Below are 57,671 nucleotides of genomic sequence, written 5' to 3'. Positions count from 1 at the left end.
TCAAGATCTACCCCGACTGTAATTCTCCCAAGCTCAATGTTACTGGACTGACGGCTACCACGCTGACGAGTAGTAGTGTACAACTCAACTGGACTAACCCGAGTCTTCCTTTCGAGAATGTGTTGGTGGTAGGGACTGTGATCGACAATCGTACGGATATACCTCTGGAGGTAAACTACGCAGGAAATGCCAGCACAAGCTTCACGAATACTAATTCGGCTATGCCAGGGGGCGGAAAGATTCTTTATCAGGGTACAGGAAATTCGGTTACGGTAACTGACCTGACAGGTGGGCAGCTCTATTATTTCCAGGTTTACGCTCAGGCAGGCAATGGCTGGTCTGGTGGGGTGCAAGTCAGCGCGACGCCAACACCACTCATTCCCTTGTTGCCAGGTTCCGTTTCGTCGGTTGAAGCGAATAAATGCTATCGACTCATATCCCGGCTTAGTGGAAAAGTATTAAGTGTAGATGCCAGTGCCCAGTGGGATGGCGATAAGCTAACGCAACGTACCGACGCCAATCAGCTCACGCAGGGTTGGCGCTTTGCTGCTACCGATGGTGGCTACTATAGTGTCAAAATTTTGAACACCCAGAAAGGTATTGAGGTGACCAATTCATCGACGGCAGATGATGCCTTGCTGGAGCAATGGACGTATTGGGGGGGGAGTCATCAGCAATGGCGTTTGGTACGCAATGCGGATGGGTACTATAACATCATCAATCGTAACTCTAACAAAGCCATTACGGTACGCAATTCGAGCACGGCTGAGGGCGCTCAGATTAGTCAGATGACCTTGGGGACGGGGCAGCAACAGCAGTGGATTATCGTGGAACGGACGTGCCCAACCGGCGCTAGAGTAGGTACTTCAGAACTGGGGGAGACGTTCAAATTATGGCCTAATCCGGCGCGAGATCATGTGTTGATCGACCTCAGTTCAGCCGTTGGCCAATCTGTACGTTTGCAACTGAACGACCTCCAAGGTCGCTCTCTCCAGCAAACGCAACTGGAGGTTGCTCCAACAGAGCCGTATCGTTTCGATACAGGTCAACTATCAGAAGGCCTGTATTTGATTCAAATTAAACCTGTCGGGCAATCGCCAACGACATTGCGGCTGTTAATACAACGGTAACGGAATAATGAATAATGTAAAATGGATAATGTGTTGGCAGAAAGCCCTTTGATACATTATCCATTTTACATTATTCATTGAAAAAGGCCACCGAGATAGTTTACTACCTCGGTGGCCTTTGTATACCTGTGGTTAAAAACCTTTACGCGTTTAACGACCAGCCTTCGCGGTATTCGCGCTTCACGAACTGGTTCGCTTCGTCGAAGTTCGTGATCTTCATGTTTTTGCCATCCCAGGTCAGGCGTTTGCGGCCAGGGTAAGTAAAGCCTTTACCGTCTGCTTTAGGTGTGCGAACGTTATAGCTACGAATTGCCAGGTTACCCATCAGAACCGACTCGGTCAGCGGACCAGAAAAGTCGAACGACGACGTAAGTGCTTTGTGCTCTTTGCTGTTGAAGCCGGCTTTACAAGCTTCGGTCCACAACACCTGGTGGCCGTTTTCGGGCAGTGGCTTAGAACCATCCGCTGGCTTCGGCTTCGGATCGCCAACTATTTTCTTACCATCCTTGGTGTACAGTTTTGGATCTTCACCATACATGCCACAGATCAGCAAACCTTTATCGCCATGGATCAATACACCGTTTTCACCGTTTTCGGGCATTGGCTCACCTTCTGGCAACATATCTGGGCGGAAAGGACGGATACCGCCATCTTCCCAGATCATTTTTACCACCGATTTATTTTTCGCCGTTGCAGGGAATTTCAACTCCACGTGCGACGATGGTGGGCAACCTTCTGGAATGTACTCCGGTGTCCAGTCTTTGATGAATACCTGACCAACGCTGGTTTCAACTTCGGTTGGATAACCTAGGCCGAGTACGCGGAATGGGGTGTCCATGATGTGGCAACCGATATCGCCCAGTGCACCAGCACCAAAGTTCCACCAGCCGCGCCATTTGAATGGGTGATAAGCAGGTGTATAGCCCACTTTTTGAGCTGGTCCGAGCCACAAATCCCAATCGAGGTCAACAGGCGTTTCGCCAGCGGGTTGTGGTACCGGAATACCCTGTGGCCACACAGGACGGTTGGTCCAGAGGTTCACGGTATGCACGGTGCCTAGCAGCCCTTTATCGAACCAATCCACCATTTGTTTTTGCTGTGGGTTCGAGGAGCCCTGGTTACCCATCTGGGTCACAACTTTGTATTTACGAGCCGCTTCGGTTAGAGCCCGAGCTTCGTAAATGTTGTGGGTCAGTGGCTTCTGTACATACACGTGTTTGCCCCGCATCATGGCAGCCATGGCAACAACAGCGTGGGTATGGTCGGCTGTCGATACGGTAACGGCGTCGATCGTTTTGCCTTCTTTATCCAGCATCTCCCGGAAATCCTTGTAGCGTTTCGCGTTGGGGTGCTTGGTGAAGTTTTCTTTAACACGGGGTAGACCCCAGTCTACATCGCACAGCGCCACGATGTTGTTGGCTCCGTTGTTATACGAGTTATTGGTATCACTGAACCCTTTACCGCCAAAACCGACACCGGCAATGTTGAGTTTGTCGCTAGGTGCAATGAAACCTTTACCTCCGAGTACGTGACGTGGTACAATAAAGAAACTAGTAGCCGCTAAAGCACTAGCTTGGATAAATTGCCGTCTCGAAGTTGTGCTCGGCGTGAATTCGCCTGGGCTGTTCTGCTCAGGCGTAGAGTTATCTGACTGATTCATGAGAAAATGAATAGGAGTTCGTACTGATAAGGATATATACGCCGAAATTTACCCAACAGGCTATCATGATTTTTCGGCTACGAGATAGATTTAGCGTTTGATCTGTGTATAGCTCTGATAGTTAATAGTGTACATAGTGATGTCAGGTTGAAGAACCTGACATCACTAAAACACAAACCGCAGACTAAAGCGATTTGCGAACAATCAGCCGAAACGGATTCTCAACATGTTCGACACTGCCGTTCAGGACCAACCGGGCAGCCGTCCTGCCCATTTGGGCGAAATCAGTAGAAATGACCGTAATACCATCCAGCAAAAACTCTTTCAGGGGTGTGTCATTATACGAAAGAATACCCACCTCCTGACCAACGATATAGGGCGTTTCTTTGATGCGCTTGATGAGTTCAACCAGGTCTTCTTCCATCAGGTTGATATACGCATGCCCCGGCTGAATGACCTCCTTCTGAACCGTATTGATCACCTTGGTTTTAAAGCCGTGTTCGTAGCAGAATTTGTAAAACCCGTTGAGAATGGCCTTGGGGTGGTAGCTGTACGATGGAAACAGGATACACAGGGTCGAATATTTTTTCAATAGCGGAAGTGCATCGGTTAGCGACTGATACAAGTCACGTTCGAAATTCTGGAATACAGCCCCGTAGCTCCCCGTTATGCCTTCTACTAGCTTGTCCAGGATAATTAATTTGTGCTTCGGTAAACTGTTAATGAGTTCGTCGGCTTTGTCACCCCCTTCGAAAAAATGGCCGATAATGACGTAGTGCGTATGGTTACGAGCCTGTCGCTGAATCAGATCCCGAAACAGCCGATAGTCATTGTTGTAGATAAAAAAATCAATAGCAACCCCTGGACCCAGCAGCTCGACGAAGGAGTCGTAAATGATTTTTTTGTGGGCGCTTAACTTGTTGAATAACAGAAATATTTTTAGGTTGTTTCCTGTTGGCGTGTAGTTAATGTAATAGCCTTTCCCCTTAACGGCCCCAATAATTTCTTTCTCTTTCAGGAGCTCATAAGCCCGCTCAATCGTGCCCTTCGAAATATCAAATTCGGCACAGAGTTCATGGATTGATGGCAGCTTATCGCCCGGTAAAATGTCCCGATTCTCAATGCCTTCGACTATCGAATTATAAATCTGCTGGTATTTAGGTGTATTTGAATAGTCGTTGATCTTTATGTGATAAATCATGGGTTATTGGTTTCGTACAAAAAAATAGTACTTATGGTCAAAAAATAGGACAGTATAGGAAAGTCTCTGGGAGATGACCACCTACTTTCAGCCCTTATTAGACAAAAGCATTCAGACTCTAATACTAATCATATAACCTATCTAATACTTTTTACTCAGTTATGCTATCTACCATCAAAGCCTATCGGCATGTCAGTTATTTGTGGGATGAAGAAAAAGCGGCCTCTTTAGCAAATGATAACCCGCAGGAACAGGAAGTTGCATTGTTGCTTTATCGCTCCAACTTACTGGGAGCCGATTTGCGCCTGACGAACTACGGCGGAGGCAATACGTCCTGCAAAACCACGGCCCGAGACCCGCTCACTGGGAAACCCACCGAAGTCATGTGGATCAAGGGCTCCGGGGGCGACATCGGTACCCTTACACGTGGTGGACTGGCAGCCCTGTATATGAACCGATTGCATAGTCTTAAAGAGGTTTATCGGGGGCTTGAGTTCGAAGATGAAATGGTTGAACTGTTCAACTACAGCATTTTTGATCTGGCTTCCAAAGCCCCTTCTATCGACACCCCGCTACACGGTTTTTTACCCTACAAACACATCGACCACCTGCATCCGGATGCGGCCATTGCCATTGCGGCAGCCAAAGATGGTAAACAGATTACGGAAGAACTCTTTAAAGGGACTATTGGCTGGGTCGACTGGCAACGGCCGGGCTTCGATCTGGGCCTAAAACTGGAACAATGTATCACCGAAAATCCGGGTATTCGGGGCATTATGCTTGGCTCGCATGGCCTGTTCACCTGGGGCGACACGGCCTATGAGAGCTATGTAAATACGCTGGATGTGATCGAAACCTGCGCCCAGTTTCTGGAAGACAGCTACACGAAAAAAGGTACTCAATTTGGTGGGTCGATTCGAGAGTCGTTGCCTAAAGAAGACCGGCAAACGCAGGCCGCTCAATTAGCGCCTGTTTTACGAGGACTATGTTCGAGCCAGAACCGAATGATCGGGCATTTTACCGACGATGACCGGGTACTGGAGTTTATCAATTCCGCCGATTTAGCCCGACTGGCCCCAATGGGAACCAGTTGCCCCGACCACTTCCTGCGTACCAAAATCAGCCCGCTTGTGCTGGACTTAGCGTCTGACCAGGACGTGACCGATGCCGCAGCTATTCGAGAGAAATTGACGCCCGCATTCGAGGCTTACCGTGCTATGTATCAGGCGTATTACGATACCTGCAAGCGCCCGAATTCGCCCGCTATTCGCGATAAAAATCCAGTCGTTATTCTCTGGCCGGGCGTGGGTATGTTCACCTTTGCCAAGGATAAACAAACGGCCCGTGTAGCGGCTGAATTTTACATCAATGCCATCAATGTCATGAAGGGCGCCGAAGCCATTTCGGGCTATACATCGCTGCCACGACAGGAAGCGTTTGACATTGAGTACTGGCTATTGGAAGAAGCTAAACTTCAACGAATGCCGAAGCCAAAACCGTTAACAGGCAAGATTGCGCTGATTACAGGCAGCGCAGGCGGCATAGGAAAAGCCATCGCGAAAAAGTTTGCCGACGAAGGAGCCTGCGTGGTCATTAATGATAACGATGCCGACCGGCTCGCATCGGCTAACAGCGAATTTGGAAAGAAATACGGGCGAGATACGCACGCAGCCGCCCAACTCGACGTAACCGACACAGCGACAATTGCCAACGCTTTTCAGACCGCCAGTTTAGCATTCGGAGGGGTCGATATTGTGGTCAATTGTGCGGGTTTATCGATCTCGAAACCTATTGAAGAGCACACCGAAGCCGATTGGGATTGGCTATACGATGTTCTGGTGAAGGGCCAGTTTTTAGTGACTCAGCAAGGCGTTGCCGTGATGCGTAAGCAGGAACTAGGGGGCGATGTACTGAATATTGTTAGTAAAAACGCACTGGTCTCCGGCCCGAATAATGCGGGGTATGGATCGGCCAAAGCGGCCCAGTTACACCTTAGTCGGTTGAATGCCGCTGAGTTGGGAAAAGACCATATTCGGGTCAACGTAGTCAACCCCGACGCCGTTATCTCCGATTCTAAAATCTGGGCGGGTGCCTGGGCAGAAGGACGTGCGAAAGCCTACGGCATTACCGTTGCCGAATTGCCTGCCTATTACGCCAAACGGACCCTCCTCAATGAAATCATTCTACCGGAAGACATCGCCAACGCCTGTCTGGCTTTCGTGAATGGATTACTGAATAAATCGACGGGTAACGTGCTCAATGTAGATGGGGGCGTAGCCATGGCTTTTGTGCGGTAATGGTAGTAAATTAGGCTAGTGGCGTACTTTTTTTACCGTGATAACAATCGTAACCGAATCCTTCTGGCTCTGGCAGTTTCTGGGCCGTTTACATCCGCTAATCGTTCATTTTCCGGTTAGTCTTTTATGCATCGCCCTGCTGCTCGAAGCGGTTGGTTGGTTTCGTAAATCGACTGATATGCAGGCGGGTATCCGGGCAATGGTCTGGGTTGGGGCCATCAGTTCGGTGGTGGCGGCAGCGCTGGGTTTGTTGCTGGTAAATCAGGACGATTACGGTGGAAATACAGTCGCTATTCACCAATGGTCAGGGCTGGCAACGATGGTCCTGGCCATTGGAACAATACTGGCGTTGCGTTCGGGGCGCCGGGAATTGTACCGGGGGCTGTTGATTGTAACAGTCCTCGGGGTTAGTCTGGCAGGGCATTACGGTGCGATGCTCACGCATGGCGACGACTATCTAAGTAGTGTGTTACCCTTCGGCAAAGGCGGAACTAGCAATCCGGTAGGGGAGGGAGCTACAGTTGCTTTCGCGAGCGCCACGAATGGCCAACCCCTGAACGACAAACAGATTGCTGATCTGAATCTGGAAGTTCGGTCGATTCTGGCGCACAATTGCTACAGTTGCCACAGCGCGACCAAAACCAAAGGCGAGTTACGGCTGGATAAAAAGGAGTTTGTCATGAAAGGCGGGGAGAACGGCGAAATTCTGGTGCCCGGCCATCCCGAAAAAAGTGATATTATCCGACGCATCAAACTGCCAGCCGGTCATGACGATGCGATGCCCACCAAAGGCAAACGGCTGTCGGAACACGACATTGCCCTGCTCGAATTCTGGATTCAACAGGGCGCACCCTGGCCGAGCGGTGCCGAAAAAAGCATTTACCGGGTGGCCGAACTGGAGCCGCGCTTACCTGCCCTTCCTGAAGCTCCAGCGGGTATTACGAACCCTATTGATCGGTTTGTGAACGTCTATTTTCAGCAACATAAACTGCCCTGGAAGCAGGTTGTCGATGATCGAACGTACATGCGCCGGGTGTATCTGGATGTGGTAGGACTCCTGCCTTCTCCCGAGAAACTAAAAGCCTTTGAAGCTGATTCCCGACCAAACAAGCGGGAACTTCTGGTCAATGAATTACTCCATCGGAATGTCGATTACGCTCAGCATTGGCTAACGTTCTGGAACGATGCGCTCCGGAATGATTATACCGGAACAGGCTACATTACGGGTGGGCGATTCGATATCACAAACTGGCTGTATACCTCGCTGAAGACTAATAAGCCGTACAACCAGTTTGTTCGGGAGTTGATTAGCCCAACCAAAGAGTCGTCGGGTTTTATTAAAGGCATAAAGTGGCGGGGAACGATCAATTCGAGTCAACGGACGGAGATGCAGGCGGCCCAAAACGTGTCGCAGGTATTGTTGGGGTTGAACTTGAAATGTGCTTCCTGCCACGACAGTTTTATCAGCGATTGGAAGCTGGCCGATGCCTACGCCTTCGCCAATATTTTTGCCGACACCACGCTGGAAATCAATCGCTGCGATAAGCCTACGGGGAAACTAGCCGGTACCAAAATCATCTTCGAAAAGCTGGGGACGATTAACGGGAAAGCCACGACTGACGAGCGACTCAAAGAACTGGCGAATTTTCTGGTGCAACCCAAAGATGGTCGTCTTTATCGTACGGTTGTGAACCGGATTTGGGCGCAGGTAATGGGCCGGGGCATTATTGAACCGGTCGATATGATGGACAATGAACCCTGGAGCCAGGATTTGCTCGACTGGCTGGCGTCTGATTTTGCCGCTAACGGCTACGACATCAAGAAACTGATGTTCACCATCCTTACCTCAAAAACGTACCAACTGCCCTCCGTCGGTCTGAAAGACGCTGACTTGATCACGTCGCCCAATTTCGTGTTTCAGGGAATGGTACGCCGTCGGCTCACGGCTGAGCAGTTTGCCGATGCGGTGAGTCTGGCCTTTAGCCCGATCTACGTGGATACGTCCATTGTTGAGAAGCAGTTTCCCAAACAGCTGAAAAAAGAAATGCCGTTCCCGAGAGCGTCTTTGGTGAAAAACGACCCATTTCTAACAGCACTGGGCCGCCCGAATCGCGAAACCGTCAGCACTAGCCGGTCATCGCAGGCGAACCTGTTGCAGGCACTGGAACTCACCAACGGTGAGAAATTCAACGACGCCCTCAAGCGGGGTGCTCAGCAATGGAAAGCCACTTATCCGACTTCGGATTTATTGGTGAAAAACCTGTACTGGAAAGCCTTAGGGCGAGAACCCAAGCCAAACGAACTGGCCATTGCCCAGAAAATCGTTGGCAAAAATCCAACGACAGAAGGCATTCAGGATCTGGTTTGGGCCATTAGCCTGCATCCTGAGTTTCAGTTGATTTATTGAGCGTAGAATTAATTTCAGATGTGTATCAAAGCCAGACCGATTGTGTGACCCCGTCGGGGTCAAATATGTATAGCAACATGAGCTTTCTATAAACATCTGACCCCGACGGGGTCACACAATTAGCCTGACTCCAAGTATTCTCCGTCCTCGCTTGGCTATGTTGAGTGAGGATGTGAACCTAACATAAAGTAAATAATAACACTAACCACCTTATAACTGCCTAATGTACAAGCCGCAGGCTGAGGTACTTTGACGAACACAACGACATGAAAACGTACTGGAACAGACGGGAGTTTTTACAGAAAACAAGTGCCGCTACCCTGGCGGCTTTGGCGGCTGGTGCTCCTACGTCGAGTCTTTTGTCGAGTTGCAGTCCGTCGAAGAAACCGGGACAGACGAACGGTACTGCCGACACCGTAATTCTGCTCTGGATGGCGGGCGGCATGGCGCATACCGAAACCTTTGACCCAAAACGCTATACCCCTTTCACAAAGGGTATGCAAGGCAATCGGGTACTGAGTACGTTTAAGTCCGTGCCGACGGCGCTGGATGGCATTCACTTTTCGGAAGGGCTCGAATCCATTGGCAACGTGATGGATAAGGGCACCCTGATTCGCTCGTACGTGGCGGCCGATATGGGCCATATTCTACACTCGCGCCATCAGTATCACTGGCACACCTGCTATGAGCCCCCGCAAACGGTAGCCGCTCCACACCTGGGTTCCTGGATTGCCAAAGAACTGGGTCCGAAAAACCCGGTGATTCCCGCCTTTGTCGATATTGGTCAGCGGTTTACAGTGGGCGAAGCCGAAGAGCTGAAGGCATTCCATACGGCGGGTTTTCTGGGGAATGAATTTGGCCCCTTCTTTATCCCTGATCCTAGTCAGGGACTGGAAAGTGTTCGTCCTCCCGTTGGGATGGATGCCAAACGTTTTGAGCGTCGTAATCAGCTCTACAACGACCTGATCAGTAACGGGCCGATGGGCGAGTTTGGTAGTGATTACCAGAAAGAGTCGCTCAAACGGTCGATGGAACAGGCGTATAGGCTGCTCAATTCTCCTGAGGCTAAGGCGTTTGATCTGAGCCAGGAACCCAAAGCCAGCTACGACATTTATAACACCGGAAAATTCGGACTAGGCTGTCTACTGGCCCGCCGACTTACGGAACAAGGAGCGAGGTTCATCAGTGTAACGACTGAATACGAGCCGTTTAAAGGCTGGGATACGCACGAGAATGGACACACGCGTCTGGAGGATATGAAAAAACAGATCGATGGTCCTGTGGCGCAGCTTATTAAAGATTTGGATAAAACCGGCCATCTGGATCGTACCATCGTCATTCTGGCCAGTGAATTTAGTCGGGATATGATGGTTGAAGGACGTCCCGACGCGAAAGTGCTGGAGCAAGTCAACCAGCCGGATATTCTGTCGGATTTGAAGTTTTATGGTATGCACCGCCACTTTACCGATGGGTGTTCCATTCTGATGTTTGGCGGGGGGATTAAGAAAGGCTTCGTATACGGCAAAACCGCCGACGAACGCCCGTGCAAAACCATCGAAAATCCAGTGCGTATCGACGGCATTCACCAAACGATTTATCATGCTTTGGGCATCCCGCCCGATACGCATTACGAAGTGGAGAAGCGTCCGTTTTACTCAACTCCAGACGGTTTAGGAAAACCCGTTATGGACTTGCTGATTTGATGGCACGAGGCTAGAGCCTCGCGCTATCCTAAACAAATCTTGGTATGCGAATACATCCATACTATTTACTGGCTTTGATGGCGGGGTTTGTATGGTATATGCAATCCTGCACAAGTAGTTCCGCTAACCACAGCGGATCGGAGGCTATTCCGGAGGTGGTTAGCTATAACTTCGATATACGCCCTATTCTTTCCGACAAATGCCTGGCCTGTCATGGTCCTGACGCCAATAAGCGCGAAGCCGGACTACGGCTCGACGTGGCCGAAAGTGCGTATAAAGCCCTGAAAGAACACCCATCGGCTCATGCGCTGGTCCCCGGCAAACCGGAGTTGTCGGAAGTGTTCTTGCGCATCAGCTCACCCGATACCGCGATGATGATGCCCCCGCCGTCGTCGAACCTGAAACTATCGGCTCGTGAAATAAAGCTGATCGAAAAGTGGATTCAGCAGGGCGCACAGTACGAGAAACACTGGTCATTTGTTGCGCCAAAGAAACCGGTTATTCCGACTGTAAAGCAGACCGACTGGCCAAAGAACGAAATCGATTACTTCATTCTGCAAAAGCAGGAAGAGAAGGGGCTGAAGCCTAATGATGAAGCAGATAAGGAGCGATTGCTAAAACGACTGAGCCTGGATTTAATTGGGTTGCCGCCGAGTCTTTCATTGATGGATAGCTTTCTGGCCGACAAGAGCGCGAATGCTTACGAGAAAGTTGTCGATCAACTGTTGAAAAATCCGGCTTACGGCGAAAAAATGGCCCTGCACTGGCTTGACTTAGCCCGCTATGCCGATTCGCATGGGTATCAGGATGATGGCTACCGGACGCAGTGGCCCTGGCGCGATTGGGTCATTCATGCCTTCAACAAAAACATGCGCTACAATGATTTTGTGACCTGGCAGTTGGCGGGCGACTTAATGCCAAACTCTACCAAAGAGCAACTCCTCGCGACGGGCTTCAACCGGAATCACAAAATAACCGAAGAAGGAGGCACGATTCCTGAAGAGTACCGGACGATGTACGTAACCGACCGAACGGATCTATTGGGTAAGGGATTGCTGGGCGTGACCATCGAATGCGCGCACTGCCACGACCATAAATATGATCCGTTTCCGCAGAAAGAATATTACCAGCTTTTTGCCTTCTTCAACAACGTGAAAGAAGTGGGTATCGAATCGGTGATTGGTGGCCCCGATACTTATGCCAAGAAACCACTAATGGAAATCTGCGATGAAGACATTCAAAGCATTTTGTCGTTTGTCAATAAGCGAGATACGAACCGGCTGATTGTGTCGGTCATGGGTGATCTGGATACGACCCGCAAAACGTTCGTGCTGAAACGCGGGGCCTATGATGCGCCCGGTGAAGAAGTGCAGGTGGGGACACCGACGGCTATTCTTCCGTTCAATCCGAGCTATCCCAAAAATCGGTTAGGGTTATCCAAATGGCTATTTGATAAAAAGAATCCGCTGACGGCTCGTGTGTATGTCAATCATTTATGGCAGGAGTTTTTCGGGAAAGGTATTGTAAAAACCTCCGGCGATTTTGGTATGCAGGGCGACCTCCCAACGCACCCCGCTTTGCTCGATTGGCTGGCCGTCGATTTTATGGAGCATGGCTGGGATATCAAACGGCTGGTCAAGCAGATGGTGACTTCGGCTACCTACCGACAATCGGCTGTGATAATGCCTGAAAAACTGGCAACAGACCCAGACAATGTGCTACTGGCACGTGGGCCCCGCTACCGAATTCATGCCGAGTTTATCAAAGATTTAGTTTTGAGTAGTAGTGGCTTGCTAAACCCAACCATCGGTGGGCCAAGTGTAAAACCGTATCAGCCTGCGGGTTTGTGGGAAGGAGCTACATCAGGGCGTGGGCTGCTTTCTGCTTACAATCAGGATCATGGCTCAAGCCTGTATCGGCGAGGCATGTATACGCTCATCAAGCGAACCGTTCCGCCACCATCCATGGCAATTTTCGATGCCAGCAACCGCGATCTCTGTGAGGTCAGACGTTTGAAAACCAACACACCATTGCAGGCGTTGGTCATGCTCAACGACCCAACCGTGCTGGAAGCGTCGCGAGTGTTGGCGGCTCGGCTATTGCAGGAAAATAGTGTCGTGAACGATAAAATTAACAAGGCGTTCCGTCTGATTGTGAGTCGGAAACCCAACGAAAAAGAAACCGAACTGCTAACGACCTACTACGAAAAAGAGCTGAAAAAGCTTACGCCCGCTAGTACAGAGAAATCGCTGTCCGTGGGCGAATATCCCATTCCGGCTCGTATCGATAAGACCAAGCTAGCGGCTCTTATGCGGGTTGTAACGACGATTTATAATCTGGAAGAAACCATCACGAAGTCGTAAGAAGTTTCGACAGGATTTACAGGATGAACAGGATTTTGAAATAGAAAAACCGCATCCTCGGTTTGTGTCTTCACAGAACACTTTATATGAGCTACTGTACATAGACCGAGGGCGCAAGATTTATAGTATAAGGGAGGATTTAGGAGTAGAAAAAATCCTGTTTTATCCTGTAAATCCTGTCGAATAATCATTTCCCGATATGGAAAAAGAAATTCTCGAACATGGTCTGAATTTTAACCGGCGTCGTTTCCTGTCCCGATTGAGTTTGGGGCTGGGCAGCGCGGCTTTGGGTTCACTACTGATTCCTGATTTGTTCAGTGGTAGTGGGATGGATGAAGAGGGGCTAACGCCCGGCATTCCACACTTTGCACCGAAGGCGAAACGGGTGATTTACTTATTCCAGAATGGTGCACCGTCGCAGCAGGAATTGTTTGATTACAAACCCAAACTGCGGGAAATGATGGGGCAGGAGATACCCCCTTCGGTGCGGGGAACACAGCGCCTTACGGGCATGACGGCTAACCAAAAAGAGTTTCCATTGGTGGGCTCGTTTGTCGATTTCAAGCAGTATGGTCAGTCGCGGGCGTGGGTGAGTGACTTATTCCCGTATACGGCTAAAATCGTAGACGACCTCTGTATTGTGAAGTCCATGTACACCGAAGCCATCAACCACGACCCAGCTCTAACGTTTTTGCAGACGGGTTCGCAGCAGGGAAACCGCCCGAGTATGGGTTCCTGGTTGAGTTACGGATTGGGTAATGAGAATAAGAACCTGCCCAACTTTACGGTATTACTGTCGCGGGGAATTGGCAATGGACAGGGCGTTTATTCCAAACTATGGTCGAATGGATTTCTGGATTCCATTCATCAGGGCGTGCAGTTCAGCAAGGGCGAAGACCCCGTTTTGTATCTCCGCGACCCCGACGGAATGAATCGGCAGGATCGTCGGGACATGCTCGATAATCTGGCTCAGCTCAATGACCTGGCCTATCAGGAGTTTGGCGATCCGGAAATAACCGCCAAAGTGAAGCAGTACGAAATGGCCTACCGGATGCAGACTGCTGTGCCCGAAGTCATGGATTTGTCGAAGGAGCCCGACGATATTATCAAACTCTATGGCCCTGATTGTCTGGTGCCGGGCACGTTTGCTGCCAATTGTCTTTTGGCCAGAAAGCTATCCGAAAACGGCGTTCGGTTTGTTCAATTGTACCACCAGGGTTGGGATCAGCACGGGAATCTTCCGTTCGAAATTGCTAAGCAAGCGAAAGACGTCGATCAGGCATCGGCCGCTTTAGTAACCGACCTGAAACAGCGCGGCTTGCTCGACGAAACATTGGTGATTTGGGGCGGTGAGTTCGGCCGAACCAGCTACACACAGGGCAAACTGACCAAGGACAATTACGGTCGCGATCACCATCCACGATGCTTCACAATCTGGATGGCGGGCGGTGGTATCAAATCTGGCATTGTGTACGGCGAAACCGACGAAATGGGGTATAATATCATTAAAGACCCTGTGCATGTGCATGATTTCCAGGCTACTGTGTTGAATCAAATGGGCCTCAACCACGAAAAGCTGATCTTCAAACACTTGGGCCGTCGGTATCGATTGACAGATGTGTCTGGGAAAGTGGTGCATGATATCATCGCGTGACAAAGTTTTTCTTTTCGACAGGATTTACAGCCGGGCCGCCGATGCGGATGAACAGGATTGTCTAATTCTCTTTTTAAATCCTGTTTTATCCGCATCGGCGGCCCGGCTGTAAATCCTGTCAAAAAAAAAGTCTTCATGAATAAGCGGCTGATCGGATTGGCGGAACAGGCTTTGTTTGCCTCAACAATCTTCATCGTGTTTCTATTGCTGTTCAACAGCCGATTCGTCGTCCCCATGTGGCTACAACCGTTGGGGCGGATGCATCCGTTGTTGCTTCATTTCCCAATTGTCATTCTGTTGCTGGCCATGAGTATGGAGGCTTTTCGCTTTCGGATGACCAGTGCTGCGAACCCCGCCGTTTCGGAGTTTTACCGTGATTTTCTGAACAGCCTACTGTTAGTTGGCGCTTTGTCGGCTGGGATTACAGTCATTATGGGCCTGTTTCTGGCTAAAGAAGATGGCTATAGTGGCCAGGCACTTTCGTGGCATAAATGGACGGGTGTGGGTATCTTTTTTATGTCATCGCTGATTTACTGGATGCGAAACAAAAGCTGGTATACTGTTAGAATTGCTCAGGTGAGTGCCGCAACAACAATCCTGTTTTTGATTGGCGCAGGTCATTACGGTGCCACCTTGACCCACGGCGATAACTTCCTGTTTGAACCGATCAGCAATCAGTTTAAACCTGCTCCCGTTTCGCTCGATAAGGCGCTGGTGTATGCCGATGTGATCCAACCCATTTTTGAGCAAAAGTGTGTCAGTTGTCATAACCCCGATAAGCTGAAAGGACAACTAAATCTGTCTTCGGTAGAAGCTATGTTGAAGGGTGGGAAAACGGGCAAATTGTTCGTCGCCGGAAAACCGGATGTAAGCTTGTTACTAGAACGGATTCACTTGCCGCTGGACGAGAAAAAGCACATGCCACCATCCGGCAAAACCCAACTCACACCACAGGAGATTATGCTGTTGTCGTTATGGGTAAAAAATAACGCTGATGTTAAAAAGCGTGTCATCGATCTGCCCGCTAACGACTCGTTACGTGTCATTGCAGCGGGATTATTTAAGCCTAGCGAGCAGACTGAAGAATTTGATTTTGATGCCGCCGATGAGGAGACCGTTAAGAGCCTGAATAACGATTACCGCACGGTTGCTCCACTGGCTAAAGAGTCGCCTGCATTGGCGGTCAATCTGTATAATAAAGCGGCCTTTACCGCTGAGAAACTAACCGAATTGGGGCCAGTTAAACAGCAGATTGTGTATCTGAATCTCAATAAGATGCCCGTAAAAGATGCTGATTTGAAACGTGTTAGTGAGTTTGAAAACCTCCAGAAGTTAGACCTCAATTTTACTGATATTACCGGAGCGAGTTTGGGCGATTTATCCGCGTTAAAACAGTTGAAAACACTATCGTTAGCTGGTACCGGCGTAACGTACGATGTCTTGCAAAAACAGCTTTCTGCTCTTAAAAACCTCAAAACAGTAGCGGTCTGGAATACGAAATTGACAACGGCCCAAATCGGACAGTTACAGAAAGCCAACCGGACTATTCAATTCATTGCCGGGTTCGATGGGGCCAGTAGTGAGCCGATCAAACTGAATCCGCCACAGGTGAAAAATAGTTCGACCATATTCGGGCAATCGCTTGTTTTACAGCTAAAACACCCCGTCAAAGGCGTTGAAATTCGGTTTACGACCGATGGCTCGGAACCTGACAGTATTCATTCGCCGATCTTCAATGGGCAGACGGTACTCAATCAACCGACGCAGATAAAAGCGAAGGCCTATAAGGCGGGGTGGTTTGGTAGCAGTATGGCCACGTTTGACTTCTATAAAAGCAGCTTTAAGCCGGATAGTGTGAATCTGTTGCTGCCATTAAACCCTGTACATCAGGCAGATGGTGCTCATACGTTTTTTGACGGTAAGCTGGGTACCTTTAATGCCAATAGCCCAGCCTGGGCAAACAACTGGGCAGGTTTCCGGAAAAATGACATGGCGCTGGTATGCGAATTTAAAAAACCTGTTACGGTCAATTCCGTCGCGTTACGCGTCATGGTTGAAGAAGAAACCAGTATTTTCCCGCCGAGCGTAATTGAGATTTGGGGAGGGGACAAGCGAGATCAGATGAAGTTACTGGGTACGTTTAAACCTGAGCAACCTACCCAAAAAATACCTCCTGTACTGAAGGCCGTAACCTGCCCGATTAAGCCACAAACTCTATCTTTCCTAAAGATCATCGCAAAGCCGGTCAAACAAATCCCAGGCTGGCACCCGAATAAAGGCAACAACGCCTTACTGCTTGTTGATGAGGTATTTATCAATTGAAAGTAGTCGGGTCGTTCTCTATCCATTTTTAACGTTTATACTATAATGTACCTGCTCGATAGGCAGTGATAATCTCTTGTTTACCAACCATCAGACCAATTAATAAATATATAATAGATAATTTTTATAAATAATTGTACGAAGTGTGGGTAGGTATGGGAAAGTTGATGGTAGTTGATTGGTAATATTTGGCCATGAAACTGACTTTTCCTCAGGATAGTTGGTCGAGCTAACCTTATTACCTATCTAATACTTTTATGAAAAAACTTTATCAGTTGGTGGCACTATGCCTGCTGACAGGCTCTTTCACGAGCTTCGCCCAGGTGCCCAAAGCCGTGCTGTCGGAGCACACTCGTCCCACCGATTTACTGGCGAGAAACACCACGAATCCTCACACTGAAGCGACTGCAGACGTTACTGTATCGGGTAAAGTAGTCGATGAAAAGGGAGTCGGATTACCAGGCGTAAGTGTCATTGTAAAAGGGAGCACTCAGGGTACCAACACCGATGCAAGCGGGAGTTTCAAAGTTGTAGCGCCTAGTACCAGTTCGGTGCTGGTGTTTAGCTTTGTTGGATATGCACGTAAAGAAGTACTTATTGGTAATCAAACGTCGGTAAATGTAACACTGACACCTGATGATCAGACCTTGAACGAAGTTGTTGTTGTTGGTTACGGTAGTCAGCTGAAAAAAGAAATTACGGGTGCTGTACAAACGGTAAGCGCGGCAGAAATAAAAGATTTGCCTGTATCGCAGATTGGCCAAAAACTCCAGGGCCGTCTGGCAGGTGTGCAAATCAACCAGGCAACGGGTAAACCGGGTCAGGGTATCAGTATCCGTATCCGGGGGCAGGTGTCGGTTTCGGCGGGTAGTGATCCACTTTACGTAGTGGATGGTTTCCCCATCACGGGTAACATTGCCCAGCTTAACCCCGACGAAATTGAAGACCTTTCGATTTTGAAAGATGCCGCTTCGACCTCGCTGTACGGTTCGCGGGCAGCCAACGGGGTAGTACTGATTACGACCAAAAAAGGGAAACCTGGCCAGACAAACATCAGCTTTAACACATTTGCGGGGGTACAGCAGGTCCCGATGAAAGGTCGGGTGAAAATGCTGAACGCGGTTGAGTTCGCTCAGTTTAAGAAAGAATACTACGAAGATCAGTTACAGCCTGTGCCAGTCGAATTTCAAAATCCATCTCAGTACGAGGGTAAAAACAACGACTGGTATGATGCGTTGCTGCGGGTAGCGCCTATTCAGAGCTATAATCTGAGCGTTTCGAACAATACGGGCAAAGCTAACACGTCATTGGTTGCTGGTGTACTTAATCAGGATGGGGTGGTGCTGAACAATAATTACAAACGGTACTCGCTACGTCTGAACTCAAATTACAATATATCGGATCGGGTAACGGTTGGCTTTAACGTCGCTCCGTCGTATGTATACGACAATACACCCCGAACCGATGGTGACCGTGGAACCGGGATTTTGTTCAACGCCCTGCACACATGGCCAGTTATGCCTATTTACGATGCTAATGGCGAACTAACCAAATTCAATCAATTCCCTGCCAGCACGGGTAATATTTTCCAGTATCCAAACTGGGTACGGGCAGCTAAGGAATTGATCAATGAGACCAAGAATACGAACCTGCTGGCGAATGCTTATATCAATTACCGGCCGATCACAGGGTTAACGCTCCGGTCGACGATGAACATCGAATACCAGAATTCTAAATTCTTCTTCTTTAACCCATCGACGGCCACCAGCGCCATTAACGTACCCATTCCAACTACGGCGGTTTCAATTCGTCAGGGATTGGAGAACACATCCTGGCTGAACGAAAATCTGGCGACCTATACCCGTAGCTTTAACGATCACAACTTTGAGTTGCTGGCTGGTTTTACCAACCAGTTCTATCGGCAGGAATTCACTCGTATTCAGGCCAATACCTATGCTGATGACCGGCTTCCAACGATTCAGGGCGCGCTTAACATAGACAGAAGCGGCTCAAATACAGCGAATAGCATCAACCAATGGGCTCTGACCTCCTACCTGTCTCGCCTTACCTATAACTATAAAGGCAAATACCTGTTTACGGCGGCTATCCGAAGCGATGGTTCGTCTCGTTTTGGCGCCAATAATAAGTTTGGTACGTTCCCATCAGCTTCGGTGGGCTGGGTAGTATCAGACGAAGATTTTATGAAATCAGTGCTACCCGTTTCGTTTGCCAAAGTTCGGGCTAGTTATGGCGTAATCGGTAATAATAACATCGGTAACTACACATCGTATGCGTTGGTGAACAATACAACCAATGCCGTATTTGGTAGCACGGTTGCTACGGGAGCTGTTGTCACATCGCTGGCTAACCCAAATCTGGGCTGGGAAACGACCAAGCAGTTCGACATGGGTCTTGATCTGGGCTTATTGAATGACCGTATCCAGTTCATCTATGATTTCTATACGAAACGGACAACCAATCTGCTCTATAACGTACAAGTGCCACAGGAGTCTGGTTTTTCTACCTTCCCTGATAACATTGGTGAGATTAAGTTCTGGGGACATGAGTTCTCACTGACAACCAAAAATTCGGTGGGTAAACTGAAATGGACAACTAACGCGAACATCTCGTTCAACCGTAATCTGGTTGTTTCGCTGGCTCCGGGTATCGATCGGGTGTATGGATCGTTCCACATTACGCAGGTGGGTAAGCCTTTTGGTCAGTTCTATGGTTTGGTTAAGGAAGGATATTATACCAGTGCTGAAGAACTCAAAAGCTCGCCTATTATTCCGGGTCGTTCAGCAATAGGTACCATCAAAATGAAAGATGTTAATGGCGATGGAGTAATTACTTACGGTGGCGATGCAGATGACCGGACTATTATTGGTAACCCATTCCCTAAATTCACGTATGGTATTACCAACGATTTGAAATACGGCAATTTCGATTTCTCGATCACAGGTTCTGGCTCTTATGGTAACCAACTTTGGGTTCGCCACTTATATAGCACCGCTAATCTGGATGCCGTATTCAACATGGTTGAAGGCGTAAAAGATCGTTTCCGGGTCCAGAATAGTATGATCAATGGCGTTGGGGTTGCCACCACCGTAATCACTCCAGGTAAAGGAATGTTCGGAGCAACAAACAACGGTGGTAACTATACGGGTATTGAACGCGACTGGAACAGCACACAATTCCTGGCCGATGCTTCCTTCTTTACAATCAAGAACATAACCTTGGGTTACAACATTGGAGCCGTTAACAAACTCTTCAAGTCGGCTCGGGTATATGGCTCAGTGCAGCAGGTCTACATATTCACGAAATACTGGGGTGGTCCTAACCCAGAAACCAGCGGCAACGGATCTGGCGATGGTGATGGTGGTAACTTGAGCCAGGGCGTTGATTTCTCGAACTATCCAGTTCCACGTACCTACACACTCGGCGTTAATCTGAACTTTTAATTCACCGTCATTTGATGATCGTCGAGTTGTCATTCTTGATAATGATTCTCGAATAACAGCTCAACGATCATCAAACAACCTATAAATCATTTCTGACTATATGAAACATAACTATATAGTAACTGGGCTCTTGGCACTTGCCTTAACCAGTTGCAGCAAAGATTTCCTGACTGTTGTTCCCGAAACGGCGCTGAGCTCAGCTACGTTTTTTAAGACGGAATCCGACTTTCAGCAGGCTGTTAATGGGGCTTACGTACCGCTTCGGCAGATGTTCAACGAGCGTGCCTGGGTTTTGGAGGAAATGCACTCCGACAATACGTATTATGCCCGTAACACGTTGTATGGCGCTGTTGACGCCACGGAGAACGTTGCGGATTTTGCCGTTCCAACGGCCAATGGGGTTACGGCCAATGATAACGTACTGGTTCAGTATCGATTGAATTATGTAATTATTTCTCGTGCCAATCAGATTCTATCGCTTATTGATGGCGCTGGGATAACATTTTCTTCGGATGCTTCAAAAAACAATCTGAAAGGTCAGGCGCAGTTTCTACGGGCTTTTGCCTACTTCGATCTGGTTCGGCTGTTTGGCAAAGTACCCCTTCATTTAGTGCCTACTACGGGTCGAGAAGATGCGGCATTGCCTCTGGCTACAACAGACGCGATTTATGCTCAGATTGAAAAAGATGCGCTTGCTGCCAGCACAGGCCTACAAAGCAAAGCTGCACAAGCAGCAACGGATCTGGGTCGGGCTACATCGGGAGCGGCTAAAACCCTGTTGGCCAACCTGTATATCACGCAGAAAAAATGGGCACAGGCTGAAGCAGTCTTGAAAACGATTGATGGGTATACGCTACAGGCCGACTATAACAACGCCTTTTCGTTTACCAGCACCAATAAGAATAATTCGGAGTCTGTATTTGAGGTTCAGTACATGGAAGGTTCGGCTGGTTATAACGGCAACCAGATATATCGGTTCCTGCCTTCTCCGATCTCTGCTGCGGAAATAGCGCCAATTACGGGTACATCGAACCCACAACCCACATCGCAGGAGAGTAATAACATTCCGACGCCAGATCTGATTGCCGCCTACGAAACCGGTGATAAACGGAAAGATATTTCCATCGGTTACGTAACGTTAAGCGGAAGTCTGCGAGACAATAAAACCTATCCGTATATCAAAAAATATGCTCGGGTACACTCGCTGAACCAGAATACCGGTCAGAACTGGCCCGTTTATCGCTACGCTGAGGTGCTGTTGTTCCTGGCAGAGTCGTTAAACGAGCAAGGAAAAACGGGTGAAGCGGCTACCTATATCAATCAGGTACGGGCTCGTGCGGGTTTGGCTGCAACAACGGCATCGTCTCAGGCCGATATGCGGGAGGCTATTTTCAAAGAAAGACGTGTTGAGTTGGCCTTCGAGAACAAACGCTGGTTCGATTTGACCCGGACAGGCCGCGTGAAGGAAATCATTGGTGCCTATGGGGCTAAAGTAAAAGCTAACCCGGCCGCCTATTATTTCCCAGCGGGGGCAGTTCCACCACCAAACGCATTCACGGTTCTGGATGATTATTACGGACTGCCAGCAGTTGAAGCTGCTCTAACGCCCAATTTTTAATTTTTGCATTTAGTAACGGTCAAGAGGGTGTGACCCCGACGGGGTCAAATATTTATAGCCCAATTGGGTTTCTATAAACATCTGACCCCGACGGGGTCAGACCCTCTTCACACATGCTTAGTGCCATATTCGTTTGAAATTTATGTATACCTCCGATAGCCATTTTATCTTTACCAGAGGTATATATACAAAAACAGTTATTTAGTTAAACATAGGTTGGTAAGACTAAATCAATAGAAGCAGAATCGTTTCGGCTCTGCTTCTTTTCTTTCCTCTACCAGCCTCAATTAAGCCGGTATATTGCCCCCTAAAGGAGCTTTATACGTACATGATCTGCTTTACCATCCGACTAACCGCCAACCCGGCACGATATTAACTTACTTACTCAATACGATTATGTTTTTTACCTATAGACCAGCCAAGTTGATGCTTGCCGTTTCGGCCATCGTTCTCGTTGGAGCCTCCTGGGTTAACATGAGTGGAGTGACATCCAGTGCACCCCAGGCCGACAACCCCAAGCTCGACAAACTGAAACTGTTGCCCGGTTTCAAAGCGGAACACCTCTATAGCCCCTCCGACAATAAGCAAGGGTCCTGGGTGGCTATGGCCTTTGATAACAAAGGCCGAATGATTACCTCCGATCAGTACGGTTTTTTGTATCGACTGGAGATTCCACCTGTTGGTTCAGGGGCACAACAACCTAAAATTGAAAAACTAAAGGTCGGAATTGTTCAGCCTGGCGATACCACCGTAGGTATGGGTTATGCACAGGGTTTGTTGTATGCTTTCAACAGCCTCTATGTAATGGTGAACAACCGGGAGAATAAAAACTTTGGAAAAGGAAGTGGCTTGTATCGGTTGCAGGATAAAGACGGCGATGATCAATATGAAACCGTAACACTTTTAAAAGCCCTGAAAGGGGAGGGTGAACACGGTCCTCACAGCATAAAACTCTCGCCAGATGGTCAGTCGTTATATGTTATCGCCGGTAACCATACCGATGTGCCTGAGATGGATGCTTATCGGTTACCATCGAACTGGAAGGAAGATAACCTATTTCCACAAATAAAAGACCCACGTGGCCATGCCAATGACCGAATGGCTCCTGGTGGCTGGATTGCCAATGTATCTCCTGATGGAAAGCGGTGGGAGCTGATGGGCGCTGGTTTCCGGAACGCCTTTGACATTGCGTTCAACGAAGCAGGCGATATGTTTGCCTATGATTCGGATATGGAGTGGGATTTTGGTTTGCCCTGGTATCGCCCAACCCGTATTTGTCATGTACCGAGTGGCGCTGAGTTTGGCTGGCGTACGGGTAATGGCAAATGGCTACCCGCTAATCCCGACAATTTGCCCCCTGTGCTGAATATTGGTCAGGGATCACCAACAAACCTGGTTTATGGAAGTACTGCCCGTTTCCCCGAGCGCTATCGTCAGTCGTTGTATGCCTTCGACTGGAGCTTTGGGATTATCTACTCGATTTACCTGAAACCCAAAGGAGCTACTTATGAAGCTGAACGGGAAGAGTTTATTTCAGGATCTCCACTTCCATTGACCGATGGTACTTTTGGCCCCGATGGCGCGCTTTATTTTCTGACGGGTGGCCGTCGGTTGGAGTCTGATTTATATCGGATTACCTATACTGGCACCGAATCGGTAACACCAGTTGCCAAAGCACCCGTGATTACCAAAGAACACCAGCTCAGAACGCAACTGGAAGAGTATCATAAAGGGCCTAATCCCGCTGCTATTGCAGTTGCCTGGCCAAACCTGAGCCACCCCGACCGCTTTGTACGTTATGCCGCCCGGATTGCGGTCGAACATCAGCCTGTTGCTCAATGGCAGGATAAGGTATTTACCGAAACTGATCCACAACGCATCATTCAATCGAGTGTTGCGCTGGCTCGTCAAGGCGATGCTACCCAGAAAAGCAAATTGATCAATTCGTTGTTGAAAATAAACTTTGCCCAATTACCCGAATCGCAACAATTTGATCTGTGTCGAGCGTTTGAACTAACGTTCCTACGGATGGGCATGCCCGAAGGAGCCGACCGGGATAAAGTAATTGCTTATTTGAATCCTCGCTATCCGGCTAAAACTGCCCTGATGAACCGTGGACTGAGCCGAGTGCTAATTTCATTGGAAGCGCCGGGTGTGGTTAACAAAACCCTGGCCTTGATGGATATAAAAGATGAGCCCGGTAGCCATGATCTCGGTCTCGAAACCTCAACGGCATCATCTGACCTGATTTTGCGTAACCCCCAGTATGGACTGGATATTGCCAGTATGCTAGCCAAAGTGCCACCTCTGCAACAGACATTCTATGCGGTTATGCTTAGCCGCGAGGATGCTGGCTGGACACCAGAACTTCGGAACAAATACTTTAGCTGGTTTGCCAATGCGTTCAAATTTCAGGGCGGTCGTAGTTACGTTGGCTTTATTGATCGGGCTCGTAAACTAGCATTAGCGCACGTACCTAAAGACCAGTTTGACCGCTACGATAAACTATCCGGCGCTGAACTATTGGCTAAATCTGGAAACGATTTTGTAAGCGATTATTCACCTAAAGGTCCTGGTCGTCAGTGGAAATTGGATAAGGCAGTGGCAGTTGTCGATAGCGGAACCGGAATCCGTGATTTTGCTACTGGTCAAAAAATCTATTCGGCCGTTTTGTGCAGCCGCTGCCATTCGATGGGTGGAGTCGGTGGGGATATTGGCCCCGACCTGACACAACTCGGTACACGTTTCTCTAATAAAGATATATTGGAGGCTATCATTAACCCTGATAAGGCCATTTCTGATCAGTACGTATCGACCATTTTCACGCTGAAAAACGGTGAATCTGTCTTAGGGCGTCAGCTTAGTGAAGACAAGACTAGCTATACCATTTCTCAGAACCCATTTGCGCCTGATCAAACGCGGAAGATTGCGAAAAGCAGCGTCGTGTCGAAGAAAAACTCGACCGTTTCGATTATGCTCCCCGGCTTGATCAACAGCCTGAACGGTGATGAGTTGAAGGATTTGGTGGCCTATCTGAAATCAGGCGGCAATCAGAATAATGACGTGTACAAAGCAGGCCTGAAAGGTAAATGATAAGTAGCGCGGACATCTTGTCCGCATAGCCATAAGCTAAAAACAGCTACAACTTGGCTTACAGCTATGCGGACAAGATGTCCGCGCTACAAAAACTAAAATTGACATGCTAAAAAGAAGAAATCTCAACTTTATCCAGCTAGGATTAGTACTGGCGGTCATGACAACCGCCGGTATCAATATATCCTGCGTAGCGCAAAAAAAGAAAGACGGGTTTGTTCAGATTTTTGATGGAAAAACTCTCAAGGGCTGGGATGGCGATCCAACGTACTGGCGGGTTGAAAATGGCAGTCTGGTTGGCGAAATAACGCCGTCTACCTTGCTGAAAACCAACTCCTTTATCATCTGGAAAGGGGGAGAACCCGCTGATTTTGAGTTTAAAGGCGAGTTCAACATCACGCAGGATGGCAACTCGGGCATCAACTACCGCAGCGATCAATTAACCGACGTGCCGTTCGCTCTACGGGGTTACCAGGCCGACATCGACGGGAAAATTCGCTACACCGGTCAGAACTACGAAGAACGGAAACGGACAACATTAGCGTATCGGGGCCAGAGAACGACTATACCACCTTATACCGGACCAGCAACGCCCGAAGGCGTCCGCGCTAACGTGAAAAACAATGCCTGGAGCGGATTGACCGTCACGGGTTCGTTAGGCAGTTCTGATTCATTAAAGACGCTGATCAAGAGTGAAGACTGGAACACCTTCCGGTTGGTCATCAAAGGCAATAAGTTACAACACTACATCAACGATGTACTGATGAGCGAAGTGACCGATGAAGATACCGTAAACGGTAAATCCAAAGGTCTTCTGGGCGTACAGGTACACGTGGGGCCACCCATGAAAGTGCAATACCGCAACCTGATGCTGAAGCAGTTGTAGTTTCGGTTCGCGGTTTTAGGTTTCCGGTTAGCTGACGCGTAAGTAAAACACTTGCGTCAGCTAACCGGAAACTATAAACCGTGAACCATAAACCTATAAATTCATTTTGACACAAAAATCCTGGACAGATAAAGTCTCCAATCCGGCCCAGATCGGCGGTATCGAAACGTCGATACTGGATAACGGATCGGGTCGAGGTACCCGAATTGCGTGGATCAACACCGGAACGGGCCTGCGTTACAAAGTGCTCATCGACCGGGCCATGGACATTGCCGACGCATTTTATAACCAACATAGCCTGGCCTGGCTAAGTCACACAGGCGTAACGCCACCCCAACCGTTTTCGGATAAGGGGATCGACTGGTTGCGGACATTTGGTGGTGGCTTACTCACTACCTGCGGCCTCTCGCACGTAGGCGGTCCCGAACAGGATGCTTATGGCGAACGCGGATTGCACGGACAAATAAGCAACTGCCCTGCCGAAATCGAATCCATTATCCAGCCCGACCCTCTGCTGGGCAGGTTAGAGATGAGCATTACCGGGCGGATCAAGGAAACGAAGATTTTCGGCCCTAGTCTGGAACTACGCCGGACAATCTCCGGTACACTGGGGCAGCCTTTTCTTCGGATTCACGACGAGGTGATCAATCGGGGCAATACATCCGTTCCACACATGCTGCTCTACCATTTCAATTTCGGTTGGCCACTGGTCGATGAAGGGACCGACATCATCTGGAAGGGAGACTGGCAAGCGCGCGAAGGGGGCATCAATGCCGACATCTTCCGAGAGGGCAACGACTTCCGGAAATGCCCCGCTCCATTAGATACACATAGCGGCACAGGCGAAGCAGTTGCCTCGATTGATTGTACCCCCGATAGTGCTGGCCAATGCACGGCTGGTTTGCATAATGCGCAACTGGGTATTGCGGTGGCGCTGCGGTTTCAAAAAGCGCAGTTGCCCTGGCTGATCAATTGGCAACACTGGGGAAAAGGTGAGTATGTGACAGGCCTGGAACCAGCAACGAACCCCTTGATTGGCCAAGCGAAGGCTAGGGAACAGAACGAATTGCTGTTTCTGGCACCGGGCGAGCGCAAATCTTATGATTTAGAAATTGAAATTTTACATGAGAAAGATGCTATAACTGCCTTTCTCTCCTAATATATGGAACGCTGATTTTTATGATCGTTAAGATTTTTGCTGATCTATAGAGGTAAAGAGATTAGATAACATCTTTTCTCCGCCAGTTGAAAGTGAAATCATAATCTAATCATATTCATCATAAAAATCTGCGGTCTATCATCCTTAAGCTGATTATTAATAAACCTGTATGGAAACAACACCAGCACTCAGTGTAATTGAAAAAGCATTAGAACAAGGAAAAGGAGTTTTACGCCTAACCCCAACCTGGGTACCCCGGTCGTTTTGCGTACCAGGCCGTCGGATTAAACTGCACCCAGACGACTACTATGTATTAGGTGGTGAGCGGGGCGGTATCGACGAACGTTGGTTCTCATCGACCACACCCGCTAAAAACGGTCCGCTAACGGGCGAAAATGAAGGCTTGAGCCATGTGGTTTTTAACGACGAAGGCAACGAAGTTCAGTTTTTGCTGAAAGATGCCGTAAGCGAACTCAAAGGCGAATTGATCGGCGACCGGTTGTGGGATGAATACGGTGCCTGGCCCATGTATTCCAAGTTTTTCGATAACATGGGCCCGCTGCCGCACCACCTGCATCACAACGATGAGCAGGCTGCCCTGATTGGTCAGTTGGGTAAACCTGAAGCCTATTATTTCCCACCACAGGTCAATAACCACGGTGGCGATTTCCCCTATACATTTATCGGTATTGCTCCCGGCACCTCGAAAGAGCAGATCAAAGAGTGTCTGCAAAATTTCACCAAAGGCGATAATAAAATCACCAACTACTCGTCGGCCTACCGGCTGGAGCCAGGAACGGGCTGGGATGTGCCACCGGGATTGCTTCACGCACCCGGTAGCCTATGTACCTACGAGCCGCAGAAAGCATCGGACGTATTTGCGATGTACCAGTCATTGGTGAACGAGGCCATTATTCCAGAAGAATTACTGTGGAATGGTACACCAAAAGATCGTATCGGCGATTACGATCAGCTAATGGAAGCCATTGACTGGGAACTGAACACCGATCCGCAAATGATGGCCAACCGATTCATGAAACCACTACCGGTTCGGGATGTGGACGAAATGAAAGCTGCCGGATACAGCGAAGTCTGGGTTTGCTATAAATCAGATGCCTTCAGTGCCAAAGAGTTAACGGTATTTCCCGGCCAGACAGTAACCATCAAAGACAGTGCTGCCTATGGCCTGATCATGATGCAGGGCCACGGCAAACTAAACGATTGGGACATCGAAACACCGACCATGATTCGGTACGGCCAGTTGACGAACGATGAGTTTTTTGTGAGCGAAAAAGCGGCTTTGGAAGGCGTTGTCATCGTTAACCACTCAACCACCGATCCAATTGTGATGCTGAAGCACTTTGGCCCAAGCAACCCGGATTTAGTATTATAGCACGCAGATTTTTAAGATCCTCATGATTAATTAAGATCATTTTTAATCATGAGGATCTTAAAAATCTGCGTGCTATTCACCTATAAACCTTAAACCATACCCTTTCTCATGAACGAGAATAATTATCCCAAACTTCACAATGCTATGTGGCCGGGGGTTGTTGGCAAAGGCCCCGATTCCGAACCTGTTGTTGGCTTCGATACCATGCTGGAACTGACAGCGGGTGCTGAAGTGGATGGCGTGAAATTCGATGGCGTCGATCTGGCCCTCTTCGAGCATATCGACGTGAATATATCGGACGATGAAATCAAACGGCTGGCCGATAAAGTAGGCGGTTATAACCTGAAAATCGGCTCGCTGGTGGCACCCATCTGGGGTGGACCCGCTATGGGCAGTAAAGAAGATCGGGCCAACTTTGTCGAGATGGTTCGTAAATCGTGCCACATCGGCCAGAAACTCACCGAACTCGGTATTCGCCCAAGCGGTGTCGTGCGTATCGACTCGGCCAGCTCTCCGCACGATTGGGATGCTGATCCGACTGGCAATACCAAACTCATTGCCCAAACCTTCCGCGAAGCCTGCGATGTAGCCGCTGATTTCGGCGAAAAACTAGCTGCCGAAGGGGAAATCTGCTGGGGCGGTATGCACAGCTGGAAAACCATGCTCGAAACGCTGGAATTGGTGGATCGCCCAAACATGGGTTTCCAGGCCGATATGGCGCATACGCTGCTGTACACAATGGGCTACAACCGCGAACAGGACCGTATTTTGCCCCCTGACTTCGATTGGAGCGACCGGGCAACTTTGCAGGAAGCCCTGAAAACCCTAACAAACGCATTACGCCCCTGGACAATCGACTTCCACGTCGCCCAGAACGATGGAACGGTTTTCGGGTCGGGTTCGCATGATAAAACGGGCCGCCACTGCCAGGCATTGGACCCTAACGGCAAACTCGATGTGGTTCATGATGCGGGCTACTGGCTACGCGATGAAAATGGCGTACTGACCAAAGCCTTCAGACACATTTGCTGGGATGGCTGTATGTTCCCGAATTCGGTGATGACCAACCAGCAGACCTGGAATGATATTCTGGCAACTATGATCAAGGTCCGCAAAGCGCACGGCTGGTACGAGGCTTAAAAATAATTTATGGTTTACGGTTTTTGGTTTACGGTGGGCTGACGCGAACAATGCTGATACTAACCCACCGTAAATCGAATACCGAATACTGAAAACCTAACATTATGTCAACTAAAAAAGAATTACGAATTGGTTTAGTCGGTACCGGATTCATGGGCCGAACACACTCCAACGGCTATAATCGAGTCCCTAATTTCTTCCCCGATCTGGAATACACGCCGGTTTTGAAAGCCGTCTGTTCCCGTAATGCAGCCAAAGTACAGGCGTTTGCGGATCAGTGGGGCTATGAATCCATCGAAACCGACTGGAAAGCCCTGGTGGCGCGCGACGATATCGACGCCATCGACATTTGCACCCCCAACGATTCGCACGCCGAAATCGCTATTGCGGCTGCTAAGGCGGGCAAAATGATTCTCTGCGAAAAGCCACTGGCCCGAACCGTTGCCGAAGCACAATTGATGGTCGATGCGGTTAAGGAGGCTGGGGTTGCCAATACGGTTTGGTACAACTACCGACGCATTCCAGCCGTTTCGTTGGCCAAACAAATCATCGATTCGGGTAAGCTAGGCAAGATTTTCCATTACCGAGCCAACTTCCTGCAGGACTGGACAATCAGTGCCGAAGTTCCACAAGGTGGTGCGGGTACCTGGCGTATGGACGTTGAAGCCGCTGGCTCTGGTGTAACGGGCGACCTATTGGCGCACTGCATCGACACGGCTATGTGGCTAAACGGCACCATCAAAGACGTATCGGCGGTGACCGAAACCTTCGTGAAAGAGCGGTTTCACCAGGGAACCGGCAAAGTAGAACCCGTTGGTATCGACGATGCCTGTATCTTCCACTGCCATTTCGAGAATGGCTCGTTAGGGCTGTTCGAATCGACGCGTTATGCCCGTGGTCACAAAGCGTTGTACACGCTCGAAATCAATGGCGAAAATGCCTCGATCCGCTGGGATTTGCATGACCTGAACCGGCTGGAGTACTTCGATCATAGCGATGAAGGTATCGTTCGCGGATGGCGTTCTATCCACGTAACCGACGGCGATCAACCCTACATGGATAAGTGGTGGGTGCCCGGTTTAGGCATTGGCTATGAGCACAGTTTCATTCATCAGGTAGCCGATTTCCTGAAAAGCCTCGAAACGGGCGCTCCTTGCTCGCCAAACTTCCAGGATTCGCTCGAAACCCAGAAAGTCTGCGAAGCCGTGCTGGAATCGGCCGCTTCCAGAAGTTGGAAAGACACGGGTGTGGAGGAGTTCACGCAGTAAAAAGCCTTTTAATCCCGTAGGGATGGCCTGTCAATAGTAGAGAGATTTTTTCTAATACATAGCGCCGTAGGTGCGGCCTAATTTAATTAACAATTAGGCCGCACCTACGGCGCTATAAATAATAGGGAACCGTACTATTTCTATTAACAGGTCGGACCTACGGTCCTTTTGATTAGATTCATCCTCGTTGATACCAACTATGGTTTCTCCCCAAGACTACATCCTTCAGGTACGTGGACTGACGAAAATCTTCGCGGGTGTGGTGGCTCTGGACGACGTTCAACTGAATATACGTAGGGGAGAAATTCACGCCTTGATGGGCGAAAATGGAGCCGGGAAGTCTACCTTGATGAAACTCCTGATTGGACTTCTGAAACCTGATGCCGGTGAGATTATTTTTGATGGCAATGACTTAACCACGAGTCATGTCAGAGAGGTGATCAGGCAGGGCATTTCCATGATTCATCAGGAGATGCTGGTCGTTCCCGAGTTGACCGTTGCCCAAAATATCTTCCTGGGTCGAGAAACGAAAGGGAAGCTGTTTAGCTGGCTAAACGACCGGACTATAACCGAGCAGGCAGGCCAACTCCTTCGGCAACTAGGCGTAGATATACGTCCAGATACCCAGATGAAACACCTCAGTGTGGCGCAGATGCAGATGGTTGAAATTGCCAAAGCCATCTCGAACAACGCCAGGGTAATTATCATGGACGAACCAACATCGGCTTTGTCGGATAAAGAAGTGGCGACCCTGTTCGGTATCATCAGCGATCTGAAGAAGAAGGGGGTGGCCATTATTTACATCTCCCACAAAATGGAGGAGATTTTCACCATTGCCGATACCATTACGGTGCTTCGGGATGGAAAATACGTGGCCACCAAACCTGTTGCCGACTTCGATATACATACCCTGATTACGATGATGGTGGGTCGCGAGATCGACACGCTATTCCCGAACTCCACGACTCAATCGGGCAAAGAAGTCTTGTCTGTAAAGCACTTGAGCCGCAAGGGTAAATTTTCCGACATCAGTTTTGCGGTTCATGAAGGCGAAGTACTGGGCATTGCTGGTCTGATGGGAGCGGGCCGAACTGAAGTAGCCAGTGCTATTTATGGGCTTGATCCGGCCGACAGCGGTGAGGTGTACATAAAGGGAGATAAGGTCACGATAAAGACACCACAGGATGGCATCCGGCACGGCATCGGCTACGTGAGTGAGGACCGGAAACAGTTTGGTTTCATTCCTCGCCTGTCGGTTCGGGAGAATATTACCTTGACTACCTTGCCCAAGTATGCAAAAGGCTTGTTGGTTCAGTCAAAAAGTGAATCGGACGTTGCCGGTGCCATGATGACGAATCTGCGAATCAAAGCGTCTAGTCTGGATCAACCGGTTGTACAGCTTAGCGGTGGCAATCAGCAGAAGGTAGTCATCGGTAAAATTCTGCTTTCTTCACCATCGCTCATCATCCTCGACGAACCAACACGCGGAATCGACATTGGCGCGAAAGCTGAAATTTATAAACTCATCAACCAATTGAAAGAATCTGGCACCGGAATCATCCTGATCTCATCCGAACTCCCCGAACTACTTGGCATGAGTGATCGAATACTTGTTTTATCGCAGGGAAAGCAAAGCGCATTGTTTTCGGCAAAAGAAGCTACGCAGGAAACAATCATGCACTATGCAATGGAGTCGTAAGGGGTTGATTTTTGGATTCTAGCGAGGGTAGTATGTCGTTTAACAATTGACTAGAAGTTGACTTTTTGTATGACCCCGATGGGGTCAAATGTTTATAGTAAGGATCTATTCTCTATAAACATCTGACCCCATCGGGGTCATACTTGGCAACGAATGATATGATCAAGTTATTTACAATAAGTAGGTCGCCTAAAATACATTAGATTATTTTTTGTCATGCTGACGAAGGAAGCATCCGCTCCGGCGGCCGGTTCGGTAGCTAGATAAATAGCCTCGCCCGAAGATGCTTCCTTCGTCAGCATGACAAAAATGCCTTTTCAAAACAACCTAAGCTATTTATACTGGAGTACTTACATGGGAAAAGACATTACGCTTGACAAGGGAGACTATTACGGTCGAATACGCATCGGAAACGTTGGCCGGTATGTGCTTCTGATTGTCCTGGTGGCGATTTGCATTGCTCTTTCGATAACGACACCCCGCTTTTTCACGGTCCAAAACCTGATGATTATCGTCACGCAGGTATCCATCAATGCGTTGCTGGCCTTTGGGGTTACGTTTGTGATTATTACGGGCGGAATCGACCTTTCCATTGGGTCCATCGTTGCCGTTACGGGTGTTGTAGCGGCTTCGTTTGCACATCCCGACACCTATCCGGTAGTTGTTCCAATTGGCGTCGGCTTAGTGGCGGGTTTGCTGTTTGGGGCCTTCAACGGCTTTGTCGTCACCCGTACCAAAGTTCCTCCCTTTATTGTTACGCTGGGGACCATGACCATTGGCCGGGGCTTGGCCCTGATTCTGAGCAAAGGACGCCCGATTTCTAACCTATCCGATTCATTTAATTTTATTGGTGGCGGTAAAATCTTCGGCATTCCTACCCTGATTATCATCCTGGTGGTATTCTTTGCCATCTGCACCGTTATTCTGAGAAAAACCGTAATCGGTCGCTATATGTATGCAGTGGGCGGAAACGAACAGGCGGCCAAAGCGTCGGGAATCGAGCTGCGAACGGTAAAAATGATCGTGTATACCTTATGCGGTGGACTGGCTGCCCTGGCGGGTATTCTGCTGACTTCCCGTATTACAACCGGCCAGCCGAACGCCGGAGCCGGGTTCGAACTAGACGCCATTGCCGCTGCGATCATTGGTGGAACCAGCACATCGGGCGGGGCCGGAACCATGACCGGAACCCTGTTGGGCGCTCTACTGATCGGCGTCATCAGCAATGGTCTTGATTTGATGAACGTGACATCCTATTACCAGCAAGTCGTGATGGGCGCTATCATCATTGGCGCCGTAGTGCTGGACAGTTTGAAACATGGCAAGAATGATTAAGGAAACGACGAAAATAACAGACAATTTTTAATCAACATGCGGCATACCTACACACGATTTATTAGCTATTCTCTTTTCAGTATACTTCTACTCACAGGCTGTAGCCAATCATCATCCAGCGAAAAAGGGCAGGAAGGCGATGGTAAAAAGCTCGTGGTAGGCGTCTCGATGCTCAGCATGCAAAACGAGTTCATCGTGAATGTGCACGATGCGATGGTTAAAAAAGCTGAAGCCGATGGCGTTGAGTTGATCACCGTCGATGCCGAGCGGTCGGCGTTGAAACAGGTGGAGCAGATCGAGAGCTTCATTGCCCAGAAAGTCGATGCCATTATTATGAATCCCTGCGAAGTGGAAGCCAGTTCACCAGCCGTGACGAAAGCGCTGGCCGCTAACATTCCGATCATCAACGTAAATTCAGAAACGAGCGCAAAACCGTCGGCTTTCGTTGGTTCTGATGACGCAGAGTCGGCGCGGATTGCCATGAAATTCATTGCGGAGAAACTAGGCGGAAAAGGCAATGTGCTGATGATGCATGGCTACATGGGGCAGGCCGCGCAAATCAAACGGGAGCAGGGCGCTCGTGACGTGTTAAAGCAATACCCAAACCTGAAATTGCTTGCTCATCAAACAGGGGAATGGGATCGAGCCAAAGCCATGTCTCTGATGGAAAACTGGATTCAGTCGTATGGAGCCCAGATTAATGCGGTATTTGCGCAGAACGACGAAATGGGATTGGGCGCTGTGAAAGCCCTGACTGATGCCGGTCTGAAAGACAAAGTGATTGTCGTAAGTATTGATGCGATTCCCGATGCCCTACAAGCGGTAAAGAAAGGATCGCTGGATGCTACCGTTTTTCAAAATGCGGAAGAACAGGGATCGAAAGCGATCGAAACGGCGGTAAAAGCCGCGAAAGGGCAGGCTTACGATAAAGAAACGCTCATCCCGTTTCAGCTAGTGACGAAAGAAAACCTGGGTAAGTTTCTGAAGTAGAATCCGTTTGCTCTTCTTTTTTGTCATTCCGACGAAGGAGGAATCTTAAAGTCGCTCATAAGGCAAGCTTGAGATTCCTCCTTCGTCGGAATGACAAAAAAACGGTTTTCTGCGTGTTTACTTCGCGTACTTCGCCTGCATGGCTTTGATGAATTTGAGGCCGTTTTCGGCGATGTCCCAAGGATCGTTGTACTCGCGCCAGACGTTGATCGAGTTGGCAAAATCAATGTCATTGCGCGTAAACGCTTCGATTGTCATCCAGCCTTTGTAGTCGATTTCGGCCAGTGTTCGGAACGTATCGTCCCAGGGAATGTGTCCGTCGCCGGGTGTACCCCGATCATTTTCGCTGATGTGGACATGCGCCAGTACGGGAGCAATGGTCTGAATCGCTTTCGAAAATCGCTTTTCTTCCATGTTGGCATGGTGCGTATCGAACATCGCCCGAACGTTCGAGTGATCAGCCAGATGCACCAGATGTGACAATTGCTCCATCGTGTTGCACAGATAACACTCAAAGCGATTCAGGGCTTCGGGTGTCAGGACAATGTTGGCTTGCTTGGCGTAATCGCCAACGATGTGCAGCACTTCAGCACTGTGGGCGTATTCGTCGGGCTGTGGCTCCCGGCGGGTGAATGTTGCAAAGGCCGAATGAAAAGGTCCGCAAAGCACCGACGCATTCATAGCATGAGCCCGGTCGATGACACCTTTCAAAAAATCAACCGCCTGTTCCCGAATTTTTGGCGATTCGCTGGCCGGATTTGAGTCGGGGCCAACCACCACGACGCAGGTACTTTGCAAGCCAAGGTGGTTCAAATGATCGCCAAACTGGCGATAAACGGCAACATCGGTATTATCGACAAAGCACTCAATTCCATCATAGCCAATAGTTTTAAGGCGCTCCGTTAGTAGATTAAGTTTTTCGGACATGACGGCTGTCCAGGCTAATACGTTGAAGCCAATCGGCGAAAATTGCGAAGTAGGCATAGGGTAAAGTAGAATTTATTTATTAACACAGAGACACGGAGAGCACAGAAGGAATAAAACTCTGTGTTCTCCGTGTCTCTGTGTTTAAAATCATTTCTCCATCGGATGTTCTTTCAGTAACTGATCCGGTGAATAGAAGTCTTTTTTTCGTTCGGTGGCTGCTCTGACCTGCTTCACCTTTTCGGGGGTGATGGACGAAGCATTGTTGCCAAATGAATTTCGGACATAGGTCAACACGGCGGCAATTTCATTGTCTTTCAACAAGCCGCCAAAGGGCGTCATCGGCACCTGACCGGGATAATTTTTGCCCACGACTTCAATGGGTCCCATGACACCTTTCAGAACGATTTTGATCAATCTATCTTCATTGCCAGATACCCAGTTTGTGCCCGTAAGCGGGGGGAAGCCTGAAGCCGCAAGGCCCTTACCATCGGGTTGATGGCAAGTCGTGCAATAGCCTTCTTTGGCATAAATTTGTTTACCTAAATTGAATAGCGCCAGTTCCGGCCCTTTCAGCGTTGTTTTCTCGGCAACTTCTTTCTCTTTCTTTACATTTTCTCCCTTGAGGTGCGCTACAGCGGTCGTATATGCGTGAATCATCCAGTCGTCCAGCGGCTTTTTAGCGGCTTCGGCCAGAATGGGCAATCCTTTTTCCTTTCCGATCCAGGAAGCGGCCACAATGGCATCCAAACGAACCCGACTGTTCTCGTCCTTAACGGCCTGCATCAACAGATCGGCCTGATCTTTTACCTGATGCCCTGTATACCGAACGACCTGAACCGCAGCGGCTCGGGCGTGGTAATCTTTAGCTTTCAGAACTTGCCGGAGTAGGGTTTGATCAACTTTGTCCATGCCCCAACTGACCCATAAACCTTCCAGCAGATGATGTTCGTAGCGTGGGTCTTTTTTGTCCAGCCCAGCCACCCAGGTTTTCAGTCTAGCTAATACCTCCGACGCATCCCGGCCTCTGAGTTCACGGCGGGTACGGTAACGGGTACGATATTCGGGAAGCTTGAGATTGTCCAGGAGTTGCTCAATGCTGGCTCCATCAATTTTAGCCGGTGTCACCAGCGGGCGCGATGGATACGTTATGCGGTACACCCGACCGTGCGAATGGTCACGCAGAGGATCACGGGCGTTGTGCTGCATGTGACCGATCAGAATGTTGTGCCAGTCAATCAGATAGAGCGAACCATCGGGCGCAAACTCCATATCAACGGGCCGGAAGTTGCGATCTTCACTCACTACTAAATCAGCGCGATGCTTGCTTTTATAACCGGTCCCATCGTCGACAAGCGTATGTTCTTTCATGCCCAGAAATCCGATGGTGTTGTTAATCAGAAAATCACCCTGAATATCATCGGGAAAGTGGCGGCTGGATACGAACTCCAGACCCGATGTGGGCCGAACCCGGTGTGCTTCTTCGACCAACTGCACCGATTTGTGGGTGTATTCGCCGTAACGAGGCAGTACCGAACCAGGCATCATCCAGCGAACATCGGGGCTGGAGGTTTCGGCGAAGAACGGTTGTCCCCAATCATCAAAAGCAATACCCCAGGGGTTCGGGATGGAAAGCTGCGCCGTGCGTTCCAGTTTGTGCAGTTGCGGTGCGTAGCGGTAAAAGCCGCCATTCGTCGCCCGAACTGGGCCGTAGGACGTTTCGACGTTGGTGTGCAAAAAGACCCCTTCTCCCGAATAAATGGCCCCAGATGGATCGACGGTAAAAGCGTGGCTATTGTGGTGGGTGTCATGATCATCGTAGCCACTCATCAGAATCACACTTTTGTCAGCTTTATCGTCACCGTTTGTATCTGTGAAAAGCTTCAAATTCGGCCCCTGCGACACGTAGACGCCTTCTTTCGCGATTTCGAAACCAAGCGGAAGGTGCAGATGATCGGCAAAAACCGTTTGCTTGTCCGCCTTGCCATCGCCGTTGGTGTCTTCCAGAATCAGGATTTTATCATTGGGTTTTGGATCGCCGGGTTTATAATGCGGATAGCTGGGCATGGCTGCAACCCAAAGGCGTCCCTTGTTATCGAACGACATTTGCATCGGTTTCGCCAGGTCGGGAAACTCCTGCTCAGAGGCAAACAGCTCGATTTTATAGCCGGGTGCTACTTTGAGTTTGCTCAGCGCGTCCTGTCCGTAGAGGTAGGTCAGACTCCCGTTTTTCTCCGGGTTAAAATTAGTTTTTACTTCGGGCAGTTTTCTCGTGCGTTCATCGGCAGCGGCAACGTCCATTTTCTCGCCTTTCGATGCTGCAAGCCACACCGCCGTGTCCCGAATAGCCGTCATCTGCCGGATTTTCTCGATTTCAGCAGGGTAGTTGTCGGGGCCGAATGGGTTGTACCGACGACCATAGACGTGAACGCCATTCGGAATTTTATAGTCATTATGAAACATCCAGTCCTTCTCTATAACGGCGTCATAAATGAGCTTTCGTCGGGCTTCGGCTTTGGGCGAGGATTTGCCGAAAATCTGATCGACAAGTAGCGGGCCTAGCTTTTTATAACCTTCATCGGTTAGTTGAGAACCATCAATTGTTAGTGGTTCGGCCGTGGTCGTATACCATTGTTGCGAAGGGCCGTAGACATCTACAAAGAGAACATGGTTTTTCTCGGCCACTTCCTTCATGGCGTTCGCATAGAGCGAAATGTTCTCATTCTCAACTTTGCCGTTGGGCAGATCGTATTTGTCAGATAAATTTTCGAACGCAATAGGCGATACAATGGCCAGTTGAGGTGCTGTGGTGCCGTTGTATTTCTGACTCAGGGTATGTTTAATAAAAGCATCCAGCTCAGCTTTGTAATTGGCCAGCCCAGCTTTCCCCTGAAACGATTCGTTGTAGCCAAAAAAGGCGATGATTACATCGGTCTTGAGTCGGGTAAGCCACTCATCGGGCGATTCAAACTGGCCCTGACTATCCGACGGATTCGCATATTCAGTTTGAAAGCGCTCGGCACCCGGAAAAGCCCAGGGCGAAAATCGGCTCGAACGAGGTCTGAAACCAGGCGTATCGCCCGGATCGCACATGTTACGGATATAAAGCTGATCGTCGGGATAGCGAACCTGCATTTCGGTCTCAAAATGATCGAAGTTCATCATTCGAGATCCCAGGTTGTTGCCAATCAGACTAATATGTGTGCCTTTTTTCAGCGTAATCGGCTGAAAGGCATTGCCTGAACTGGATAGTTGGCCTGATTGAAAAGCACTAAACCCAATGAGTACAGCAACGACGGCCAGGAGTACGCTATAGAGGTTAGTCCTACGAGAAACAAACGATTTCATAAATCAGGATTTTTTTGGGTGACCATAGGGCACATTGATGTCAATTTTTCCTTTCCATTTTTTGGGTATAGGCAACCCTAACTCCCAGTGAATCGCGTTGATAACTAACCGCTGAAACGATTCGACCTGAAAATCTTCGGGGTGCCCTAGCGTGGTCAGGAAGGCTTTGCCGCCCCATTCGTTTTTCCAGGTCCAGGCAACGGGATTTTCGATGGCTGGTTTATCAGGGTTTACGGATTTACCCATCAACAGCCAGGTTGATCCTTTGGCCGGGTAATCGGGCTGAACGCGATAGAGCCAGGATGATGCATGGAAACTCGGTTCAACGCCAGTCAGGATTGGGTTCTTGGCGGCTTCGGGAATGATAGTTACGTCGGTTGTACTTTTATGCCCGTAGTGCGTGTGCTGCGCTTTGCCACCCCAGCCCGGAGGTGCTCCAAAGGCAAACTCGCCAAACGAATTCCACCGGATGCGCGGGTCACCTTCGGGGAAATTAAAGGCGTGGGTTGTCGTGCGGAAGCCCATCACCGGTTTCCCTGATTTCAGATAGTCGTCAATATAATTCAGCTGTTCCTGAGGGAGTTGTCGCCAGCGAAGATAGAAAACGGCCAGATCGGCCTCTTTCAGGGCTTCAAGGCCGGGAATATCTTTTTCGCCATTATAGTCGGGGTAAGCCTTCAGGACTTTGGTCCGCATGCCGTAGTTCTTCTCCAGTTCGGCAGCAATGAGTGGTAAGGTTAGTTCGCCACTGTACTCATGATCGCCGGTAACGAACACCACCAGTGGCTTCTTGGGGGCTTTTGCCGTGGCCAGACCCGGTAAGGCACTCAGGCTGACTAATCCGGCGACTGTTTGCAGAAAAGTTCTACGTTTCGTGTTCACGTCTGATTTTTTACGATTGAAAAGCGAAAAATTTGATTGACCTACTATTCATGAGGTTAGGGGGATAAGAAGATGCGACATAAATCCGCTGTCACGCAAAATATAAAAATGAATGGCTCGTAATTGAGCTTCTAATCTGGAAATTAGCTTTTCTATTTTTTTTGTAATTTAAATATGATTAATTGGTTACTTTTGCTTGATTTTGTCCCTGACTACAATCTCAATTATGGAATCAAACTACATTACTTTTTTACAAGAGCTTAAAGACCATATTCTGCAAAGTCGCTACCGGGCAGCCCGACTCGTCAACCGTGAGTTATTGTTGCTTTATTACGCAGTTGGCAAGCGATTGTCCGAGAAGATTGCTGCTGAAAAATGGGGCGCTAAAGTAGTAGAGCAACTATCGGCCGATCTACAAAAGCACTTGCCGGGGTTGAGGGGATTTTCTGCTACGAATCTGAAAAATATGCGCCAGTTTGCTGATGTGTACTCTGCTTTTCCATTTGGGCCGTTCTTAACGGTTCAAATGGAAGGTGGTAATAGTCAGGATTATATAATTGGCCAGTTGTCAACTGGCCAATTAGAAGAAGGTATTTTTGATGTGTTTTTAAGTGTCAGTTTCACTCACCACATATTATTGTTAAATCGTTGTAATGACTGGGATGAGCGCTGGTTTTATATGCAGAAGCTATGGAAAGGCAGTGGACGGTAGAAATGCTCGACTGGCAAATCAAGGCGAAAGTCTACCAGAAGCGCGACCAGACTTTAGCTAATAATTTCGCCAATACACTTCCTGAAACAATTCGTGATACAGCTCTGCAAGCCTTCAAGGATGAGTATTTGCTCGACTTTATCAATGTAGAAGCGGACGATGAGCGAGTCGTGGAGAAAGGGATTGTGCAGAATGTCAAAGACTTTATTCTTAAGGCAGGGAAAGGATTTGCTTTTATTGGTAATCAGCACCGGTTACTGGTCGATGACGAGGAGTTCTTTGTCGATCTGCTTTTCTATAATCGCCAGTTGAAATGCCTGGTTGCTGTTGAACTGAAGAAAGGGAAATTTAAGCCTGCCTACGTTGGCCAGCTAAATTTTTATTTGAATGTATTGAACGATCAGGAGAGAATGCCCGACGAGAATCCCGCGGTAGGTATTGTGCTGTGTAAAGAGAAGAACGACAAAACTGTTGACTATGCTTTTCAGGCCGTTCAGAATCCGATGGGTGTGGCAACCTATCAACTCAGCTCAGACTTGCCTGAACACTTACGCAATGTATTGCCTGATGCTGAATCATTGAGGAAGCTGCTTGATTAAAACAGCTATGGCAGAAATCATTTCTTTACGTTTTCATTTTGCCTAGCCTAGAAAATGATATACTTAATTCGTTCTTTGCGGTTAATTACGACGAGATGATTCAAAATATTTTGCGGAACTTACCGATAATAAACGGGTAAGCTAATGCTATGACAAATGAACTGATTGAGGCCGACGTACCTATTCCTGATATTGAGCCAACCGATGAGTCGGGTGTTGAGTCGGATATAAAAGAACCGTTCGACCCTAAGGATATTAATATAACTGTTGAACCGAAAACGATGGATAACCTCGTACAACGGTTGAAGCATAACGAGATTGACCTTGATCCTGACTTTCAGCGAAAAGGTAATCTTTGGGGACCTGATGTACAAAGTAGGTTAATAGAGTCACTTATGTTGAGGTTTCCACTCCCTGCATTTTACTTTGATGCTGAGAGTGAGGAAAACTGGTTAGTAGTTGATGGTCTCCAAAGGCTTTGGACTCTCAAAAATTTTGTTGTAGATAAAACTGAGAAACAGCTACGATTACGTGGGCTGGAAATTCTTAAACAATACGATGGTATGACGTTTGATGAGTTGCCCAGACCTATGCAACGAAGGATTATGGAAACTCAAGTAACGGCTTATATTATTAAGCCTGGAACACCTCGTCCTGTCAAGTATAATGTGTTCCGTCGTATCAATACGGGTGGGCTTATGCTTAACTCAATGGAAATACGACATGCTCTAAATCAAGGTCCTGCTGCTGAATTTTTAAAAGAGGTTTCGGAAAGCGATATATTTAAACAATATGTTAAGGTTTCGGACCGGCGTATGGCTGACAGAGAGTTAATACTACGTTACATAGCTTTCAGACTTTCCCCTTACAAAGACTATGAGAAGCCTCTTACTTCTTTTTTAGATAAAGCAATGGAACGTTTGGGGCAATTGCCGGAAAAAGATCGTAATGAGTTAAAAACTAGTTTTTACAAGTCTCTATTTATCACAAAAGAATGGTTTGGGAAACATCAGTTTAGCCGTTCTTTCGGTGATGATAAAAGCCGTATCCTTTTGAATGGTGCTTTATTTGAAGTCTGGACTTCACAAATTTCTATTCTTGACGAAGAGAAACTGTTACGCTTAAAAGAACAACTACCATTGCTAAAAGATAGATACAAGGAAATTCTTGCAGATTATGACTTTACATATTCAATCACAAGAGCAACTACCGATTACCGTTCTGTAATTATCCGCTTTGAGGCTATTCGGAAACTGATTAACCAGTATATCCAATGATTACACGCCTAACTATCGAGAACTTTAAGGCATTTAAATATGCTGAGCTGAACTTAACAGAATTAAACTTATTGACAGGGGTTAATGGTGTTGGTAAGTCAAGCGTATTGCAAACGTTGTTGTTGCTTCGGCAATCACATGGTACTGATGGGCTATCGCTTAAAGGGCAGCTTGTTGATATTGGCTTGGGTCGTGATGCACTAAACGCACAGGCAGAAAGTGATGAGATTAGATTTACGATTGAATCCAAAGAAATTGTTCTTCTCTATAGATATCCGGCACTTGCCGACTCTGATTTTCTAAAAACATCTTATTTTGGAACACAATCCAAGGAGTTTTACTTTGCTTTGTATTCAGAAAATTGCTTTCAATATCTCAATGCGGAGCGAAAATCACCTAGTGTGATTTTCCCCGCATCAAACTATCAAGTTCAGCAACTTCGATCTCTAGGCAAAAATGGCGAATATACAGTTCATTTTCTGGCCCATTATCAGCGCGAACCAGTAGTATTACCATCAGTTCAAATTGCCACATCAAATACGTTACTTGATCAAGTTGATGCCTGGTTTCAGCGAATTTCGGCAGGAACACGGTTAACGACTACATATCGTTCTGACCTGAACGTAGCAACGCTGACTTACCGTTTTGAAGCCGGAGAAAATGTAACGCCCGATTTTACACCAGTTAACGTTGGATTTGGCTTTACGTATGTTCTACCTATCATCGTGGCTGTACTAGCTGCCCGTCCAGGTGATTTATTATTAATTGAAAATCCTGAATCGCATTTGCACCCGCAGGGGCAAGCACAATTAGGTTCATTATTGGCCTGTGCGGCTGCAGACGGTGTTCAGATTATAGTCGAAACGCATAGCGATCATCTACTAAATGGAGTTCGGGTGGCGGTTAAAGGAAAACAGATTAAGCCTGAACAGGTATCTGTGTATTATTTCGAACGCGATCCAGATGCGGAGGAGCATGCTACAGAAATTATACAACCTACCATCGATGCCAACGGGCGACTCAGTCAGCAACCACGTGGATTCTTCGATGAATATGCTCGTCAATTAGACCGCCTGCTACAATAAAATGGACTGCATTTTTAATGAACTGTCAGTCCAGCTGGTCGAAACAGTAACGGATGCTTGTGTCGTAATGAATCAGTTTGTTGGCAGCGTTCTAGCTGCTCAGCAATTTGGCTTATCGCGGATACGACTAACTGAAGAAATTGGCCATAATTTGTACGCACTCCCTTTGACTGATAATTATACAGTTGGTAGTTGGCTTAATGATGAACGAGTTGATAGTGTGCTACGTGATCGTTTTCGACTGATCGTGGCTAATCCCCCGCTGCTTGATGCGACTGAAGTGGAAGCTTTGGAACGTTTTGATCGGTCTATGTTTTGCTTGACCGAGCCAGCCGGTGTACCGGAAGCCAAAGGTTTTGGAGCCGCTTATCTCGGTAATTGGTTATTAATTAGTTTGCTAACCCACGATCAATGGAATACTCATCAGATTAGTGGGTGGCATTGGTACCTAGATGGCGATGGGCAAGACCGGTCAGAGAATATAACAGTACAACACTTTGCGACAACTGAACATGTTGAATTGCATAGGCCTTGGATACAACAATGGCAGAATGAGCAGCTTCAACGTAGTGCTGATCTTTGGGAGAAACGAACAGATTTTTTTCCACATCTGACTTTGTGTGGCGACGTAAAAAAACAGTTGAAAAATGTGGGAATGTCAGGTTTTTTAAGTCAAATTGTAGATAGGCTTAGAACATTAGACGCGTTTGCTGCTAACTGGAAAACAGGAGCCTTTAGTATTGACCAGTTGAATGCAACAACAAATCTGCGAGCGTCAGAAGAAAGCCCTTCAACTATGAATCTTTACAGTGCCGCGCGTCGCTTTAAATTACCAGATGGTAGGCGAGAGCTATTTTCGATGCACATAAAGACTGGCAACTTTAGATTTCACTTTTACCCAGATAATCAAGAACACAAGATTTACGTTGGATACATCGGTCCGCATCTACCAACTGCAACAGGATAATCTCTAACTCGCTACCCTAAACAACTCCCCCAACATCCGCTCAAACTCCACCTGAAAAGGAGCTGTAATTGTAATCCGTTCCTCCGTAACGGGATGCGTAAACGCAAGCTGACGGGCATGCAGAAGCATGGTGTTCATCTCGAAATGTTCTTTAAATAGCTTGTTTTGCTTGTTACAGCCGTGCGGTCGGTCGCCGATGATAGGGTGGAGGATATGGGCCATGTGTTTGCGCAACTGATGCATCCGGCCAGTATCGGGGGTTAGCTTCACCAACGAATAACGAGAGGTGGTGTGTTTGCCAAACGGCAGGGGAATTTCGGTGCGCTGTAAGGTTTTGAAATGCGTTACTGCGTCCTGAAATACACCCGTTTCTTCGTTGCGTAAGGCGTAATCAATGGTCTGCTCGTCGGGGGTAAAACCGCGCACGATGGCCAGATACGTTTTTGCAACATCGCCTTCCATAAACTGCTGCTGCATGAGCGAGTTCATAGATTCGGTTAGGGCGAAGAGTAACACGCCACCCGTTTTACGGTCGAGCCGGTGAACTGGATACACGCGCTGCCCCAACTGATCCCGAAGAATCTGTACGGCAAATTCGCTGGCGTCGCTGGCAATGGGAGAGCGGTGAACCAGCAAGCCGTGTGGTTTATTGATGGCCACTAAATCGGCCGACTGGTAAAGAATGGAGAGGATATTCGACAAGATGACTTAATTTTTTTGACAGGATTAACAGGATTTCCAGGATTTTACAGGCGCGTCGACGTTTCGGATTATTTAGCCGTAATTAGGGCATTACATCTTGTAAATCCTGTTAATCCTGTCAAAAAATTACCAAGGCCATGCGATCGCGTTTACTTAGACTACCCTTTCTGTTAGTATATCTTGTCATAACAAACACCAGCCAGGCGCAGAAAGCAACTGAAATCCATCGGTTTCAACTAAAAGAAGTTCAGCAAGGTGTTGCGGTTGATCAGACCCATTTTTATGTCATTAACAACCATTCGCTAACAAAGCATACCAAGTCAGATGGCAAACAGGTGGCGGCCTGGAGCGATAGTACGGGTTTGTTGAAACACATGAATAGCGGTGTGGTCATTGGCCAAAAGCTCTACTGTACACACTCGAATTACCCTGACGTACCGATGGCGAGTTCGATTGAGATTTTCGATACGCGCACGCTGAAACACATTGGCAATCATAGCTTTGGGTTGTTTCCCGGTTCCATGACCTGGGCCGATTTTTACAATGGTTATTGGTGGGTAGCCTTTGCGAATTACTCAAATAAGTCGATGGCTGAAGGACGTGACAACCGCTGGACAACCTTGGTAAAATTCAACGAAAACTGGCAGCAACTCGAAGCCTGGGCATTTCCCGCGAATGTACTGCAAGCGTTTGCTCCCTACAGCACGTCGGGCGGAACCTGGGGACCGGATGGCCTGATTTATTGCACCGGTCACGATAAACCTGAGATGTATGTGCTGAAACTACCCGAACGCGGACATACGCTCCAGTACGTAAAAACTATTCCGACCGTTAGCGAAGGGCAGGCGTTTGCCATCGATCGAAGCGTCAAAAACAAACAGGTGTTTTACGGAATTACCCGCAACGACAATTACGTTATCGTTTCGGTAGTTGAATGAAAAATACCCAGTTAAGGTGCGCCGATGAAAACAGAACGCTATCTTCCGATTGAGCGATTAAGGCCATTTATCAAGGCGTTCCTGCTCATTGAGAGTGAACAGGGGATGGTTAATAAACTGCTGCCCAGCACATCTATTGTCATGGCGTTTCGGTATAAAGGAAACGTGCGTTATGCGGAGGGCGTCAACGGAGGGCCTATGCCCACAGCGGTAATAACTGGCCTGCGAAACACAATGCGTGTGGTCGATTATACGCGGGAAACGGCTACGTTGTTAGTCATTTTTAACGAAGGTGGCGCGTCGGCTTTGTTTAAGGAGCCGCTTCATGAATTGTTTGGCACGAGTGCTACGCTGGATGAGCTGATGCCTCGTCAGATTGTAAGTGAAGTGGAAGAACGGTTGGCCGAAGCAAAAACCAATCAACAGCGTGTGACAATTGTGGAGCAATTCCTGGTAGCGAGGCTACAGGAAACCCCCACAGACTGGCTGGTGCGGCAGGCTATCCAGCAAATTCAATTGGCCAACGGCACAGTCCGTATCAGCGAATTACTGGCCAATTTGCCTATTAGCCAGGACCCTTTCGAGAAACGTTTCCGGCGCATTGTAGGAACGTCACCCAAGCAGTTTTCGAAAATCGTGCGGTTGCGATCGGTGATTAATCAATATGCTTCGGCACAAAGTCTGACTGAAATGGCTTATCAGGCGGGTTATTTCGATCAGGCTCATTTCATCAAAGACTTTCGATCATTTACAGGGCTGACTCCTCATCTGTTTTTCCAATCAGGTGCGTATTGGTGAAATAGAACGCTGATTTTTATGGTCTTTATGATTTTACAAGATTTTTACGATCAGCTTAATGCTAAATCATAATTGATCATTGACATCATAATTATCTGCGTTCTATTGATCATCAAGTCAGTGATTTTTTACAATTCTGCGCTTATTCATCCATCTAGTTTTGTGTCAGCCAATTAGGCTCTAAACAAAACACAAACGACTATGAATGAGTATGTTTTTTTGATACGATTCAGTACCCAGAAAATCTTAACCCCGGAGCAACAGGCACTAAATACCGAAAAATGGGGTAAGTTGATTCAACTCTGGACAGAGGAGGGCGCTTTTGTCGGCAGCAGCCTGATTACACAGCCCGGTTTTATTGTGACAGGTTCACAACGGCAAGTAGAGCAGGGCGTTGTGGCCGATGCTGATTTTAAAGTAACGAGCATAATTCGGGTACTGGCCGCTAATCTGGATAGCGCCGTAGAAATGGCCAAAGCCTGTCCAACGCTCGATTACGAAGCCACCGTTGAGGTCAGAGAAGTCCAAAATCGACCTGTTCAGGTAAAAAAAGATTAGGTCAGAAATAGTCAGGTTGGGACGGTTTACGAATCGCGTTATACTAGTGTTTTTGTCATCCCGACGCCAGGAGGGATCTTCGTTGGCTGGTTACTTACCGAAGATCCCTCCTGGCGTCGGGATGACAAAAAATAGGCCTTAAGTGATTGATAGTCAGGTATTAAACTCGGGGGTTATACGTTATTTACGTTATTTTACCGTTTCGCTAGCGCAACAATGTCTTTCACTTCCAGAATCTGCTTTTCGTAGCCGATCGTGGCCGATTTGATCATGGCTAGCGCCAACTCCTGCAAGGTCGAAAAGCCAGCCGGGTAAAGCGCCCGGCCAATCGGGTACAGCCAATCAATATATTTGTAGTAACTCTTCACGTTCTTCTGCCCGGCGGTTGCCTTCATAAAGCCCGGACGCATCATGTACGAGTGTTTGAACAACCGCATCAGCGCATTTTCGGTAGCCCCCTTCACGCGTGCCCACGCCAGACGACCTTTTTCTGTGCTGTCAGTGCCCGCGCCAGACACATATTCGAAAGTCAGGTCGGGGTTTAGCTTAGCCAGTGTATTGGCGAAGTTCATAGTCAGATCGTAGGTAAGGTGCTTGTACTCATCGTCCTTCATCCCGACCGACGAAACACCCAGGCAAAAGAAGCAGGCATTATACCCACTCAGTTGGCTCTCGATGGGGGCTAGATTGAAAAAATCCTTGAGGATAATTTCCTTTAGTTTGGGATGCGATACCCCGCCCGGTTTTCGGTTGATAACCAGCACCTGTTCTACATCAGGATGTTGCAAACATTCGATCAGGACACCTTCACCGACCATGCCCGTGGCACCCGTAATAATTGCGTTGATTTTCATAGAGTAAATGGTTTGGTACTCCGCTAAAACTCGTCGGTTATTCGTGCTGAATTGAATAAATTTACCGACCTGATGGCTATTAGTCCAAAACCGAACCAACCCGAATAGGTTCAACGACTGAAGTCCGTGATACCTTTAAATCCTCAACTAATCAACTCCTTCACCTTATGAAATCCCTCGTCCTTCTTCTCTTAACCCTGCTCCTTGCCCCTTGCCCCACGCTCCAGGCGCAGGAACTCACCAGCAACGGTCAGCGTGAGATTGTTTTCAAATCCGTTAACGTCATTCCGATGGATCGGGAGCGTGTGATTGACAACCAGACTGTCGTTGTGCGTAATGGACGAATAGCCGCAATGGGTAATGAGGGTAGCGTAAAATTCAATAAAGACGCACTGGTCATTGACGCAAAAGGCAAATACCTGACGCCGGGTTGGGCCGAAATCCATGCCCATGTACCGCCTATCGATGACATTGAACCAATGAAAGAGGTGCTGATGCTCTATCTGGCAAACGGCATCACCACCATTCGGGGCATGTTGGGGCATCCTAAGCATCTGGAGTTACGGAGTAAAATCAACAGTGGCGAAATTCTTGGACCACACTTCTACGCAACGGGTCCATCGTTTAACGGGCAAACCGTAAAGACCGCCGAGCGTGGTGCCGAAATGGTTCGGGAGCAGAAAGCGGCTGGCTATGATTTCCTGAAACTGCATCCGGGGCTTACCAAAGAGACCTTTCCGGCCATCGCTAAAACGGCCCACGAAGTGGGTATTCCATTTGCCGGACACGTATCCTTTAACGTGGGTGTCTGGCGGGCTATTGATGCAGAATATTCGTCCATTGATCATATGGACGGGTTCGTGGAAGCGCTTGTTCCTCGTTCTGATACGCTGGCCGAACCTGAAACGGGCCTGTTTGCTTCCTGGATTGCCTATCGGGCCGACGCTTCACAAATTCCGAAACTGGTGAAAGGTCTTCGCGAGAAACACATTCGGGTGGTGCCCACGCAGGCACTGGCTGAGCGCTGGCTTTCGCCACTTCCGGCCGATGCGTTTTCCAACGATCCCGAGATGAAATACATGAAGCCGGAGCAGTTAAAGGGATGGGTGAATACCAAAGTAGGCTATCTCGCCAATCCGAATTACACCAAAGAACACGCCGAAAAACTAATTCAGATTCGTCGGAAGCTGATTTACGAATGCCAGAAAAATGGTGTTGAGTTGTTGCTAGGTTCTGATGCTCCTCAAATTTTCAACGTGCCTGGATTCTCAATTCACCACGAAATGAAGTACATGGTCGATGCCGGGTTGACGCCCTACGAAGTTCTGCGCACGGGTACTGTTAATGTGGCTTCCTATTTCAATAAACCCGATTGGGGAACCATCAAACCGGGCAACGTATCCGATTTGGTGTTGTTGAGTGGCAATCCTTTGAAAGACATCAGCCAAACCAAAAGCATCGAAGGCGTGATGATGGGTAACAACTGGTTATCGAAAGAGTATATTCAGAAAGAGTTGAAGAAGCTGGAGAAACAGTAGCAGGGGTGCTGGCGCGAGCATTAGCTCGTGCCTTTTAATTTCGTCAGCATTCGCTGACTTATGAATAGCTAGAACGTCAGTGAATACTGGCTAGATGAAAAGGCACGAGCTAATGCTCGCGCCAGTCCGTTTGGACATTACTTTATTCCAACGGATGCTGATGGAAAATTTCTTCCAGCCGTGCAAAAAGCTCCGGATGCTTTTCATGGAGCAAGTCAGGACGTTTGAAGAAATACTCGGATACGACGGCGAAGAACTCGGCTTCGTTCGTAATGCCGTATGGGTTGATGTCGGAATGATTGGCCTTAATGTCTTGGATGCTTTTATGAATCAATTGCAGCCACGGCTTAATGTGATCTTTTACCAACAAATACTCCGGTAAGCCATCGGTAGACCCATCGGCCTTGTCGAGGAGGTGGACAAACTCGTGAATACCCGTATTCCCTTTACTGGTTTCATTGGCAAATCCCTCGTGTAAAGCCGGTTTCGACAACACCATCGTGCTTTGTAAGGCACCGCCTTCGCCGACCATACCCAGGATGTTTCGCCCTTCTCCTGTAGTCTGAAAATCGGCATTGAAGCTGCCTTCGTAGAGCAGCACATTGGTCAGCGGATAATACCAATCATCGAACCCGAAAATTGGAATAATAGCACTGCTGGCCACCAGCACTTTATCAACATCATCGACCGTCGTGCCGATGCCTTCAATTTTGACATGGTGCAGGAAATGATTCACCCGATCCTCGAATACTTTCTTTTTATCTGGATTTAGTCCCTGATAATAAGGTACATAGGCTTGTAATAATTGCGGGTAATTTGGGGGCAGGGGTTGCGCATCCTGTTTCTTCTGACTCAGATACCGCCAGATAAGCCAACCAATTATCAATACAACTAGACTAATCAGAAGAACCATAAAATGAATTGTTTTTTGACAGGATTTACTGGATTAACAAGATTAGTAGATAGAGAACCTGTTCAAACTTTCTATAATCGAAAAATAATGAGTGCTTTTTGTCATCCCGAGGAACGAGGGATCTTCGGATGAGGCCTATTTGATCACATTACCCGAAGATCCCTCGTTCCTCGGGATGACAAAAAGTTATCGAAATAAAAGCTTAAACAGGTTCAGAATGAAAATCCTGTTTTATCCTGTAAATCCTGTCAAAAGAAAAAGATTATAACTTGTTTACATTCAACACTATTTTCGATTCAACCTTAATCAACGTCTGGATGCCGTCGGGGCGGATGGCGATCTTTTGGGGAGTGAATCGGAAGGTGTTTATCGCCAGATCGGTTTTCTTTCCGGCACCTCCTTGCTCAAATGCCTTATTGATTGCCTGAGGGATTTTGGCAATGTCATCGCCCAATCGGATGGTCAGCAATTCTTGCAGTAACGCACGCAAGCCGTCATGCCAGACAGCGCCTGTGTTTTTCGATAATACACTTCCCGATTCTGCGTCGAAATCTAAATCTTTGACTTTCAGAGTGTTGCTTAACGTGTCGAATGTTGGTTTGCCTTTCAGGTAAACGATGCCATCCAGAAGCCCGGCCAGGTCAGCTTTTACGATCAGCGAATGCTGGCCGCCATAAACCGAAAGACTTTTGATTGTCAGGCTACCGAGCGCCAGTTTTTTATTCTTCACCGTAAGGGCCAGCATTCGGTTGATGTCGGCGTAGGGAACAAAGCTCATCAGGTGCAAATCTGATGTCTGGGAAACCTGCTCCCGTTTCTGCAAAAGGGGTAAAGGCGTACGTGCATGCACGGGTTTCTCAGGCTTTACCTCTGTTTTCGTTTCCATCGCGATTCGCACATGAGTCGTTAACTGGGTCGAATCGCCTGTAATTGAACCGGCTGCTACACTAACAGGCTTGGGAGTCAACCAGAGGCCGTACTCCTTATTAATGAGTAGAGGAGTTTGCATATCGTGCCAGATGGGTTTCACCATCTGATCGAGCCGAAGTTCCTTGTGAACTGCCGAATCGATGGCCATTTCAATCGCGCTCTTATGCTTTTCCAGCAGGTTCTCAACCAGACCAGTCAGCGAAATCCCGACAATTTTAGGTTGAACGATCCAGGTATAATCCGTGAAGGTCGTGTGGCTGGCAAGTCGCCAGTTAGAAGTTACGCTGATCGGGCTTTTAAAGTTTACCTTGATCGCACAAAATGGCTTTTCGGGTGGCGTCGTATCTCGACTGAAAGGTCTCGTGAGCCACATTTGAAGCGGGGCCGATAGCTTTATCTGCTGATCGGCATACTCAACATGCACCGAACCCAGCCGCTTGACCCGAAGCGACATGATCCCTTTCGTTTTGCCGTCTTTGGTTTGTTTGCCGACCAGAACAGGGTTGAGTTCCTTATTGATTTTCTCCTGTAATTCGTTCAATTGAAACGTAATGGGGCCAGCCACATACGACATCGTTTCGGGTATGGGCGGATCAAACCCCTCTGCTTTGGGGGCTTGAGGCTGCTTTCTCTGACATTGGCCTAGCAGGATGATCAGTAGGAGCGCAATAAAATAATAGCGTGATGGTGGTGTTCTCATGAACAGAAAATAGCCAATTGATTGCAAACCAAAACGTTGTTACAAACTGGCTATTCAATAACCGATGTGTCGGTGTGTATGTTTTTAATATTGTATTGAACTCACAGGTACAATTGAATCACCCATAACGCTATACGTTACTATGAAGAAGGCCCGCTAGTAGCGAGCCTTTACTAAGTAATCGAAGAAATATCTTTTTTTCAATCTCACCGGGTTAAAACCCGGCGCAGTTCATCAGTTCTGTTTTTTTGCGCCGGGTTTTAACCCGGTGAGATTGAAAAATGGGCTTAGCACATTAAAACAATTTCTCCTGCGGTGGTTTCACTCCTTTCATTCGAATGTAGATCGTACACTGACCGCGGTGGTGGGTTTGGTGCTCAAACGCTTTGGCCAAAACGACCTCTTTCGTCATTTCGCGCGGCCCCATTTTCACCGATTCACCCAGTTGGGCATTGGTCATGCCTTTCATGGCGTCGATCATAAAATCGTAACTGTCCATAACGGCCTTGGTCAGAGCTGCCTTGTTTTTAAGCTCGGCCATTTCTTCCAGTTTTTTGCCTTGCATTGGGTTCGGCTTGCCGCTGGCCAGGGCACCAAAGTTGTAGTTCGCTGCCGACAGGTGTAACATTTGTTCGGCAAAGCTGCGGATTTCGGGCGTTGGTTTAAAATTCACGCCATCTTCGGGCATGGCGTCCAGATACTCTTTGGTGTACTCTTTCGCCCGCTGCCAATCGGCGGTTAATTGCGAAATAGTCGTCATCGGAGCAGCGGCCTGCACCGTCGAAAACGCCCAAAAGAGGCCCAGGAAGATACGTAGAAGTCGTAAATGTGATTTGGTTAGCATAGCTATGTTGGTTGGTTCAATACAAAAGCTCTATAGAGTAGTAAGCTACTGAGTTCGTTTGCCCGATCGACCGTTTTCGGTTATCTTTCTGCACAGATAGTTCACGAATTCCCATGCCCTCACGTCGTTCATTTCTACAAGCCACCAGCCTTGCGCCGTTCCTTTCGCTGACAGCTAATCAGCCTCCAGCTACGGTTATAAAACCAAACCGCTTAAAGCCGGGCGACACAATTGGTCTGTTTTGCCCAGCGGCTCCGGCCTACAGTCAGGAAACCGTGAAGATTGCACAGGAGTCGCTACAAGCCCTGGGATTCCAGACTAAACTGGGACCTCATATCTACGATCGATATGGGTACCTCGCCGGTCGTGATGCCGATCGGGTTTCGGACTTACATGCCTTTTTTGATGATCGAAGTGTGAAGGCGGTCATGGCGATTCATGGCGGCTGGGGATGCGCCCGTTTGCTGCCCTTGCTCGATTACAACCTGATTCAGCGTAACCCGAAAATTCTGATTGGCTATAGCGACATTACGGCTTTGTTGCTGGCTATTTATGCCAAAACAGGTCTGGTAACCATGCACGGTCCCGTTGGTTCGGCAACCTTTAATGCGTATACGGTGAACTGGCTGAAGCGAGTGCTGCTGGAAGGAGAAATGGTAACGATGCGAAACCCCACCGAAAAGGGCGATAATCTGACACAGGTTCAGGATCGCATTACGACTATCAAACCCGGCCTGGCTCGTGGTCGACTGGTGGGCGGGAACCTCACGGTGTTGAGCCATCTGATTGGCTCGTCGTACCTGCCCGACTGGAAAAACACGATTTTATTTGTGGAAGACACGCACGAAGATGTGTACCGCATGGACCGGATGCTGACCCATTTGAAACTGGCGGGCATTCTGGATCAGATTTCGGGCTTTGTGTTCGGAAAATGCAGCGAATGTGGCCCCGGAAGTGGTGGCTACGGCTCCCTCACACTGGAAGATGTCCTGACCGAACACATCATTCCGCTGAACAAACCTGCTTTTTCGGGAGCGATGATCGGCCATATTCGTGATAAATTTACCGTTCCATTAGGCATCGACACCGAAATTGACGCTACAGCAGGAACCATAAGATTGCTTGAATCGGCAGTGAGTTAAGTTAACAGCGAGAACAACCAAAACATGGCAATAGAACCAGCCCAAGGCAATCCCGACTTATTAAAAGAATTACTCCATTATCAGATGCCTTTCGGCAAATACAAAGGGCATCTGATCAGGTCGTTACCCATGTCGTATTTAGAGTGGTTTGTACAAAAAGGCTTTCCGGCTGGGAAGCTAGGTATGCTGTTACAAACCATGTACGAAATCAAGCTGAACGGCCTGGAGTATTTGCTCGATGGCGTTCGGCGAAGTTTGTGAGTGGGTTGCTAGTTTGTGAATACTGGGGACCTATGAAACTCTTTAAGGTAGAATTGTGTACATTTGGAACGCAAGTGTTGTAAACGCAGATCTAACACGTACATACTGAGGTTATATCAAAAGTGTACTTTACTTGTTTTCTCTTCTAATCATAACTCAAAGAGGCTGAGTCATGAGCAAACCAAAAATGAGTGTTGGTGAACGTAGCGTTCCAGGCACAAAACGATCATTTAGCTGTATATCTAAGGCCGAAAGTGTAGCTGTTGTCGCTGGTCAGGCTTCTGGCGCTGCGATTACATCTTTACCTTCGGGCACAATCAACGTTCGCCAGATGGCTGAAGATGCAACAAAAGTGCAAGATTATATAGCTAACGGCGGCAAGAAAAGTGAGTCAAGTGGAGTCAAATTCATTAAACAATCGGGACTATTTGATAGCCGAAGAGTCGGAAGATGATAGTGAATTCTCCTTTATTACGGCCCAAGGCATAAAATATTTAGTTTACTTTAAAGAAGCGGATGGTTATGTGCCATTCGCTTCTTTTGCTAATGACACTAAAATGTTTGGCTTTGGTCCAACGAAAGAGACAAGGCCAGTTGGTAAACTTCCCAAAGATGCTCAAGTAGGCATCGCCATATTCGAGATTCTCTACTACTATATTTCTAAATATCCCAACAGGGTTTTGTTGTTTGTTTGCAGCGACGAAAGTATCTGGCATCCTGGTCTCGAAAATAAACACCCTCGATATGCCAAATGGAGGAGCAATTTGTTCTCAGAATGGTTTGAAAGCTGGCAACGGACAGGCGTTATGCCTGCTGAGAAAATAGACTATAATTTATACGGCGAGCTTCACTGTTCATGTTTATTCAGATCGGGTAACCCCTATGAAGCAGAAGTTAGACAAGTTATTGAGCAAACGATTCTGTCAAAGCAACCGTAATATCTGTATCTTTCGATTTACCATCCCCTTTGCCAGAATCTATGAAAAAAAGCAGTTTAATTCCCCTGATATTCGCTACACTATTGAGTTGCACATCGAACAAAAGCGACCAAACCACCACCACCGATCCGGGCTTTGCGGCTGTGCTGGACGATTATTATGAGCAACGGTTAAAGCTGTTTCCGTTGGAGGCCACCATGCAGGGTGATAATCGGTACAACGACCAGTTGCCGAATGACATTTCGCAGGAGTTTCTGGAGCAGACAAAAACGTTTTATACGGCTACGCTCGACAAACTAAAACCGTTTGACCGGGAGAAACTGTCTGACGAAGACAAGATTTCCTACGACATTCTAAAACGGGAAATGGAGCTGCAACTGGAGCAATTCCAGTTTCATCAGGAAGATATTCCGTTTAACCAATTCGTTGGGTTGCCGCTAATGTTTGGGCAGGCTGGGAGTGGAGAAAGCGCGCAACCGTTCAAAACAGTGAAGGATTATGACGATTGGCTAAAACGGGTCTCTGCGTTTACCGTTTGGGGTGATACGGCTATTGCTGATTTTCGGAAAGGCATGGCTACCAACAACGTATTGCCCAAAAGCCTGGTCGTCAAGATGATTCCCCAGATGAACGATTTAGTGGTGACCGACCCCACGAAAAGTCTGTTCTACGGTCCGATTCAAAAACTACCGGCCACATTCAGCGAAGCGGATAAAACTCGACTGACGGCGGCTTATAAGAAAGCCATTCTGGAGCAAATCGTACCGACTTATCAGAAGCTAGGGACGTTCCTCAAGAATGAATATCTGCCCAAAGCCCGGACAACGTCGGGTATCGACGTATTGCCAAAGGGGCCGGAACTCTACAACTATCTGGTTAAGGTTCAGACAACGACCAACGACACGCCAGAAGAAATCTACCAGATTGGCCTAAAGGAAGTTAGTCGGATTCGGGGCGAAATGGAGAAAGTGAAAACGCAGGTCGGCTTTAAAGGTACGCTGGCTGAATTTTTCGAGCACCTCAAAACCGATAAAAAGTTCTATCCTTACAAAACTCCCAAGGATGTACTGGGCGCGTTTAACACCATTCTGGCCCGGCTTGAACCGAACCTGAAAAAAGAATTTACGAACACGCCAAAGACGAAATTTGAGATTCGGCAGACTGAGAAATTCCGTGAAGCCTCCGCCAGTGCCGAATACAATCCGGGCTCGATGGATGGGAGTCGTCCGGGGATTTTCTATGTACCGATTCCCGATGCGACCAAGTTCAATGTTACGTCGGGTATGGAGTCGTTGTTTTTACATGAGGCCATTCCGGGTCACCATTATCAGGTGTCGCTTCAACAGGAAAACACCAGTTTGCCGAAATTCCGGCGGTTTGCCTGGTACGGTGCCTACGGCGAAGGCTGGGCCTTGTATTGCGAATCGTTGGGTAAAGAACTAGGTCTCTACACCGATCCGTATCAGTACATGGGAGCGCTAGGTGATGAAATTCACCGAGCCATCCGGCTCGTAGTGGACGTTGCTCTGCACACCAAACACATGACTCGCGAGCAGGCAATCAAGTACATGATGGACAACGAACCCATTGCTGAACAGGGCGCTACCGCCGAAATCGAACGCTACATGGCGATTCCCGGTCAGGCGCTTTCTTATAAAATTGGTGCCCTGAAAATACGCGCCCTCCGCACGAAATACGAGCAGGAGCTTGGTACTAAATTTAGCATAGCGGCCTTCCACGACGAATTCCTCAAAGATGGCTGTATGCCGTTGGATGTACTGGAACGCAAAATGGACGCCTGGGCCGCGAAGCAGAAATAAGCAGAGTAAATGAATAATGGATAATGTTTTTTGTCATCCCGACAAAGGAGGGATCTTAAAGTATCCTTGCTAGAGAGTCAAGAAGCCTTGAGATTCCTCCTGTCGTCCATATCTTTGTTTGCAAGCAAGTTAGCTAAAAAAAGTGCAACTTAGCAAATGCCA

42 protein-coding genes (1 of these 42 running past the window's edge) are annotated in these 57,671 nt (G+C 48.2%); 32 read left to right on the top strand and 10 right to left on the bottom strand.

What is annotated here, in order from left to right:
* Positions 1 to 1,130, top strand: the end of a protein-coding gene (locus ACYVGR_RS37295) for an RICIN domain-containing protein (protein ID WP_460965962.1). The gene continues 2,143 nt to the left of window position 1, outside the view; 1,130 of the gene's 3,273 nt are visible here — the last part of the coding sequence; its start codon lies beyond the left edge, outside the window; its stop codon occupies positions 1,128 to 1,130.
* A 142-nt stretch (positions 1,131 to 1,272) separates the two neighbouring features.
* Here the strand turns inward: ACYVGR_RS37295 and ACYVGR_RS37290 are convergent, their stop codons facing one another.
* Both ACYVGR_RS37290 and ACYVGR_RS37285 read right to left on the bottom strand, forming a co-directional pair.
* Positions 1,273 to 2,790 carry a Gfo/Idh/MocA family protein gene (locus ACYVGR_RS37290; protein ID WP_460965961.1) on the bottom strand — a complete coding sequence of 506 codons (1,518 nt, stop codon included), beginning with the start codon at positions 2,788 to 2,790 and terminating at the stop codon, positions 1,273 to 1,275.
* 184 nt (positions 2,791 to 2,974) lie between these two features.
* Positions 2,975 to 3,991, bottom strand: a complete 1,017-nt coding sequence (locus tag ACYVGR_RS37285) for a GntR family transcriptional regulator (protein WP_460965959.1) — start codon at positions 3,989 to 3,991, stop codon at positions 2,975 to 2,977.
* A 161-nt stretch (positions 3,992 to 4,152) separates the two neighbouring features.
* Here ACYVGR_RS37285 and ACYVGR_RS37280 point away from each other — a divergent pair, with 161 nt between their 5' ends.
* From ACYVGR_RS37280 to ACYVGR_RS37200, 17 genes are all read left to right on the top strand, one after another.
* The gene (locus tag ACYVGR_RS37280) at positions 4,153 to 6,288 is read left to right on the top strand and encodes a bifunctional aldolase/short-chain dehydrogenase (RefSeq protein WP_460965958.1); all 2,136 of its coding nucleotides are present in this window, start codon (positions 4,153 to 4,155) and stop codon (positions 6,286 to 6,288) included.
* A 40-nt stretch (positions 6,289 to 6,328) separates the two neighbouring features.
* Positions 6,329 to 8,695: a DUF1549 domain-containing protein gene (locus ACYVGR_RS37275; RefSeq protein ID WP_460966020.1), complete on the top strand. Its 2,367-nt coding sequence runs from the start codon at positions 6,329 to 6,331 to the stop codon at positions 8,693 to 8,695.
* A gap of 266 nt (positions 8,696 to 8,961) precedes the next feature.
* Positions 8,962 to 10,398, top strand: a complete 1,437-nt coding sequence (locus tag ACYVGR_RS37270) for a DUF1501 domain-containing protein (protein ID WP_460965956.1) — start codon at positions 8,962 to 8,964, stop codon at positions 10,396 to 10,398.
* 44 nt (positions 10,399 to 10,442) lie between these two features.
* Positions 10,443 to 12,761 carry a PSD1 and planctomycete cytochrome C domain-containing protein gene (locus ACYVGR_RS37265; RefSeq protein ID WP_460965954.1) on the top strand — a complete coding sequence of 773 codons (2,319 nt, stop codon included), beginning with the start codon at positions 10,443 to 10,445 and terminating at the stop codon, positions 12,759 to 12,761.
* 199 nt (positions 12,762 to 12,960) lie between these two features.
* Positions 12,961 to 14,415: a DUF1501 domain-containing protein gene (locus tag ACYVGR_RS37260; RefSeq protein ID WP_460965953.1), complete on the top strand. Its 1,455-nt coding sequence runs from the start codon at positions 12,961 to 12,963 to the stop codon at positions 14,413 to 14,415.
* Positions 14,416 to 14,550: 135 nt separating this feature from the next.
* On the top strand, positions 14,551 to 16,737 hold the full coding sequence (locus ACYVGR_RS37255; protein WP_460965952.1) for a c-type cytochrome domain-containing protein: 2,187 nt from the start codon (positions 14,551 to 14,553) through the stop codon (positions 16,735 to 16,737).
* A gap of 257 nt (positions 16,738 to 16,994) precedes the next feature.
* Positions 16,995 to 20,198 (top strand): SusC/RagA family TonB-linked outer membrane protein, encoded by a 3,204-nt coding sequence (locus ACYVGR_RS37250; RefSeq protein WP_460965950.1) that lies wholly within the window; start codon positions 16,995 to 16,997, stop codon positions 20,196 to 20,198.
* 100 nt (positions 20,199 to 20,298) lie between these two features.
* Entirely contained in the window at positions 20,299 to 21,816 is a 1,518-nt protein-coding gene (locus ACYVGR_RS37245; protein ID WP_460965948.1) for a RagB/SusD family nutrient uptake outer membrane protein, read from the top strand.
* A gap of 396 nt (positions 21,817 to 22,212) precedes the next feature.
* Positions 22,213 to 24,909: a c-type cytochrome gene (locus tag ACYVGR_RS37240; protein ID WP_460965946.1), complete on the top strand. Its 2,697-nt coding sequence runs from the start codon at positions 22,213 to 22,215 to the stop codon at positions 24,907 to 24,909.
* Between the two features lie 106 nt (positions 24,910 to 25,015).
* Positions 25,016 to 25,795: a 3-keto-disaccharide hydrolase gene (locus ACYVGR_RS37235; protein WP_460965944.1), complete on the top strand. Its 780-nt coding sequence runs from the start codon at positions 25,016 to 25,018 to the stop codon at positions 25,793 to 25,795.
* A gap of 106 nt (positions 25,796 to 25,901) precedes the next feature.
* Positions 25,902 to 26,954, top strand: coding sequence for an aldose 1-epimerase family protein (locus ACYVGR_RS37230; protein WP_460965942.1), 1,053 nt, complete (start codon positions 25,902 to 25,904; stop codon positions 26,952 to 26,954).
* 169 nt (positions 26,955 to 27,123) lie between these two features.
* Positions 27,124 to 28,347, top strand: a complete 1,224-nt coding sequence (locus ACYVGR_RS37225) for a class I mannose-6-phosphate isomerase (protein ID WP_460965940.1) — start codon at positions 27,124 to 27,126, stop codon at positions 28,345 to 28,347.
* Positions 28,348 to 28,455: 108 nt separating this feature from the next.
* A complete protein-coding gene (locus ACYVGR_RS37220) occupies positions 28,456 to 29,487 on the top strand; it encodes a sugar phosphate isomerase/epimerase family protein (RefSeq protein WP_460965938.1) in 1,032 nt (343 codons plus the stop codon).
* A 104-nt stretch (positions 29,488 to 29,591) separates the two neighbouring features.
* Positions 29,592 to 30,755: a Gfo/Idh/MocA family protein gene (locus ACYVGR_RS37215; protein WP_460965936.1), complete on the top strand. Its 1,164-nt coding sequence runs from the start codon at positions 29,592 to 29,594 to the stop codon at positions 30,753 to 30,755.
* Positions 30,756 to 30,954: 199 nt separating this feature from the next.
* Entirely contained in the window at positions 30,955 to 32,454 is a 1,500-nt protein-coding gene (locus ACYVGR_RS37210; RefSeq protein ID WP_460965934.1) for a sugar ABC transporter ATP-binding protein, read from the top strand.
* Between the two features lie 354 nt (positions 32,455 to 32,808).
* Complete coding sequence (locus tag ACYVGR_RS37205) at positions 32,809 to 33,789, top strand: ABC transporter permease (RefSeq protein ID WP_460966018.1); 981 nt, start codon at positions 32,809 to 32,811, stop codon at positions 33,787 to 33,789.
* A gap of 36 nt (positions 33,790 to 33,825) precedes the next feature.
* Positions 33,826 to 34,779 carry a sugar ABC transporter substrate-binding protein gene (locus tag ACYVGR_RS37200; protein WP_460965932.1) on the top strand — a complete coding sequence of 318 codons (954 nt, stop codon included), beginning with the start codon at positions 33,826 to 33,828 and terminating at the stop codon, positions 34,777 to 34,779.
* Between the two features lie 117 nt (positions 34,780 to 34,896).
* Here the strand turns inward: ACYVGR_RS37200 and ACYVGR_RS37195 are convergent, their stop codons facing one another.
* The 3 genes from ACYVGR_RS37195 to ACYVGR_RS37185 form a co-directional block, all read right to left on the bottom strand.
* On the bottom strand, positions 34,897 to 35,763 hold the full coding sequence (locus tag ACYVGR_RS37195; RefSeq protein WP_460965930.1) for a sugar phosphate isomerase/epimerase family protein: 867 nt from the start codon (positions 35,761 to 35,763) through the stop codon (positions 34,897 to 34,899).
* A 90-nt stretch (positions 35,764 to 35,853) separates the two neighbouring features.
* A complete protein-coding gene (locus tag ACYVGR_RS37190; RefSeq protein ID WP_460965928.1) occupies positions 35,854 to 39,051 on the bottom strand; it encodes a PVC-type heme-binding CxxCH protein in 3,198 nt (1,065 codons plus the stop codon).
* A 3-nt stretch (positions 39,052 to 39,054) separates the two neighbouring features.
* The gene (locus tag ACYVGR_RS37185) at positions 39,055 to 39,933 is read right to left on the bottom strand and encodes a ThuA domain-containing protein (protein ID WP_460965926.1); all 879 of its coding nucleotides are present in this window, start codon (positions 39,931 to 39,933) and stop codon (positions 39,055 to 39,057) included.
* Positions 39,934 to 40,159: 226 nt separating this feature from the next.
* Here ACYVGR_RS37185 and ACYVGR_RS37180 point away from each other — a divergent pair, with 226 nt between their 5' ends.
* The 5 genes from ACYVGR_RS37180 (at position 40,160) to ACYVGR_RS37160 (ending at position 44,573) form a co-directional block, all read left to right on the top strand.
* On the top strand, positions 40,160 to 40,645 hold the full coding sequence (locus tag ACYVGR_RS37180; RefSeq protein ID WP_460965924.1) for a DUF1016 N-terminal domain-containing protein: 486 nt from the start codon (positions 40,160 to 40,162) through the stop codon (positions 40,643 to 40,645).
* Positions 40,624 to 41,244, top strand: a complete 621-nt coding sequence (locus ACYVGR_RS37175) for a PDDEXK nuclease domain-containing protein (RefSeq protein ID WP_460965922.1) — start codon at positions 40,624 to 40,626, stop codon at positions 41,242 to 41,244. Before ACYVGR_RS37180 ends, ACYVGR_RS37175 begins: the two co-directional genes overlap by 22 nt.
* A gap of 149 nt (positions 41,245 to 41,393) precedes the next feature.
* The gene (locus tag ACYVGR_RS37170; protein ID WP_460965920.1) at positions 41,394 to 42,521 is read left to right on the top strand and encodes a DUF262 domain-containing protein; all 1,128 of its coding nucleotides are present in this window, start codon (positions 41,394 to 41,396) and stop codon (positions 42,519 to 42,521) included.
* Entirely contained in the window at positions 42,518 to 43,606 is a 1,089-nt protein-coding gene (locus ACYVGR_RS37165; protein ID WP_460965918.1) for an AAA family ATPase, read from the top strand. The genes ACYVGR_RS37170 and ACYVGR_RS37165 overlap by 4 nt, the downstream gene beginning before the upstream one ends.
* A 1-nt stretch (position 43,607) precedes the next feature.
* The gene (locus ACYVGR_RS37160; protein WP_460965916.1) at positions 43,608 to 44,573 is read left to right on the top strand and encodes a hypothetical protein; all 966 of its coding nucleotides are present in this window, start codon (positions 43,608 to 43,610) and stop codon (positions 44,571 to 44,573) included.
* A 3-nt stretch (positions 44,574 to 44,576) separates the two neighbouring features.
* Here the strand turns inward: ACYVGR_RS37160 and ACYVGR_RS37155 are convergent, their stop codons facing one another.
* Positions 44,577 to 45,275, bottom strand: a complete 699-nt coding sequence (locus tag ACYVGR_RS37155) for a pseudouridine synthase (protein WP_460965914.1) — start codon at positions 45,273 to 45,275, stop codon at positions 44,577 to 44,579.
* 137 nt (positions 45,276 to 45,412) lie between these two features.
* On the opposite strand from ACYVGR_RS37155, the gene ACYVGR_RS37150 reads away from it, so the two are divergent.
* The 3 genes from ACYVGR_RS37150 to ACYVGR_RS37140 all read left to right on the top strand — a co-directional run bounded on the left by ACYVGR_RS37150 (position 45,413) and on the right by ACYVGR_RS37140 (position 47,569).
* Positions 45,413 to 46,213: a hypothetical protein gene (locus ACYVGR_RS37150; protein ID WP_460965912.1), complete on the top strand. Its 801-nt coding sequence runs from the start codon at positions 45,413 to 45,415 to the stop codon at positions 46,211 to 46,213.
* Between the two features lie 24 nt (positions 46,214 to 46,237).
* Positions 46,238 to 47,011 (top strand): helix-turn-helix domain-containing protein, encoded by a 774-nt coding sequence (locus ACYVGR_RS37145; RefSeq protein WP_460965910.1) that lies wholly within the window; start codon positions 46,238 to 46,240, stop codon positions 47,009 to 47,011.
* 201 nt (positions 47,012 to 47,212) lie between these two features.
* Entirely contained in the window at positions 47,213 to 47,569 is a 357-nt protein-coding gene (locus tag ACYVGR_RS37140) for a YciI family protein (protein WP_460965908.1), read from the top strand.
* 194 nt (positions 47,570 to 47,763) lie between these two features.
* On the opposite strand, the gene ACYVGR_RS37135 is transcribed toward ACYVGR_RS37140, so the two are convergent.
* On the bottom strand, positions 47,764 to 48,423 hold the full coding sequence (locus tag ACYVGR_RS37135; RefSeq protein ID WP_460965906.1) for a Rossmann-fold NAD(P)-binding domain-containing protein: 660 nt from the start codon (positions 48,421 to 48,423) through the stop codon (positions 47,764 to 47,766).
* A gap of 167 nt (positions 48,424 to 48,590) precedes the next feature.
* Here ACYVGR_RS37135 and ACYVGR_RS37130 point away from each other — a divergent pair, with 167 nt between their 5' ends.
* Positions 48,591 to 49,961, top strand: coding sequence for an amidohydrolase family protein (locus ACYVGR_RS37130; RefSeq protein WP_460965904.1), 1,371 nt, complete (start codon positions 48,591 to 48,593; stop codon positions 49,959 to 49,961).
* Between the two features lie 142 nt (positions 49,962 to 50,103).
* On the opposite strand, the gene ACYVGR_RS37125 is transcribed toward ACYVGR_RS37130, so the two are convergent.
* The 3 genes from ACYVGR_RS37125 to ACYVGR_RS37115 all read right to left on the bottom strand — a co-directional run bounded on the left by ACYVGR_RS37125 (position 50,104) and on the right by ACYVGR_RS37115 (position 53,348).
* Complete coding sequence (locus ACYVGR_RS37125) at positions 50,104 to 50,874, bottom strand: M90 family metallopeptidase (protein WP_460965902.1); 771 nt, start codon at positions 50,872 to 50,874, stop codon at positions 50,104 to 50,106.
* A gap of 262 nt (positions 50,875 to 51,136) precedes the next feature.
* Entirely contained in the window at positions 51,137 to 52,504 is a 1,368-nt protein-coding gene (locus tag ACYVGR_RS37120; protein WP_460965900.1) for a DUF4403 family protein, read from the bottom strand.
* Between the two features lie 295 nt (positions 52,505 to 52,799).
* The gene (locus tag ACYVGR_RS37115; protein ID WP_460965898.1) at positions 52,800 to 53,348 is read right to left on the bottom strand and encodes a DinB family protein; all 549 of its coding nucleotides are present in this window, start codon (positions 53,346 to 53,348) and stop codon (positions 52,800 to 52,802) included.
* 113 nt (positions 53,349 to 53,461) lie between these two features.
* On the opposite strand from ACYVGR_RS37115, the gene ACYVGR_RS37110 reads away from it, so the two are divergent.
* The 5 genes from ACYVGR_RS37110 to ACYVGR_RS37090 all read left to right on the top strand — a co-directional run bounded on the left by ACYVGR_RS37110 (position 53,462) and on the right by ACYVGR_RS37090 (position 57,509).
* The gene (locus ACYVGR_RS37110) at positions 53,462 to 54,490 is read left to right on the top strand and encodes a S66 peptidase family protein (protein WP_460965896.1); all 1,029 of its coding nucleotides are present in this window, start codon (positions 53,462 to 53,464) and stop codon (positions 54,488 to 54,490) included.
* Positions 54,491 to 54,514: 24 nt separating this feature from the next.
* Positions 54,515 to 54,751 (top strand): DUF3820 family protein, encoded by a 237-nt coding sequence (locus ACYVGR_RS37105; RefSeq protein WP_460965894.1) that lies wholly within the window; start codon positions 54,515 to 54,517, stop codon positions 54,749 to 54,751.
* 172 nt (positions 54,752 to 54,923) lie between these two features.
* A complete protein-coding gene (locus ACYVGR_RS37100; protein WP_460965893.1) occupies positions 54,924 to 55,205 on the top strand; it encodes a hypothetical protein in 282 nt (93 codons plus the stop codon).
* Positions 55,180 to 55,689, top strand: coding sequence for a hypothetical protein (locus ACYVGR_RS37095; protein ID WP_460965891.1), 510 nt, complete (start codon positions 55,180 to 55,182; stop codon positions 55,687 to 55,689). The genes ACYVGR_RS37100 and ACYVGR_RS37095 overlap by 26 nt, the downstream gene beginning before the upstream one ends.
* A gap of 41 nt (positions 55,690 to 55,730) precedes the next feature.
* Entirely contained in the window at positions 55,731 to 57,509 is a 1,779-nt protein-coding gene (locus tag ACYVGR_RS37090; protein ID WP_460965889.1) for a DUF885 domain-containing protein, read from the top strand.
* The last annotated feature ends 162 nt before the right edge of the window (positions 57,510 to 57,671 follow it).

Source organism: Spirosoma litoris (genome assembly GCF_054776755.1).
Note: the sequence above shows the minus strand (reverse complement) of the source record. Positions and strands in the feature narration are given on the sequence as shown.

Bases quoted from the DNA above. Each gene is read 5' to 3' on its own strand.
- ACYVGR_RS37175 (WP_460965922.1), top strand. From the start codon at position 40,624: ATGGAAAGGCAGTGGACGGTAGAAATGCTCGACTGGCAAATCAAGGCG.
- ACYVGR_RS37285 (WP_460965959.1), bottom strand. From the start codon at position 3,991: ATGATTTATCACATAAAGATCAACGACTATTCAAATACACCTAAATAC.
- ACYVGR_RS37135 (WP_460965906.1), bottom strand. From the start codon at position 48,423: ATGAAAATCAACGCAATTATTACGGGTGCCACGGGCATGGTCGGTGAA.
- ACYVGR_RS37115 (WP_460965898.1), bottom strand. From the start codon at position 53,348: ATGCTAACCAAATCACATTTACGACTTCTACGTATCTTCCTGGGCCTC.
- ACYVGR_RS37160 (WP_460965916.1), top strand. From the start codon at position 43,608: ATGGACTGCATTTTTAATGAACTGTCAGTCCAGCTGGTCGAAACAGTA.
- ACYVGR_RS37180 (WP_460965924.1), top strand. From the start codon at position 40,160: ATGGAATCAAACTACATTACTTTTTTACAAGAGCTTAAAGACCATATT.
- ACYVGR_RS37235 (WP_460965944.1), top strand. From the start codon at position 25,016: ATGCTAAAAAGAAGAAATCTCAACTTTATCCAGCTAGGATTAGTACTG.
- ACYVGR_RS37190 (WP_460965928.1), bottom strand. From the start codon at position 39,051: ATGAAATCGTTTGTTTCTCGTAGGACTAACCTCTATAGCGTACTCCTG.
- ACYVGR_RS37290 (WP_460965961.1), bottom strand. From the start codon at position 2,790: ATGAATCAGTCAGATAACTCTACGCCTGAGCAGAACAGCCCAGGCGAA.
- ACYVGR_RS37165 (WP_460965918.1), top strand. From the start codon at position 42,518: ATGATTACACGCCTAACTATCGAGAACTTTAAGGCATTTAAATATGCT.
- ACYVGR_RS37240 (WP_460965946.1), top strand. From the start codon at position 22,213: ATGTTTTTTACCTATAGACCAGCCAAGTTGATGCTTGCCGTTTCGGCC.
- ACYVGR_RS37110 (WP_460965896.1), top strand. From the start codon at position 53,462: ATGCCCTCACGTCGTTCATTTCTACAAGCCACCAGCCTTGCGCCGTTC.
- ACYVGR_RS37090 (WP_460965889.1), top strand. From the start codon at position 55,731: ATGAAAAAAAGCAGTTTAATTCCCCTGATATTCGCTACACTATTGAGT.
- ACYVGR_RS37205 (WP_460966018.1), top strand. From the start codon at position 32,809: ATGGGAAAAGACATTACGCTTGACAAGGGAGACTATTACGGTCGAATA.
- ACYVGR_RS37210 (WP_460965934.1), top strand. From the start codon at position 30,955: ATGGTTTCTCCCCAAGACTACATCCTTCAGGTACGTGGACTGACGAAA.
- ACYVGR_RS37250 (WP_460965950.1), top strand. From the start codon at position 16,995: ATGAAAAAACTTTATCAGTTGGTGGCACTATGCCTGCTGACAGGCTCT.
- ACYVGR_RS37100 (WP_460965893.1), top strand. From the start codon at position 54,924: ATGAGCAAACCAAAAATGAGTGTTGGTGAACGTAGCGTTCCAGGCACA.
- ACYVGR_RS37140 (WP_460965908.1), top strand. From the start codon at position 47,213: ATGAATGAGTATGTTTTTTTGATACGATTCAGTACCCAGAAAATCTTA.
- ACYVGR_RS37255 (WP_460965952.1), top strand. From the start codon at position 14,551: ATGAATAAGCGGCTGATCGGATTGGCGGAACAGGCTTTGTTTGCCTCA.
- ACYVGR_RS37195 (WP_460965930.1), bottom strand. From the start codon at position 35,763: ATGCCTACTTCGCAATTTTCGCCGATTGGCTTCAACGTATTAGCCTGG.
- ACYVGR_RS37280 (WP_460965958.1), top strand. From the start codon at position 4,153: ATGCTATCTACCATCAAAGCCTATCGGCATGTCAGTTATTTGTGGGAT.
- ACYVGR_RS37125 (WP_460965902.1), bottom strand. From the start codon at position 50,874: ATGGTTCTTCTGATTAGTCTAGTTGTATTGATAATTGGTTGGCTTATC.
- ACYVGR_RS37260 (WP_460965953.1), top strand. From the start codon at position 12,961: ATGGAAAAAGAAATTCTCGAACATGGTCTGAATTTTAACCGGCGTCGT.
- ACYVGR_RS37130 (WP_460965904.1), top strand. From the start codon at position 48,591: ATGAAATCCCTCGTCCTTCTTCTCTTAACCCTGCTCCTTGCCCCTTGC.
- ACYVGR_RS37220 (WP_460965938.1), top strand. From the start codon at position 28,456: ATGAACGAGAATAATTATCCCAAACTTCACAATGCTATGTGGCCGGGG.
- ACYVGR_RS37215 (WP_460965936.1), top strand. From the start codon at position 29,592: ATGTCAACTAAAAAAGAATTACGAATTGGTTTAGTCGGTACCGGATTC.
- ACYVGR_RS37265 (WP_460965954.1), top strand. From the start codon at position 10,443: ATGCGAATACATCCATACTATTTACTGGCTTTGATGGCGGGGTTTGTA.
- ACYVGR_RS37170 (WP_460965920.1), top strand. From the start codon at position 41,394: ATGACAAATGAACTGATTGAGGCCGACGTACCTATTCCTGATATTGAG.
- ACYVGR_RS37105 (WP_460965894.1), top strand. From the start codon at position 54,515: ATGGCAATAGAACCAGCCCAAGGCAATCCCGACTTATTAAAAGAATTA.
- ACYVGR_RS37120 (WP_460965900.1), bottom strand. From the start codon at position 52,504: ATGAGAACACCACCATCACGCTATTATTTTATTGCGCTCCTACTGATC.
- ACYVGR_RS37200 (WP_460965932.1), top strand. From the start codon at position 33,826: ATGCGGCATACCTACACACGATTTATTAGCTATTCTCTTTTCAGTATA.
- ACYVGR_RS37270 (WP_460965956.1), top strand. From the start codon at position 8,962: ATGAAAACGTACTGGAACAGACGGGAGTTTTTACAGAAAACAAGTGCC.
- ACYVGR_RS37245 (WP_460965948.1), top strand. From the start codon at position 20,299: ATGAAACATAACTATATAGTAACTGGGCTCTTGGCACTTGCCTTAACC.
- ACYVGR_RS37225 (WP_460965940.1), top strand. From the start codon at position 27,124: ATGGAAACAACACCAGCACTCAGTGTAATTGAAAAAGCATTAGAACAA.
- ACYVGR_RS37150 (WP_460965912.1), top strand. From the start codon at position 45,413: ATGCGATCGCGTTTACTTAGACTACCCTTTCTGTTAGTATATCTTGTC.
- ACYVGR_RS37145 (WP_460965910.1), top strand. From the start codon at position 46,238: ATGAAAACAGAACGCTATCTTCCGATTGAGCGATTAAGGCCATTTATC.